Raw genomic sequence first — 57,671 nt, forward strand, 5'->3', positions numbered from 1 at the left:
GGCAGCAGTATCACCTGCCCCTACGATTGCCACATCCTGGTTGCGGTAAAAGAAACCATCGCATACGGCACATGCCGATACACCACCGCCTCTTAAACGCTGCTCACTAGGAAGGCCTAAATATTTAGCAGTAGCTCCTGTAGAGATAATTATTGTTTGAGCGTGAACTTCTTTATTATCGTCTATGGTAACTTTATGCCACCCCCCCGGTTCTTTACTAAATTCTACGGCTGTCGCCATTCCAATTCTTACCTGTGTACCAAAACGTTCAGCTTGTTGTTGTAGCTGCATCATCATGGTAGGTCCGTCTATACCTTCAGGATATCCAGGAAAGTTGTCAACTTCTGTAGTAGTGGTTAGCTGTCCACCCGGTTCCATACCGGTATAAACAACAGGTTTCATATCTGCCCTTGCAGCGTATATAGCCGCAGTATAACCTGCAGGCCCGGAGCCTATAATTAGGCATTTTATTTTTTCTATAGTCTCAGACATAATTTATTGAGGTCTTAAATTCGGTATGCAAATGTAAGTTTTAATTAAAAATATTACTACTCAAATGCATCAGTTTTAGCTATGAAAAAATAAAATTAGCTTATCATTTTGAAATATCAATTTTAGTGGTATATTTGCACCGCTCAAATGGAGTAATCCACTTTGAATTCGGGGTGTAGCGTAGCCCGGTCATCGCGCCTGGTTTGGGACCAGGAGGTCGCAGGTTCGAATCCTGCCACCCCGACAAAAAGCAGAACAGAAATGTTCTGCTTTTTTCATTTATAACCATTTTTATTATATATTCTGTTTATGTAGTAGTCTCCGTAGTGCAGTTTTTTTGTGCAAATAATTAAATTTATAGCGTACAAAAGAATGGAGATGGTAGACAGTAATATACTTATTAAAGAATAAGTTATTAAAGTGAAAAACCGGGCAGCCATTAATGGAAGCCCGGTTTTTTGTGTTCTATATTAGTAAGTATTACATCTCTTTTTTAGACAATACCGCACTGTCGGCAAAGTTGGTAACCTCAACTTTAGGTTTTCCAAAAAGCTGGATCTGTGTTTTTCCCGATGCTGCTATACTGATCGTTTCAGATGCGTTAACATTACAGCTGGTATAACCTTCAGCAACAAGTTCCATATTTTTAGCAGTGAATTTTTTTCCGGTAAATGATGCATTATTATCTACGCGAATTTTTGCCGTTGCAGCATCGCCCTCAATAACTGCTGACGTTTTCTGGTACAGGTCAATTTTTGCCTGCATACCTGCCGCAATAAGTGCTTTTAACTGGGAACTTTTACTTAGCTCTACAGTAACGTTATCACCCTGAAAATTAAGTTCGGCAGAGGTTTTGTCGTTCATTATCAACGTAAAGTTGGCCGACTTTACATTAAGGTACGATTTAGAATAATCCAGGTTTTTAACGGTTATATCTTCCAACTGAAGATCGGTAAGCGAGTTGATAGTTACTTCATTCTTCGCGGTAATGGTTTTTAGATTATCGGTATAAGTAACGCGGACACTTAATTTTTTAGCTCCGGTAATATCTTTATCGGTATACAGGCGTAGGGTAGTGCCTTTAAGTTCGGCTATAATGCTTTCGTGCAGATTGTCGTCAGCTTCAATCTCAAGGCTCTGTGTTCCGCCTTTAGATAGAAAAATCTCAATATTATCTTCAACCTCAAGATTTTCAAAATTTTCAACCTCTTTCTGCGCTACGGTTACTGTTTTAGATCCCTTTATTTTTTCTTTTTTCTGAGCAAATGTAACGGCAGTAAAAGACAGGGCTACCAGTAACAGGAGTATTTTTTTCATTGTGTAATGTCATTATTGGTTGGGCAAATATAAAAAAAACACCAGTTCGTTACTGATGTTTTGTGCTGTTAAATCATAACTTTATTTTGCTGCGCCATGATCGTAACTTAATATTCTCGACATTTTCCATACGCCGTCTTTTAATAGCCACAGGTGTGTAAATCTCGCCCTTCCGGTAAGTTTTTCTGTATTATTCAGAATGATATAAAACTGGTGTTCACCTTCAAGAATAGCCCCATATTCATTTAACGGATATACTTTAAGTGAAGCTGCGACAGCTTTCCGTTCAATTTTTTCGTCAGGATTGTTACAGATATACTTTCTGGTGTTTTCTATAAAATCGTTTACGTTGGTAGTATAGCCGCCTTTGTCATGGTAAAATTCAAGGTCGTCTGTAAAAAAGGTTTTAAACTTTTCAAGGTTGCAGGTATTATAGCTTTCAAAAGCTGCTGCGTCTAATGCAATAATCCTTTCGGTTAAGGCCTTTTCATTTGCCGGATAGGTTTCTTTTTGCTGGGCATGAGTAAGTATGACACTACATAACACCATTACCCAAAATAGTATAGCTTTCATTGTTAGCAGTTAAAAAGCCTCCACATTTGTGAAGGCTTTGATAATTATTTTAGTGAAACGGATCCGCCACTAGATGCTTTTTTTGATATTTTGGCCGGCGCTTTTATATAAATCACGCTTCCTCCGCTGGACGCATCTGCCTTAAGGCTGGTGCTTGGATTAATAGTGACAGAGCCTCCGCTCGACGCATGAGCGTCAGCATCTCCGGTTTTAAGCTTTTCTGCATCAAGACTACTTCCGCTAGAGGCATGTGCTTCGATGGTTTTGCTTATACCTACCACTTCTAAAGAAGAACCACTTGATGTTTCCAACTTTACGTTACGCACCTGTATATTGGCTTTTAGGTTTGACCCGCTGCTGGAATCTAGAGTAAGACTTTCAGATTTCAATGTGCCTTTGTTTATCACTTCAGATCCACTTGCTGCCGATATGCGGATTATGTTAGGCAGTACTATTGTAACCTTCTTTTTCGAAGCGTTACGAATGTTCATGTCTGTGTATATTTTTAATTCGTTGCCATTAACTTCTGTTATAATATGTTCCTGAAGGTTCCCGTCTGCCTCGACAGTAACTATAGACTGGCTTCCCTGCTCTATAATAACTTCTAGTCCGCCCGATGCTGATACGGCATCAAAGCCTGAATTTACCGGCCTTGTTTGTGTTGTAACATTTCCGTCTCCGCTTACCGATCTAAAATCGCTTCCGCAGGAAAAACATAGCACAGATACCACTATGAGTATAATTGCTTTTGTGATGTGTGAAATAATCTTTAGCATACTATTGTTTTTAAATTATCTTCTTCTTTTTGCAACAACATTAACCGAATCCAAATCTACATGAACCTCCATATTGTTGTTTGATACGTTTATTTCGCCTCTGCCACCTGCGTTAACACGTACATGCTCAATTCCATCATGCTCAATATCATCTACCGGAGGCATTGGCGGCTCAGGTGGTTCAAAACCTTCTACAGGTTCTTCAATAGGGCAGGTAATGCAGTCTACTTTATTTTGGTGCATTTCGTAAATATGGTCGTTCTCATCCCACCACAGGTCAAAGAATGAATTGTCTGAACTGTCATATTCTTTTACGCTGTCATCACACTGAAACTTCGTTCCTTCAGGCAGGTAAAGATAGATCTCTACTTTCTGGTTACGGAATTTGTTACTGATGTCTGACAATAAATAATTATCTAAAGTTAGGGTGTTTCCTTCAAATTTAAAACCGTACTTAATTTTTTCGGCACGCTTTCTGGCTTCAAATGAGTTACTTCCGTCAGCAAGCCTTTCAATTTGTATGAAAGGTTTACCTTCATCTGTCTTCATAATATTAAAAGAGATATCGTTAGAATAGATGATCTCATTGCCTAATGAATCTTGTTTGAAACGGAAACCACGATCATGATTAACCGATTTTGAGAAGTAATCATTGTACCTGAATTTAATTTGTAATATCTCGTCGCTGTTTAGGTTAAGTTCATGTTTCGCAACGGTTTTTCCTTCAGAGCTTACTTCAGATGCCTGGCGCAGTCCAAAGTAAATAACAAAAATTACAGAAAGTATCCAGATACCCAGTAACGTAAATTTGGTTATGTTTCCTACGGGTTTTAGGTTGTCTATTAATATTTTAAGACCTAGTAAGAACAGCATAAACGTAGGTATTGCCACAGCGAAAAAGGCAGCTGTACCCATTAACCATATTGGTGTTTCGGTGTAGTTAAAACCATCCAGCCAAGGATACCATGTTGACGATTTAAATGGTGCGGTAAACAGCAATGATATAAACAGAACGATAAATGACACAAGTGATGTTGCCGCTATTATAACTATTAGAGCCCCTATCATTTTTGCAATTACCTTAAATATCGCCGAAAAGACTGTGCCTATGCCGCTGCCAATTTTTTCGGCACCATACTTTGCGTTTTGTCCAAGTTTATCGTAATCTACTTTATTAAGTTTAGCAGTAAGTATGTCTACCTCTTCTTTTACCTTTTTCTCGATATTAGAAATGTTTATAGGCTCGCCTGTCATTTCCAGTTTCTCGGTTGTAGTTACTGCCCTCGGTATAAGTATCCATAACAGAAGGTATATGAAGATACCCGTACCAAAACCTGTAAGTGCCAGTACAAAAGCAATACGCAGCCATAGCGGATCTATTCTTAAATAGTGTGATAATCCGGCACAAACACCGCCCAACATGCCTCTGTCGGTATCCCTGTAAAATTTCTTTTTGTTCAGGAACCTGTAGTCGGTTGCACCGCCATAGGCATCATTAGTGTTTCTATCTGCCGATGCTTTTTCTCCTGTTACATCTTCATCGATCCTGTAATCTTCGGGCTGGCCCATTACAGCGATAATATCTTCTATTTCCCTGCTGCCCACAACCTGTTTGTCGCTTTTAAGCTTTTCAGAAAGCAGTTCGGCTATCCTGCTTTCAATATCGCTCATAATTTCATCCCTGGTATCGGCAGAAAGTGAACGTTTTATAGCATCAAAATAGCGATTAAGTTTTTGGTAGGCATCTTCATCTATGTGAAAGTAAAAACCTCCTAAATTTATACTAACTGTTTTGTTCATGACTATGCTTTTTGACGGGTTAATATGTTTACTGCATCGGATAATTCCGTCCAGGTAATGTTAAGTTCTTTTAAAAAATCTCTTCCTTCATCGGTAAGGCCGTAATATTTTCGCGGCGGGCCCGATGTTGATTCTTCCCAGCGGTAGCTTAGGAGTCCATCGTTTTTAAGTCTTGTAAGCAGTGGGTAAACCGTTCCCTCAACCACAAGCAGCTTTGCGTTTTTAAGCGTATCCAGTATTTCTGATGTGTAAGCGTCTTTTTCTTTTAAAACGCATAGTATACAGAATTCCAGAACACCCTTACGCATCTGGGCCTTTGTGTTCTCAATATTCATTAGATTTCATGTTTTTTTAATTCTCTTCTTAATTCTTCTCATCTGCCCATACCATGCTCTATACTAATTGTTTAGAGCTAATTTAAGATTATCTCTTTTTACGGCATAGGTATTGTCGCCTAAATTTACATTTGCCGGTTCACCATAATAGGTAATAGATGATGAAGCATCGGCATTGGCATTAATAGACTTTATTGTATTTACAAATGCTGTAGATGCATTAAATGTTCTTACTTCTGCATTCTGGCAGATAAACTTTCCGGCAAGCATCGATCCGTTATTGCATGATATAGATGCTGCAGCGGCGTAGCCTGAAATTTTTACACTGGCACCACCCGTAATCCTGGCGGCAAAAGCATTGGCTTTTACAATTCCCCTGAACATAGAGCCTGAGTCAGCATTTAAAATACATTTCTCAGCACTTTCTACCTCCCCATTAAAAAAAGATCCTGTTTCTAACCTTACATTCAGTGTATTTACATTCAGCCTGCCGTTAATGGTAATCGATGATCCTGTAACAGCTTTAAACGTATCCGGGTTTTTAGCCGATACAAATACTTTAGCTTTTCCATGTATTGCAGCCGGTTGGTTGTCAGCTTCCCTCATGTAAATTTTCAGAATACCTCTTTTATATTCGGTTACAATGTTATTCATGTTGTTTGGTGTATCCGATTCTACTCTCAAAGAAGCTTCGTTACTTTGCGTAACAATTACCTCTATACCGTTTTTAACTTCAAGTGCTTTGAAATCTTCACTTTTTCTTGTTTCACCTGTTTGTGCTTTTGCTGCAAATCCTGTAAGGACTAATGCTGCCATAAATGCTAATTGTTTCATAACTGTTCGTTTTTTGATTTTGATTTTGATTGTGATGATGATTGAACTCCTTTTAATTAACTGCCTTGATGAGGGGCAGGGGATTGATTGATTTGATTGATGATTGAACTCCTGTTTAATTTTTTTGTCCTATAACTTTTAACCGTAGTGTATCTGGCTTTTACTTTTATCGCATGCTGTAAGCAAGGATATAAAAACGGCAGGCAATGGTATCTTTTTATTATTTTAAAAAGTTTATGGTTAATGGGAAATTGAAACGCTCCCCATTGTTACTTTTTACAGCTGCGTACAATATAAGTATCAGCTCCGCTACCTTTAGTAATACGGCAAGTCCGATTGCTACGATGCCAATAATTACTAATCCTGTTATCTGTCCCATTGAGAATTGATTGATAACCCAGTCATCGTTACCCGAATCGATATTAAAACTAAGTTGATCCAGAAGCCTGTAAATGAAAATTATTACCGCTACTATACCCAGGATAAGTGTATAAAGTAATATACTCAACTGAAAATTCACAGCTTGTTTACCATTATGATCTACAAATTCTGACTCATCTTTCTTAAAACTCCATATCAAAGTAGGGAATATCAGGTTGCCTAACGGGAAAAAGTACTGCGTTAAAGCACTAAGGTGCAGTAGGGTTGACGTGTTTCTGTTTGCTGTAGTTTCCATAGTAGAGGTTTATGTCTATTAATATTCTATGCAAATATATGTCTATTGACAGGTATTGTGCAATACAAAGTACTAAGTTTTAACAAAAAATTAACATTTTAAAGTTTGCGTAATTATCTGTATTTTAGCAGTAAAATCAATGGACAATGGAATTTACACCATCTAAACTTAATAGCTTCCTGTTCTTTAAACTGCCATCTGCTTTTTGGAGCGGGGTACGTGTAAAGCAAATTTCTGAGACTTCGTGTGCTGCAACCGTAAAGCATCGCTGGTTTAATCAAAACCCTTTTAACTCGATGTATTTTGCAGTTCAGGCCATGGCTGCCGAACTTACCACAGGTGCATTGGTTATGTATCACATTAAAAAAAGTGGAAGAAAAATTTCTATGCTGGTGGCAAATAATAAAGGGAACTTTAGCAAGAAAGCAAAGGGAAGGATAACTTTTTCCTGTAACGACGGGCATCTTATAGAAGAAGCAATTAAAACTGCCATTGCTACCGGAGAAGGCCAAACCTTCTGGATGACATCTATCGGGCAAGATGAAGCAGGCGATCAGGTTTCGCACATGGAATTTGAATGGAGCATTAAAGTGAAATAATCTTTTATGTAAATATTTAGTTAAACAGCATAGTTATAATGCGCTTTGCGTTTAAATTTGAGAATGCTAAAAAATTAGATATGAAAGTTTTAATTACGGGAGCTACCGGGCTTGTTGGGACAGAACTTGTATCACTGCTCCTTAAAAATGGAATTCATATCCATTATCTAACTACTTCAAAAAATAAACTTCAGGATGAAGCCAACTATAAAGGCTTTTACTGGAATCCAAATACAGGAGATATCGACGAAACTTGCCTGGAAGATGTAGATGTTATAATACATCTTGCAGGGGCTTCTATTTCTAAACGCTGGACAGCTTCCTACAAACAGGAAATCCTGGAAAGCCGTATACTTTCAACCTCCGTGCTTTATGGGCTGCTCAAAAACAGGCCACATAATGTGCATCAGTTTATATCTGCGTCAGCAATAGGTATTTATCCCAGCAGTCTTGATAAGGTATATTCAGAAGATGAAACCCAATTTGATAACTCATTTCTTAGCCAGGTGGTGCAAAAATGGGAAAAGGCAGTCGACCGCATAGCCCAATTGGGTATTAGAGTTGCCAAAGTGCGAACCGGCTTAGTGCTTTCGGGTAAAGGTGGTGTGCTTAAGGAAATGGCAGTCCCTACAAAATACGGACTCGGTGCTGCTTTTGGCACTGGCCAGCAAATGCAGTCTTGGATCCATCTTAACGATCTTGCGGGTATTTACTATTATATACTTAATGAAGAGTTGGAAGGCGTATATAATGCCGTGGCTCCGTTTCCGGTAAACAATCAGGAACTAACAAAACAGATAGCAAAAGCTATGGATAAACCGTACTTTTTGCCTAATATACCTAAATTTGCCATGGAAATGGTTTTGGGCGAAATGCATACCCTGCTTTTTGACAGCCAGAATGTCAGCGCTAAAAAAATTATAGGCGAAGGTTACCAGTTTAAATATCTTTCGTTAGAGAAAGCATTAAAAGAAGAACTTGCATAAGTGCAATAGAATAGTCGAAAAAAAAAAATAAGTTGTATTCTGTTAATCAGGACTTTAATCTTCTGCCTTTTGCCCTTCTTATATTTTGTTTTTTTGCTTTCTTAGCAACTACTTTTACATTCAGCTCGATATCATCATCAATATATTTGTCACCGAGATTATCAATGGCACTTTTAGAATTGTAATTAATATTCCATAGTGTCCTGTTAATCTTAAAGCTGTCGCTGTTAAGTGTAACTAAAGAGTCGTTAATGACAATTGTTGCCGGAAACGCAATATTTTTGGTGATACCTTTTAGAGTTAAGTTTCCCTGTATGGTATCTTTTACAGATCCTTTTATTATAGCCGTAATCTCAAAGTTCCCCCTCGGAACTTCTACTGTATTAAAAAAATGGTCTTCGTTTCCGCTGCCAATTCCCTTTAAATGATTTTCTAAGTTTACTTTGTCTTTGCCTGTCGTTTTGCTATCGGTTACTGTAATGCTTGTCATGTTAAGGGTAAATTTACCGGTTTCGGCAAGGCTGTCTTCTACAAAAATGTTTCCATTGCTAAGCGTTATCGTTCCTGTATGGTTTCCTGTGGGTTTTGTGCCTTTCCATGTGATGACAGACGTTAATGTATCAACACTATATTTTACAGATGCCGGGGCTACAGGTTTTGGCGGTTCTGCTTCGGTGATAGGCACAGGATTAGGTTCACTGTCTTTACGGCAGGAGTGAGCTCCGAATAAGACAACTGCGGAGATTGCTATGTATAACTGCTTTTTCATGGATTAAATTTTGCGTTTTGATACGCTACGTTTAAAAATAAGAAAAATAGCAATGACAATTTGACATTTTATAGGTTTTGGCAATACTTTTGCATTTCGCTAAAGCGAACGAAAACAAAATAATGTTTAAGAAATTATTTAAGAATAAGAATATGAACCAGGAGAATTCTGAAAACGTAGAAAAAGACTTAACCAACGAAGAAATAGTAAACGAAACTGAAGCTACAACCGAACAGCATACTGAAGGTGTTGGGTCTGCAGAAGAACTTACCGTTGAAGAAAAACTAAGCGAGGATCTTGCTAAAGAAAAAGATAAGTTTTTACGACTGTTTGCTGAATTTGAAAACTATAAAAAAAGAACTTCTAAAGAAAGGCTTGATCTTTTCAAGACAGCTAACCAGGAAGTACTTCAGGCGCTATTGCCTGTAATGGATGATTTTGACAGGGCAATGGTACAAATAGCAAAATCTGAAGATGAGGTATTGCTAAAAGGTGTAGAGCTTATACACAACAAATTAAAAGATACTCTCGTGTCTAAAGGCCTTGAGCAGGTTGAGTTAAAAGCAGGTGATGCTTTCAATGCAGATTTTGCTGAAGCTATTACACAAATACCTGCGCCGTCTCCGGAGCTTAAAGGTAAAATTGTAGATGTAGTGGAAAAAGGGTACAAACTGGGCGACAAAATTATACGTTTCCCTAAAGTTGTTATTGGTAATTAATTTAAACCTGTAAGCATACGGTTAAAACCAGTTAAAATGAAGAAAGATTTTTACGAAATATTAGGTATAGACAGAAACGCTACTGCTGATCAGATAAAGAAAGCGTACCGTAAAAAAGCTATTGAATACCACCCAGACAAAAACCCGGGCGACAAAGAAGCTGAAGAGAAATTTAAGGCGGCTGCAGAAGCTTATGAGATATTAAGCGACCCGGATAAGAAAGCACGTTTTGACCAATATGGTTCGGCGGCTTTTGATGGTTCTGGTGGCTTTGGCGGCGGTCACGGCGGTATGAACATGGATGATATTTTCAGCCAGTTTGGCGATATATTCGGTGGTGCTTTTGGTGGCGGAGGCTTTGGTGGTTTCGGCGGAGGCGGAGGCCAGCGCAGGATGAAAGGAAGCAATCTTCGTATCAAAGTAAAACTTACGCTTGATGAAGTTGCCAATGGCGTTGAGAAAAAAGTAAAAGTAAAACGTAAAGTTCAGGCTAAAGGTGTTACGTTCAAAACTTGCCCTACCTGTAATGGTGCCGGTCAGGTAATGAAAATAACCAACACTATTTTAGGTAGGATGCAAACTGCTGCTACCTGCCATACTTGTGGTGGTACAGGCCAGATCATTGAAACTAAACCAAATCATGCCGATGCTCAGGGTATGATAATGGAAGATGAAACGGTATCAATCAAAATACCTGCGGGTGTTACAGATGGTATGCAGTTAAAAGTTAGCGGTAAGGGTAACGATGCTCCGGGCAACAACAGTATTCCAGGTGATCTTATCGTAGCAATAGAAGAAGTTGAGCATGAAACACTTAAGCGTGAGGGCGAAAATCTTCACCTTGACCTGTATATTAGCTTTGCAGAAGCTGCACTTGGTACATCTAAAGATATTGAAACTGTAGGTGGAAAAGTGAGAATTAAACTTGAAGAAGGCATTCAGTCTGGTAAAATTTTAAGGCTTAAAGGTAAAGGTATACCTAGTGTAAACTCTTACGGTACGGGCGATTTACTGGTGCATGTAAACGTTTGGACGCCAAAGACTTTAAATAAAGAACAGCGTCAGTTTTTCGAGAATGCGCTTACAGATGAAAACTTTATTCCGAAGCCCGAAAAGAGCGAAAAATCTTTTTTTGAAAAAGTTAAGGATATGTTTTCATAATTTAAGATAAATTTATATATTTGGAATTCACTATTCATTTAGTGAATTTTTCTTTTTCATAGCAATTTTTCCCATCCTTATGCAAATAAGGGTGGGTTTTTTGTTTCAAACTCATATTAAGGCTTATGCATAATTCTAACTGCTTGAATTGCAATACTCAACTTAATGGTAAATTTTGCCATGAGTGCGGACAAATCGGTAACACTCATAGAATAACAGCTAAACATTTTTTGACACATGATTTAGTACATGGTGTATGGCATATTGATAAAGGAATGTTTTTTACGCTTAAGGAAACATTTGTGAGGCCAGGTTATGCTGCGTTAGATTATATAAAAGGTAAAAGGATAAAATACTACAATATCTTTTATCTGATTTTATTGACATTAGGTTTTATGTATGTTTTGGCAGGCCGTATTGAAGGAGGTGTTATTGGTAATTTTGAAGAATCTGATAGCGCTAAAAAGTTAGTGTTTGATGTAATTGAAAAAAATGTAAAACTGTTTTATCTGCTCTTGCTGCCAATGATGGCTTTTGCAAGTACACTGCTGTTTAGAAAATTAAAATTTAATTTTTTTGAGCATTTAATCATTGCGGGGTTCACGCTTCTTGGAATGTTTATATTTATTTTACTTGGAATGCTTTTAACAATTCCGCAGAATTATTATTTAGATATAGTAAATAATGCTGTTGGGATAGTTTGTTTAATTTTCCCCGCCTATGTATACTTTCAGGCTACCAGGCGAAGAATCTCTTTTCCAGGATATGTCTTTAGGATACTATTATTTTATGGTTTACTTTACGGAACTGTACAATTACTTGTCCAGCTGGCAATTTATATGGTTTCCCAGTTATCTTAGTTATATTTTTCAGCTTCATTAGGTATATATTATTTACTTTTACATTCTCAATAAAGTTTTAATGGAACCAATTCTTGAAGTAAAAAACGTAGTTAAGCAATACGGCGATTACACCGCTCTTAACAATGTTTCACTGCAGGTGCCAAGAGGCAGCATATACGGACTTTTAGGTCCTAACGGGGCGGGAAAAACATCCCTTATCCGAATCATCAATCAAATTACGATGCCCGATAGTGGCGAGGTTTTCCTTGACGGGGAAAAACTTAACCCAAGCCATATTGGCCACATAGGCTATATGCCGGAAGAAAGAGGTTTGTATAAAACCATGAAAGTTGGCGAGCAGGCTTTATACCTTGCCCAGCTTAAAGGCCTATCTAAAAAAGAAGCCAAAGCACAACTGGAATACTGGTTTGAAAAACTGGAAATTCAGGGCTGGTGGAATAAAAAAATACAGGAGCTGTCTAAAGGTATGGCGCAAAAGATACAGTTTGTGGTTACGGTGCTGCACCAGCCAAAGCTGCTTATTTTTGATGAACCCTTCAGTGGATTTGACCCTGTTAATGCCAATCTTATAAAAGACGAGATATTAGGGCTTCGCGATAAAGGCGCAACTATTATTTTTTCTACCCACAGAATGGAAAGTGTTGAAGAAATGTGCGATCATATTGCGCTTATCCATCAATCGAACAAACTTATTGAAGGCGAGCTAAACGATGTGAAGAAAAGATATCGTACCAATACGTTTGAAGTGGGGGTTGTTACCAATAACAACCATCAGTTTACAGGAGAGTTAAGCCAGAAATATCAGGTGGCTCCGGCCAACTTTAAAACACTTGACGATGAACTTAAGCTTTTAGTGACACTACCGGAAGGTGTAAGCTCACGCCAGTTGCTAAGTGAGCTTGTGCAAAAAGGCGATGTAACCTACTTTGTAGAAAAGATTCCAAGTGTTAACGATATATTTATTCAAACCGTAAGCAAAAAATAATGAGCCTATCTTTAATTATAAAACGGGAGTTTAACTCGAAAGTGCGTAATAAGTCGTTTATAGTAATGACATTTTTAAGTCCGATACTATTTACGGCTATGGCAGCTTTGGTAGGCTATCTAGCCAACGTTAACGATGACGAAATTGTAAAAATAGCAATTCATGACCAGGGTAGTCTACTTGAAACTGACTTTAAAGATTCTAAAAAAGTTGAGTACGTTAACCTTTCCCAGCTTCCACTGGCAACAGCTAAAGAAAAAGCGGCTGCGAGTTATGAAGGGCTTATTTATGTACCCAATGTAGCTACGCCAAAAGAATTGGTAAATAAAGTAGAATATATTTCTAACGAGAGTCCGTCTATGGATTTTATCGGAGAAATGGAAGACGTAGTAAACGACAAGCTTTTTAAATACAATCTGGAACAGGATGGTATCGACTATAAAAAGATTGATGCTGCAAGGACGAAAACCGATATCCGCCTGAGTAAATTTTCGGGAGAAGAAAGCCTTAAATGGTTGAACGAGATTAAAATAGGTATTGGTTTTGCATTCGGTTACCTTATTATGATGTTCATTATTATATATGGCAACATGGTAATGCGAAGCGTTATTGAGGAAAAAACAAACCGTATTATCGAGATCATTATATCGTCAGTTAAGCCGTTTAAACTAATGATGGGTAAAATTGTAGGTACTTCATTAGCAGGTATATTGCAGTTTCTTATCTGGGCCGTATTGGGAACAATACTTATGTTTGTTGCTACCAGCTTTTTAGGAATTAAACTGGGTGGTGGCGCAGGAGCTCAGGTAGTTGAGGCAACTCAAAAATCATCGGAACTGGCGAGTTATATTCCGGAAATACTATCACTTCCGTGGGCAACAATGCTTATATCTTTCCTTTTGTTTTTTATAGGAGGGTTCTTTTTATATAGCTCAATATACGCATCTATTGGTGCGGCTGTAGATAGCGAGACCGATTCGCAACAATTTCTTCTGCCGATCATCCTTCCGCTTATGCTGGGAGTATACGTAGGTTTCTTTACGGTAATCAACGATCCGCATGGAACTGTTGCAACTGTATTCTCTATGATACCACTTACATCGCCAATAGTAATGATGATGCGTATGCCATTCGGAGTGCCGCTATGGCAGGTTATACTATCAATGGCCATATTGTTTACTACCTTCTTTGGGGTGGTTTGGTTTGCGGCAAAAATATATCGTATCGGTATCCTTATGTATGGTAAGAAACCAACTTATAAGGAAATATTCAAGTGGCTTAAATACTAGTAAACAGTTTACAGTCGCAGTAATCAGTTAGTTATTTGTTAATCAGTTGGCAGTTTAGGCTATAATGAAATATATTTATAGATGCTGATGTTATTAGCAATAATCCATAAAACAATCTAAAGAGATATGTCCAAGATATTAATTATAGAAGACGAAGCCGCTATTCGCAGGGTATTGGGAAAAATACTTTCTGAAGAAAGCGACACCTACAAAGTGGAAGAGGCTGAAGACGGGCTACAGGGGCTTGAAAAGATAAAGAATGACGATTATGACCTTGTGTTGTGCGATATAAAAATGCCAAAAATGGATGGTGTTGAGGTGCTTGAAGCGGTAAAAAAGATAAAGCCCGAAATTCCGTTTGTAATGATATCGGGACATGGTGATATTGAAACCGCTATTAACACGATGCGCCTTGGCGCTTTTGACTATATCTCTAAACCGCCGGATTTAAACCGTTTATTAAATACCGTTCGTAATGCGCTTGACCGTAAAGTGCTTGTTGTAGAAAACAAGATGCTTAAAAAGAAAGTAAGCAAGAACTACGAAATGGTAGGGGCAAGTGAGCCTATCAATCACATTAAAGAAATTATAGAAAAAGTAGCACCTACAGATGCGCGTGTACTTATTACCGGCCCCAACGGAACTGGTAAGGAGCTTGTAGCGCATTGGCTTCATGAAAAGAGCGAGCGTGCAGCAGCGCCTTTTATAGAGGTGAACTGTGCGGCTATACCGTCTGAACTTATAGAGAGCGAACTTTTCGGTCACGTTAAAGGTGCTTTTACCAGTGCTGTAAAAGACCGTGCCGGTAAGTTTGAAGCTGCCGATAAAGGAACTATTTTCCTTGATGAAATTGGCGATATGAGCCTTCCCGCACAGGCGAAGGTATTGCGTGCGCTTCAGGAAAATATGATTCAGAGGGTAGGGGCAGAAAAAGACATTAAGGTAGACGTGCGTGTAATTGCCGCTACCAATAAAGACCTTAAAAAGGAAATTTCCGAAGGCCGTTTCCGTGAAGATTTATACCACCGCCTGGCTGTGATACTTGTAAAAGTTCCGGCCCTTAATGACAGGAGGGATGATATACCAACGCTGATTAATCATTTTGCTGAGAAAATTGCTTTAGAGCAGGGATCGGCACCGAAGAAGTTTTCGGCAGATGCCATAAAACTATTGCAGGAATACGATTGGACAGGCAATATACGTGAGCTACGTAATGTGGTTGAGCGTCTTATTATATTAGGTGGTAGCGAGATTAGCGAAAGTGATGTTAGGCTTTTTGCCAGTAAATAATATATGTAATTGTATCACAGAGATGCAATAAGAAACCTCAGATAATCTCTGAGGTTTTTTCTTTTTCTTTTTCGTTACTTTGTAGTCTGCAAATTGAAAGCGATATTCAGTTTGTAATTCGTAATTGATAATTCGTAATTAAAGAATGTTTTTAAAGAAAATAAACGAAAAGCTGTCCCAGGCACTTGAAGATGCGGGATTAACTAAACCTACCGATTTGCAAAAAGAAACATGGGGTACCATTAAAAGTGGTGCTGACTGTGTATTTCTTGCTGATTCTGATTTGGGTAAGTCTACCACTATTGTAATTAACGTAATTCAGCGTCTTGAGAAACCTTTTGAGGAATCACCACGTGCCCTGATCTTTGTAAAAGACAAAGCTAAGGTACTTGAAATGGTAGAAATGTTTAAGAAATACGACAGCTACGGTAACCTTCGTGTATACGGTGTTTACGAACAGGGCGATATAGACTACGACAAAAATCAGATATCTTTAGGTATAGATGTACTTATCGGCTCTACACCAAGGCTAAGTGATATGTTCTCTTCGGCTGGGTTTGACGTAAACCAGCTTAAGATGTTTATTGTTGACGATATTGAAGACCAGCTTAAAGTAAGAATGGAAACCAAGATCGTTAGGATATCTAACAGCATCAATAAAACACAGCGTTTATTCTTTACCGATGTTATTACCGACCGTGTAGAGATACTTGCCGATAAAATAATGATAGAGCCTGTTTTCTTTGAGTTTGACGATCACGAAGAGGAAGATGAGGAATACGACGAAGAGTTGGAAGGACTTGATTTTGGCGACGACGACACAGAGGAAGAAGAAAACAATAAATAAGACAAACCATTATGGCATTAGTTAAAATATTTTCAGGCAGCGAGATATTAGCGCAGGCTTTGCAGACACGATTAGAAAAAATTGGCGTAGGCGTTATCGTTAAAAATAACATACAATCGTCTACAATGTCGGGGTTTGGAGGTTTAGGCCAGGCTGTAGAAGTATTTATAGAGGACAGGGATAAAGAAAAAGAAAAGGTAGCTAAGGTTATCGAAGACTTTAAAATGGGGAACTAGTTGCTGAATGAACCCATTTAAAATCTATACTAAAAATACCCGATTCTCATTCTTTAAGAAAAAGGAAGAATATCATTTAGATGGTGAGATTACATTTTTAGATAATCGCATCCTTATAAATGATACCGTGTTTAGTATAGATGCCCTTAACGCTATAACTTTTCCAAGTTTTGATGACTATAAAGGAAAGATCATAAACTCTGTTGATAATAATGTATCTGATGGCGTGAGCAATATTGTTGAGTTACATGGTAAAGATGGGAAAAAGACGATCTATTATTTTCAACTAGACTATCGCTACCAGATGCGTGATCTCAGGGGGCAATTAATACAGTATCATCTGGCAGGCAAATTGGACTTTATAAACCTTACAAATATTTTCGGCTTAGAAAGTTTTAATGCTATCCAAAATTTTAAAAAATCACTGCCCGAAGGTGGCAATATTAAAAGCTATTGATTTTCAGTAGCTTTTTCTTTTTATATTGCCGGCTAAAATCCCTGTATAGTAATGATCAAAAGTTTAAAATTTATAGTCCTGACACTTGGCTCTTTTCTGGCTGTGATTTATATAGTGGCTATAACATATCTATATTTTAATCAGGAGAGCCTTATTTTTCAGCCTGAGATATTGGCCAAGGATTATAAATTCAGTTTTCAGGGCGATTTAAAAGAGATGTACATCTCTGTAGAGAAGGATGTAAATCTACATGGCGTTTTGTTTAGAACTCATGAAAGTAAAGGGCTTATATTTTACCTGCATGGTAACGGCGGATCTGTAAAAGGATGGGGAGATATAGGAGCTACTTACAACCAGATGGGGTATGATATCTTTATTTTAGATTACAGGGGATATGGTAAGAGTAATGGAAAGATAAGTAGTGAAGCTCAATTGTTCGATGACCTGAAAAAAGCTTATAGCCATTTACTGTCGATATATCCTGAAGGCAAAATAATAATTACGGGCTACTCTATAGGTACAGGGCTGGCTGCTATGCTGGCATCTGAAAATAATCCGAAAGCACTTGTGTTGCAGGCTCCATATTACAGTTTAAAAGAAACTATAAACAGCACTATGCCTTTGATGCCCGACTTTTTACAGAAATATGATTTTGAAACGTATAAATTTTTACAGAAAGTAAAGGCTCCGGTTTGTATTTTTCATGGTACTGCAGACACTATTTTGCCTTATAGCAATTCAGAAAAATTAAGGTCGGTATTCAAAAAGAATGACGTGCTTGTTACACTTCCCGGTGAAGGCCATAATACAATTACCGATAATGAGCTTTTTAAAACGGAATTTAAAAAGTTTGCCGATAGGATGTTGCAATACTAATTAAGCTTTAGCCTTCTTCTTTTTAAAAAGGTAGCCAATTATCAATCCAACGACAATCCACAACGGAATGCCTAAAAGTATTTTTGAAACAGTAAATTTTTCGTGATCGAAAAGCGGGAAAATAATCATTGTAATGATGTAAAGAATACCGCCCCACACTAAACCTGATCTAACCCATTTTTTCATTATTGTAGTTTTTTATTTGTTCTTTTTCTAACAAAAAAGTAACCGAAAAGAAATCCAAATGGCGTAAAAACCAGTAACGCGGTAAGCGATCGTTGAAGCGAAATTTCTTCATGGCTGAAAAGAGGAAACAGCACTGACATGCATAATGACATCCAGACTGACCAGATAATAGACTGCTTTACCCACGGTTGTATTGGTTTCATAATTATTTCACCTTTTTATTATTGTTTCTTAGGTTCTTTTTTACGCGATACATAGCCAAATATGAGTCCGAATACCAGCCACACCGGTATGCTTACCAAAAGCTTCATAGGCTGAACGGCCTCACCATCAAATAAAGGGAATAACACATTAATCGCTACTACCATGAATAGTCCCCAGAACAATCCAAATTTCACCCAGTTTTTCATCCTATTGTTTTTTCGGTATTCTTTTGTTATTCCTGTTTAAGTAGCCACTAATAAGTCCAGAGGACATCCCTGTTTTAACCCACGGTTTCATAAAAAATCAGCTATAGATTGTTAACCCAAAGATAACCAATCTTTTTATGTTCCGCAAACAAAGCGGCGTTGTGCAATTGCCTAATTATCCTATCTTTGCGGCTTCAAAAAAATATTCATGATTACAATAGATGCGCTTTCGGTACAGTTTGGCGGTACCACACTTTTTAGTGATGTTTCATTCTCTATAAACGAAACCGACAAAATAGCCTTAATGGGTAAAAATGGTGCGGGAAAAAGTACATTGCTTAAAATTATAGCAGGAGTAAGTAAACCATCAACAGGAAATATTTCGGCACCCAAAGGTACTGTTATTGCTTACCTGCCACAGCACTTACTTACCGAAGATAACGCAACTGTAATTGAAGAAACATCTAAGGCCTTTGAAAGCATCTTTAAGATGAAGGCCGAAATTGATGCCCTTAATGAGGAGCTTACAGTGCGTACCGATTACGAATCGGATGAATACTATAAGATCATCGAAAAAGTATCTGAGCTTAGCGAGAAATTCTATTCTATTGAAGAAGTAAATTATGAAGCAGAGGTAGAAAAGGTACTTGTAGGTATGGGTTTTTCGCGTGACGATTTTAACCGCCCAACGTCAGAATTCAGCGGAGGCTGGAGGATGCGTATCGAGCTGGCTAAAATTCTGTTGCAAAAACCGGATCTTATCCTTTTGGATGAGCCTACCAACCACATGGATATTGAAAGTATACAGTGGCTTGAAGATTTCCTTATAAACAGTGCCAAAGCTGTAATGGTGATATCGCACGACAGGGCGTTTGTAGATAATATTACAACACGTACCATAGAGGTTACTATGGGAAGGATATACGATTACAAAGCAAAATACTCACACTATCTTGAGCTTCGTAAAGACCGTCGTGCCCACCAGCAAAAAGCGTATGATGAGCAGCAGAAGATGATTGCTGAAAACACAGAATTTATTGAGCGTTTTAAAGGAACATATTCTAAAACACTTCAGGTACAGTCGCGCGTAAAAATGCTTGAAAAACTGGAACTTGTCGAGGTTGACGAAGTAGATACATCGGCACTTAGGCTTAAGTTTCCGGCAGCGCCACGCTCAGGGCAGTATCCTTTAGTGGTTACAGAACTTTCTAAAGCCTACGGTGACCATGTGGTATTTAAAGATGCTTCTATGGTTATAGAACGCGGACAAAAACTTGCCTTTGTAGGTAAGAATGGTGAAGGTAAATCGACCATGATAAAAGCTATTATGGGAGAGATTGATTTTGAGGGTAAACTGGAGCTTGGGCATAACATTCAGGTTGGGTATTTTGCTCAGAACCAGGCGGCGATGCTTGACGAGAACCTGACTGTTTTTGAAACCATTGACCAAATTGCTGTTGGAGAAATTCGTACACAGATAAAAAACCTACTTGGTGCATTTATGTTTAGCGGTGATGATACTACTAAGAAAGTAAAAGTACTTTCAGGTGGAGAGAAAACACGTCTTGCCATGATAAAGCTATTGCTTGAGCCGGTTAACCTGCTTATTCTGGATGAGCCTACCAACCACCTTGATATGAAAACCAAAGATATTATTAAAGATGCCCTTAAGGCGTTTGATGGTACTGTGGTATTGGTATCTCACGACAGGGATTTCCTTAACGGACTTGTAACAAAAGTGTTTGAGTTTGGAAACAAACGCGTTAAAGAGCATTTTGAAGATATAAAAGGTTTCCTTGAACTTAAAAAGATGGAGAATCTTAGGGAAATAGAGAAAAATAATAAATTCCTGTATCATGCGTAAAACACTATATTTATTATTCGTCCTGTTTTATGGATGTGTTGTTTTTGCGCAGGATGGTAAACAGCTCCTTTTAAAAAAGGAGCTGTTTACGCAACAGAATGACTATCCGTTTATAAATCGCATAGTATATAAGGATAGTATAAATGTATATGCTATTACGTATTTAAGCGATGGGCTTAAAGTAAACGGTTATATGGTTACTCCAAAAGGCAGTGGGCCATATCCTGCTGTAATTGTGAATCGGGGAGGTAACCGCAATTTTGGAGCGTGGGATATAAGACAGGTTTATGTCCAGCTTGGAAGTATTGCAAAAGAAGGATTTGTAGTTATTGCGAGTCAGTATCGCGGTAATGGCGGAAGCGAGGGTAAGGAGCAATTTGGTGGTGACGATGTAAATGACATTGTTAACCTTATAGATGTTCTTGCCGGGGTAAAACAAGCCGATACGAGCCGTATTGGTATGTACGGTTGGAGCAGGGGAGGAATGATGACTTATCTTGCACTTACCAAAACCACTAAAATTAAAGCTGCTGCGGTTGGAGGCGCGCTAACAGATCTAAACGCAACCGATAGGCCTGAGATGGCAACGGTTTTTCAGGAGCTTATACCGGAGTATGCCTTGAATAAAAAAGATGCACTGGATAAACGCTCGGCAATACAATGGGTAAATAAATTACCTAAAAATGTACCAATACTCATAATGCATGGAACATCGGACTGGAGGGTTAAGCCCGAACAAAGCCTGAACATGGCACTTGAGTTTGAAAAATTACGGATACCGTACCGCCTGCTAATGTTCGAAGGAAGCGATCATGGTATAACAGAGCACAGGGACGAAGTAAACCTCCAGGTTATTAACTGGTTTAACAGATACCTTAAAAATAACGAACCTTTGCCCGATATGAACTATCATGGCAGATAAAATAACGAACTCCCTTTGGGAGTTTTTTTAATACCTGAATTTATCGGGCGTAATGCCAAATTCTTTTTTAAAGGCTTTTGTGAAATTCTGAACAAATTTGTAACCACACAGCATAGCGATATCAGAAATAGATTTATCGTTTTCCAAAAGCAGTTTTTTGGCATCGAGCATGCGTATATCTTTCAGGTAGCCAAAAACCGTAGTGCCGTATATCTCTTTAAATCCTTTTTTTAGTTTAAAATCATTTATGCCTGCCATTCGTGCCAACTCTATAAGTGAGAACGGATGCGCAAGGTTTTCATCCATGATAGATTTTACGCGATGAATTTTTTCTATATCATGTCGTTTTAACCAACTGTTGGCGTGGTACTCCATCTGCTCAAATTGTTCCAACTGAAGCATCAATAACTTTATGATTTTAGATTCCACAAACAGGCTTTTAAGTATGCCTTTTCTTTTACAGCCAATAATCTCTTGTATTATACTGTTCATTTCCGGAATGATAGACATATTGTCTTTCGCTAACATACTAAAATTTCTTGCCAGCATTGCTTTTTTGAAATCGTTCATTACCGGGTAAGCATCATTCACGAGGCTCAGAAAATAGCTTTCCGGAAAAATAATGTGCATTGAAAAAGTTGTTTCTTTTTCGTCGGGAGAACTTACAAGGTATTCTTTATCGGGGCAGAATATAAGGTTGTGCTGATTTCCCGATAAATGGTACTGAGAGCCATTTTTTGTTGTAAGGCATGAATTCCCTAAAACCAGGAAATGCATTTCGATTACAGGTACAGGAAATTCTATACCAATAAAATAATCTTTATTCAGGCGTACATCGCCGTAGCAAACATGAATGTTTTTAAATGTAATTTTTTTAAAAGCAACGTGCCCTTTTGCCGTATGGAAGTCTCTATCGGTCTCGTATATACCCGTGTTTTCACTGTTGAAGAGGTCTATTAAGAAGTTTTCTTCAATATTTAAACTGTCTGTCATGATGGCTTAAATAATCCTTTATTAATAATTTATAATCCTTTGCGAATAAAACGGGCTCTTTTTTATTGAGGATATTTGCGCAAATATTAGTATTATTTAGACTAAATACAAATAATTATTATTTAATTTTAAATTAACCAGAATTAATGAACACTTATTACCAGTTAAAACGGGGGAAAGATCAACTGAATCAGCTGATTATGACCTGTTTTGTTTTTATGTTTTTTTTGAGTGCCAGTGCCCAGCAATGGGAATATTTGGGCGATCAGGGCGGCGTCTCTGCCGGAGGTTCAAGCTATCAGAGTATAGCTAAAGACGTAGCAGGAAATATTTATATTTCTTATTACGATGTTGTGGCAACAAAAGGATCTGTTCAGAAGTACAATGGTACTTCATGGTCTTATGCGGGTGGAAGTGCCAGCATAACAGCGCAATATGCTACTTACAATTCACTATCTGCCGATGCTTTAGGTAATATATACCACACAAGCCAGGGAAGCGGCATGGAAGTTAGAAAATTTGATGGCACAGCATGGACTTCATTACCGGCTGTAACAAGCAGTACCGTTAACTTTCAGGCGAGTGTTGTAACAGCAAGCGGCGTTCTTGTAGCTGCAAACAACACAGGCAGCGGTACCGTAAAACGTTATGTAAACGGTGTATGGGAACAAATTGGTTCGGCAGGATTTGCAGGCGGTACGCCTTTCTATCTTGATATGGTAACCGGAACAGATAATACGATATATGTTAGTTATGTAAGTAACGGTAATATATATGTAATTAAGAATGATGTAAATGCACCAGAAACACAATCGTGGTCGCATGTTGGTGGGTTAGAAGGTATCGCACCGGCTACATCAAGCGAGCAGTTTCGTGCAGCAATGGCTATAGATGCCAATAACAATATTTTCATAGCGTATACATCAGTTACTTCAGCTGGTAATAAATTAAACGTAAAAAAATACAATGGCCTTGTATGGTCACAGGTAGGTGCTGAGAATTTTACAGATTACCGCGTGCATTATGTAAATATTGCAGCTAATGCTTCGGGTGTTCCGTATGTAATATTTTCAAATTATGAAAACAGTCCTAATAATGGCAACCAGGTGATGAAGTTTGATGGTTCATCATGGGAAGCTGTAGGTTCAAACCCTGTTTCGGCAGGTGAAGCAAAAGGAAACGTAATTCTTTTTGATAATGCCGGTAATCCTGTAATAGCATATGCAGATTCTTCTACGGGAAAAACCATGGTAAGAAGGTTTGTAGAAAACCCGACAGTGACACCTGTACAGAGTGTTACTGTAACTACCCAAAATAATGCAGCAGCACAAATTACACAAAATGCAGGCACGCTTCAACTGGTTGCGTCCATTCTTCCGGCAGCAGCAGGACAGGGTGTAACATGGACAATCACTCAGGGATCGGAATTTGCTACAATAAACGAGAACGGACTTGTAACTGCCACAGCAAACGGTACTGTTACTGTAACCGCTACTTCTGTACAGGATGCAACTAAGACCGGAACGATAACAATCACAATATCAAACCAGGTTATAACTGGCGATTTGATTACAGGTTTTAACCGTGATATTATTGCTAATGGTGTCGGCAACGCTTCCGACTCATCAGAACTTGGCCTTGACGAAGTAAACACAAGGGCTTTGGTGTCTTTAGACTTTAAAGCTACCGCAAACAGCGCAGCGCCAACGCGAGGATTACCTGCAAACGGAGTAATAAGCAGTGCAAATACTGCGGGTGTTGTTTATCAGCTGGCAAACTATACTGGGCCAAACGCGCTCTATCTTACACCTTCTTATGTAACGGGATCTATCAATACGGTAAACTCCGGTACATTATCATTCCAGGCACAGAACAAAGCAAAAGTATATATCTTGTACACGGCAGCAGGCGGTGGTTCATCTAACCTTACATATTCAGCTACAGTAAACTTTAGCGACGGAACTTCTCAGGCATCGACATTAACTGCTAATGACTGGTATTCAGGTTCAGGCTTTGCTATTAAAGGTATTGGCCGTGTAAACATGGCAAATAATAATCTTGAAGGCGATGCAGAAAACCCAAGGCTATACGAAAGCGTTATTACGCTCGAAACAGCAAACCAGACTAAAACGATAACAGGCGTTAGTTTCACATTTGCAGGAGATGCGTCTGCTGAATATGGTGACCAGATAAGGCTTGCAATTTTATCGCTTGCTACGGGCGAAGCTACATCAACTCCACCTGAAAGTGCTATATCGGTTGTAACTTCAAATAATGGCCCGGCTGTTATTACAGAGAACTCGGCAGAAATAGACTTTGATGCATACATGGGCGATGACTATGTTGGTGAAAATATTATAACCTGGTCTATAGTTTCGGGTACGGGTAATGCTAATGTAGATCAGTACGGAAAAGTTACAGCAGTAAGCAACGGTACGGTAATGGTAAGGGCAACCTTAATTTCAGATCCGTCTGTTTATGGCGAGCTAGAACTTACAATTTCGGGCCAGGTTGCAGGTTACTGCGAGGTTTATTTTATTAACGGATGTTCACCGGCGTCTATTAGTAATTTTTACACAACAGGAGGTTTTCCTAATATTAGTAATACTAGTTCGGGTTGTTTAAGTAGTAATGACCTTAGCGGGTATAGCGATTACACATCTACTGTTTTAGGAGCGACAAGAAACACAACAGTAACATTTAATTTTGAGTTTACTTCCGAGGCGGCATATGCACCGTTTCTTTCTGCATGGATAGACTGGAACCATGATTTTATATTCCAGGATAGTGAGAGAGTATTTGTATCACAAGATCAGGAAACAGATAATTACGTACAGTTTACAGCTACTGTACCTGCTAATGCTTCCCTTGGTCAAACAAGAATGCGTTTTAAAGCAGTTGGCGGTTGGGTAGGCTCAGGAGCATGTGGCTATAACTCATTCGGAGAAATAGAAGATTATACCATTACTATTCTTGATCAGGGAATTGTGCCTGAAATTACAATAGTGACACAGAACGATGCACCTGCTGCAATTACAACTAATGATGGCACACTTCAGTTAGTAGCAGACGTTACGCCTACACCTGCACCGGTACTATGGTCTGTTATAGCAGGAAACGTTTACGGCAGCGTAAGTGCTGACGGCCTTGTTACAGCATTAAACAACGGAACTATTACAGTTAGGGCAAGATTAGCTTCTGATACTTCAGTATATGATGATATTGAAGTTACTATCTCTAACCAGATAATACTTGTAGAGAGTCTTACGGTTTCAACATGGGATAATGTTCCGGCGGCTATTACAACTACCGATGGTACATTACAGCTTGTAGCTACTATACTTCCGGTAAATGCAGACAACAGCAATGTAACCTGGACAATTACCGAAGGTGCTGCCTTTGCAACTGTATCTTCAACAGGACTTGTAACGGCTACGGCTAACGGTACTGTAACAGTAAAAGCTACATCCGTAGAAAATGATGAGGTTTTTGATGATATTGAGATCGAAATTTCAAACCAGTATGTTGCTGTAACAGGTATTACTGTTTCAGTTAAAGATGCAGCAGCAGCAACTATAACAACAAATGAGGGCACACTTCAGCTTGTAACTGTAATTGCACCTGTTGATGCGTTAGATAAAGAAGTAACCTGGACAATTGTTAGCGGAAGCGAATTTGCTACTGTTGACGCAAACGGACTAGTAACAGCTTCAGCCAACGGAACAGTTACGGTAAGGGCTACCTCTCAGGATAATGATACGCTATATGATGAAATTGACATTGTAATCTCTAACCAGTATGTTGCGGTAACTGCAATTGCAGTTTCGGTTAAAGATGATGCAGCGGCAGTTATTACAACTGCGGAAGGTACACTTCAGCTTGAAGCTGCAATCACACCAAACGATGCTACAAATGCAGATGTAACATGGTCTATTGTCAGCGGAAGTGAATTTGCTACTGTTGATGCAAACGGACTAGTAACAGCTATCGCTAACGGTACAGTTACAGTTAGGGCTACATCTGTAGATACAACTACATTGTTCAATGAAATTGACATTGTAATCTCTAACCAGCATATTGCGGTTACAGCAATTGCAGTTTCGGTTAAAGATAATGCAGCGGCAACTATTACAACTAATGAGGGCACGCTTCAGCTTGAAGCTGCGATCACGCCAAATGATGCTACAGAAACAGATGTTACTTGGACTATTATCAGCGGAAGCGAATTTGCTACCGTTGATGCGAACGGCCTTGTAACAGCTATCGCTAACGGTACAGTTACAGTTAGGGCTACATCTGTAGATACAACTACATTGTTCGATGAAATTGATGTTGTAATCTCTAACCAGTATGTTGCGGTAACTGCACTTACAGTTTCGGTTAAAGATGATGCAGCGGCAGTTATTACAACTGCGGAAGGTACACTTCAGCTTGAAGCTACGATAGTTCCGGCAGATACTACAAATGCAGATGTCACTTGGAGTATTGTCAGCGGAAGCGAATTTGCTACTGTTAATGCAAACGGTCTTGTAACAGCTATCGCTAACGGTACAGTTACGATAAGGGCTACATCTCAGGATGATGCCACACTATTTGACGATATTGAAATACTAATCAGCGGGCAGACATTAGGCACTGACGATTTTGAAACTTCGAAATTTGCAATGTACCCTAACCCGTCTCATGGTGAAGTAACAATTAGCTCTTCTGAAACAGTACAGCAGATAGTTATCTTTAATTTGATAGGACAAAAAGTGTATGAAGGTAAAGGAACTACTATTGATCTTTCAGGTAAAGAAGATGGAGTTTACCTGGTACAGGCAACATTTGAAGATGGTGCTGTAACTACACAGAAACTTATTAAAAAGTAATTTCTTTTTCACATATCCATATTTATCCAAAAAAGGCAGAAGTATACTACTTCTGCCTTTTTCTTTTATAGTTTCCGGGTTTGTTTTTCCTTCCACTTTTCCCAACCCAATATATCTTTACGTATATCTTTCTCCCAGTCATTGCCAAACTTTTCAGCGAGGTGATTTAGTACGTGTACATTGTACTCTGAGTAGTCACTAAGCGATGGAGGGGGAGTACAACCAAAGTCATGGTACGCTATGTTATAGTTGGCAACAAATTCAGCATCCTTGTCAGTAACTCTGGACGCGATACCACCAATAAAGTACAATTGAATTTTATCATTCTCCAGATCACGCTGAAACTTTTGTTCAGGTGTTTGCTTTGTAGTTTGCGCATATCCAGATGTAGAAACGATAAATAAAAGAAGCATTAATATTCTCATAATAATGTAATTTGATGATTAGTATGGTTCGTGGCTAGACAATTACTGTTTAACCATATCTGTCAGTCGTACAAATTCTGCTCTGTAACCTTCCGGATCATATTGCAAGCCTTGTTTTGCAAGTGCTTTTATCTCGTCAGTTTTTTTGTTGGGAACGAGTTGTGAATCCCTTAATTTCAGTCCAAACCACGCGACCGCAGCCGAGAATTTAAAATCGCCCGATGTGTTTTGAAGCGGTAACGGATCGTTTGGAATCACTTTTACGATCTCAGTACTTTTATCTTCATTAGGTTTTTTAGACCGGAACTTAATTGTTGCCAACTCGTCGTTGTATTGATTAGCCGTGCCTGTAGGCTGACTGTATTTCAGGTTGGTAGCAGGGGTAAAGTAACCACTTTTTATACCGATCGGTATAATTTCATAAAGTGCCGTTACAGTATGCCCGCTGCCAAGCTCTCCGGCATCAATCGCATCGTTAGTAAAGTCTTCATCACGAAGTTTACGGTTCTCATAACCGATTAATCGGTACGATTGTACATGTTTCGGGTTAAACTCAATCTGAATCTTAACATCTTTGGCGATAGCATACATAGAACCTTTAAATTCCTTGTTGAGGTAACGGTTTGCTTCCTGCATGTTATCTATATAGGCATAGTTACCGTTGCCTTTGTCGGCAAGCACTTCAATTTTAGAATCTTTATAGTTTCCCATTCCGTAGCCAAGGCAGGTAAGGAAAACTCCGCTTTTGCGTTTCTCTTTAATAAGCTGCTGCATGTCTTTGTCAGAAGATGCACCTACATTAAAGTCGCCATCGGTCGCCAGTATAACACGGTTGTTCCCACCTTTTATAAAGTTTTCCTGAGCCGTTTTGTAGGCTAGTTCTATACCTTCGCCGCCGGCAGTGCTTCCGCCTGCGCTTAGTTTGTCCAGTGCGGCATATATTTTATCTTTTTCATCTCCCCCGGTAGAAGGCAGTACCAATCCTGCCGAACCTGCGTAAACCACAATAGAAATCCTGTCTTTATCGCGCATTTGTTTAATCAAAAGCTTAATAGATTCCCTAAGCAAAGGCAGCTTGTTTTCTTCGTTCATTGATCCCGAAACATCAATAAGAAAAACAAAGTTGGAAGCAGGAAGTTTATCATCAGGAATTATTTTTCCCTGAAGCCCTATCTTCAAAAGTTTGTGTTGCGGATTCCACGGTGCGTTGCTGTATTCCGTGTTTATCGAAAACGGCTCATTACCTGTAGGCTGCGGATATTGGTACTTAAAAAAGTTGATTATCTCTTCCACACGAACCGCGTCTTTAGGTACCGGCTGTCCGTTGTTAAGAAAACGTCTAATGTTGGTGTAAGATGCATTATCTACATCTATAGAAAAAGTAGAAAGTGGGGCAGTAGCAGGATTTTCAAACGGGTTCTCTACAAACGATTCATATTCTTCCTGGTTTACCTCTAGAGGTTCAGGGGCTACAGGTTGAAATTGTTCGGGATGTTCTTTTAAAAGCTTTCTCTGTTCTTTATGGAATCGTTTAAGGTCTTTCTTAACCTTTTTAGAAAACTCTTTTTTTATCTTTATAATTATAACCCCATTAATACCTCTATTGCCATATATTGATATAACTCCGGCATCCTTAAGAACACTTACAGATTCTATGTAATCGGGATTTATTATACTGAATGATTCTTTACCTAAAGGTACACCATCAACAACATAGAGAGGTTCCGGGTTACCATTTATAGAGCCAAAACACCTCATAACTACGGTACTATTAGCACCCGGCTGACCCGCGCCTGTTGTAACTTCTAATCCGGGCACTTGTCCGTTTAGCGTTTTTATAAAATTGGCGTTTGGCCTGCCTTTAATTGTTTTTCCCACACTATTTGTGTCTCCATCTCTATATGTACGAGAAGGTGTACTAAGATATCCGAGAGTGTTGGTGTTACTAGTCGACGCTATTTCTTGCTTTTTTGCCCTTCTTCTTTCTTTTCTTGAAGTAGTTCCGTATCCCATAACAACAACTTCATCAAGTGTTGTAATGTCATCTTTAAGCTTAAAATCTACTTTGTCTTTGCGTTTACCCAACGTTACTTTTTCAGACTGCATGCCTACATAAGTAGCTATAAGTCTTTCGCCTTCTTTAGCATCGATTATGTAATTACCATCAAAGTCGGTTGTCGCTATTTTAGTAGTGCCCTCAATTATAACCTTTGCTCCTGGAAGTGGCATTCCCTGGTTATCTGTAATTACCCCTGTAAACTGCTTTTTATCTGTAATTGCAGGTTTTGCAGTTTCAACATATGCTGTAGTTTCTACTGTTGTTTTTTCTTTATCCATCTCACCGTAAGGATCGGCAACCGGAGTTACAGCTACTGTCTCTTCACTACTTGGTGCTAAGGCATACGATTCAACCATAGGTAGTTCTTCAGTAGCCTGACTTCTTGCGGGAGCAGTTGCCGCAGAAGTGATGGTTTTACTCCTTTGACGTAACGATTTTATTGTTTCATTCGTAACAACCTCTTCCTTTTCTGTAGCTTTTGTCCGATCAAAAGTCTCCTTTACTTTCTGTGTATCAACAACAGTAACATTATTTTCGGGAATAGAATCAGGTGTAACTATCGGGGTGTTCTTTTCATTGGTAAGCATAAAGAAACCAATACTCATGAATAACAGAAATACAGCTGCCATTCCGGTATATTTCCACCAGGCGGCAATAGTGCGTTGTTTTTTGTTATCCAGCTTTTCTTCAACGCGGTTCCACACCGCGTCCATGCGTGCAAAGCCCTTGTCTTCGGCTTTACCGGCTGCGTCTTTAAATATTTTATCTTGATTTTCCATGACTGTTCTCGTTTTGGTAATAAACATTGTTTACTAGTTCTTTCAGCTTGCTGCGGGAGACGTTTAATTGTGATTTGGATGTTCCCTCAGAAATATTCAGCATGGTAGCAATTTCTTTGTGTGAGTAGCCTTCTATGGCGAACAGGTTAAATACTGTCCTGCAGCCTTCGGGCAGATAGGTAAGCAGCTTTAGCAGGTCCTCTTCCTCAAGCCCGGCCGATTGGGCTTCGGATGGTTCTGTGCCACGGCTCATGTCTTCAATATAGATATTGAAGTTTACATTCTTTTTAAGGCTCATCAGGCATTGGTTCACTGCAATTTTGCGTGCCCAGGCCTCAAACGCCTTAATTTCTTTAAGTTGGTCAAGTTTAGTAAAGATAGTGTAGAAGGCATCGGCCACTGCCTCTTCTATCTCTTCCTCGCTTTTCAGGTACCTCTTGCAAGTATGGTAAAGTTTAGGAGCCATAAGCTCATACACCTGTCTCTGGGAGTCCCGGTGCATTTTCCTGCATGCTGTTATGAGTTTTTCGTCTATCACAATTCGTCTCTTTGTGTATATAGATTAGAAAACTTCTGAAAAGGTTGGGAGGGGAGTGAAAAAAAGTTTGCAGTATTTAGTCGCAGTTTGCAGTAGTTTCGCGGAACTACTGCAAACTGTGATTGCAACTGATGACTATTTATCAAGTGTAAGCTTATAAATGTCAGATGCTTTTGCATCGCTGTCGGTGTCCTCACACAGCAGGAACTCCAGCGATTTGTCATTCTTTTTGTAAAGAGTAATGCCTTCAAATTTATTCTTAGTCGAAATTATCTTTGTAAATTCAACTTCCATAGATTCGGTATCCATTCGGCCGACAAGAGTTCCCGCCACTTCGCCATCTTTATAGGTTGAGGTTGTTTTTTCGGCAGCAGCCAAAAAATAAAGTTTGCCATCTACCAGTGTGGCATCGGTAAAGCTTGCAGGTGCGCCGTTTATTTTGGGTAGCTGCACGTCGTTATATACAAACTGAAATGAAGTTTCGTTAATGTCGCCGTCTAATGTAAAAACAGCATTTTTACCCTGCGGGCCATTACCACGGTTAAATAAATACCAGGTATTGCCATCATTTACGGCAGCTTCTATGTTGAAGTTTTCAGGAGTTATGCCGCCGAAATCCTGCATAGCAAGGTAAAGGTCGGTTGCATCTATAGGCGGATATACTTTTTTGGACTGCGCGTCGATATGCAGAATCGTGTTTCGCTTATCGGTAGAGCCCGAACCGAAAAGATAGATCTCATCACCCATTGCGGTAATGGCTTCAAAGTCGGCTTTTTCTTTTTTGGGTACATTTTCAAGCGGACCTGTATAACCCTGCGGTTCAACATTGATCTTCTCGAGTTTTTTATCAGTAAGGCTGTAATTATACAGCATGTGTGCATTATCTGAAACCAGGTATAATGATGTACCATTAAATAACAGTCCGGAAGCCGAGCCTATGCCTATGATGCGGAAAAGGAGTTCCAATTGAAACTTTTGCATAATATTATGTTTTTGTAAAAAAAGCCCTAATGTTTAATGCTTATATTTATATAAAGATAAATCAATTCTCGATGAAAGCAATAGACACCGAAGATTTTAAAGTAACCGGCAATTTTGATATAATCAAAGCGCCATCCCTTATAGATACTGAGACTTCTGAAAAAAAAGTACACAAGGCTCTTAAAGAAGAAAGCAAAAAACTTGGTAAGCTACAGGACAAAATGTATGCCAACAACCGTTACAGTGTATTGGTTTGCCTTCAGGGAATGGATACGTCTGGAAAGGACAGCCTTATACGCGAAGTCTTCAGGCGTTTTAATGCAAGGGGTGTAAATGTATACAGTTTTAAAACACCATCGGCAGCCGAACTGGAACACGATTATCTTTGGAGGCATTATATTGCGTTGCCCGAAAAAGGCAAGTTTGCCGTGTTTAACCGTTCGCATTACGAGAATGTGCTTATTACGCGTGTGCATCCTGAATTTATCCTGAATGAAAACCTGCCGGGCATAAGCACTGTAGAAGAAATTCCGGAGAAAATATGGGAGGAACGCTATGAGCAGATCAATAACTTCGAAAAGCACATTACCCAAAACGGAACCATAGTGTTTAAATTTTTCCTTCACCTAAGTAAAGAAGAACAAAAGCAGCGATTACTTAGAAGGCTGAACAAAGAAAAACACAACTGGAAATTTGCTCCGTCTGACCTGGACGAAAGGCAATATTGGGATGATTACCAAAAGTATTATGAAGAGGCTATAAATGCAACATCAAAAAAACATGCACCCTGGTATGTAATTCCGGCTGATAATAAAGAAACCGCACGCTACCTGATAGCAAAAACCATTTTTGATACCCTTAAAAAATATGAGGATATTAAAGAGCCGGCTGTAGATGAAGAAGTTTTAGAGAATATTTCACTATATAAGGATAAGCTGCAAAATGAGAAGTAGTTTTATCTGACAATATCCCAGTCATCTACAAGATAATTATTCCACAATCCTTTGCGTAATCTGAGCCTTATGTGTTTTTTAGTGGACGATTCCGCGAGAAGGTGTTGTATGTAATTCCTGCTTACCCTTATCCTTTCTTTTTTACCTTGGAAATGAAATTTGATACTAGGTTTGGATTTTTTGCCTGAGCTCTTATGAAATTCATCTACCGGAAGTATAACGGTTTGTGGAATTTCGTTTTTAGCGGTGTAATAATTAGCGCATTCCCAGGTAACATTTGTTATTAGTCCCAGTGTTATATACGAACCAATAGCAACAGCAACAAACAGTATAACTACGGCACCTGCTTTCTTACGTTTACTGTTCAATTGCGTGAAATTATCAATATTGAATAATTTTTTCCGGTAAACAAAACACAAAGCAATACCGACAATTACTGGAAGTATATGAACTAATACTAGTTGTTTTACATCATATCCTATAGTAAATGGTTTAAATTTGAAAAAAGCTACAAAAGCAATAAAAAAGCCTATAAAAATATAGTAGTTGAGATTCTCTTTAAAACTCTTTTTTCTTTTAAATACTTTTTGCCGTTGTCTTCTTTCTGCTTTGGATGGTTTCACCGTAAAATTTTCACGAAAGATATATAATTTTCGCTTTCGCTGAAATCTATTCCTCGAGTAAATCCTGAAGCTCTTCTTGGCTAAGGCAAATGCCGATATTTTCTACTTTTTCGTTTTCATCTTCGGCACCGTCTATAAAATAAATAGGTATTTGTGCAGTAAGTTTTCGCTTTCTAATACTGTCGGCAGTCATTCGCCCATGCGAAGGTTTGGTTGCATAATTTACCACAATGGCATCGGGCTTAAGTGTTCCGGTTTTGCGGAAAGCTTCGGCGCCATCTGCAAGTTCAGTTCCAACAACGCTTGCCTTCTTTTTGCAGTAATCTATAAGCGGTGTTGTTTGTTCTTTAGACCAGTCAATAATAAATAATTTCATGGTTAATGTGTTGGGTATTATAAAAGTAAAAAACCTGCAGTTAATATCCGCAGGTTTTTACAAAGGTTAGTTTTTGAACTCAGGTTATATATAAGATCGTTATAGTCTAAAGCCGTAAGCAAGACGTAGTGCAATCTGGTCTGCGTGAAAATCATTCATACCTTCGTAACGAACGCTCACGTCAAAATATTTGTTAGCATAACCAATACCCGGAGACCAAAGGAATGTAGTTTCGTCATAATCGTTAGTTACAGCAAAACCCGCACCTACTTCACCAAGTACATAAAAACGGTTCTCCCAGACAAAAGCTTTAAAACCTGCTTTTACAGGGATGAATCCAAGATCCGGCACATTGTCTTCACCAAAAAGGTGAGTATACCCTGTTGTTAGCGTAACAGATGTACGCTGAGTAAAATCGTATTGCAACCTTACATCGCCACCAAGAGCCAGGTTAAAATAATCGCCTGTTGTAGGCCCAACGTTAACACCAAAACCAAGTCGGAATCCTTGCTCGTAATTTTCCACCGCTGTTTCTAATGAGGTCGTTCCATCTTGAGCAAATGCTGCGCCGCCAAATGTCACCATTGCTGCCAGTAAAAGTCCTTTTAATTTAGTTGCAATTTTCATCGTCTTCTCTTTTGAATTGTTAGTGAAACAAAATTAACACGCAGTTCTTGTTAAAAAGCACAACAAATAGTTAATTAAATATAAATAATTCACAAAATTAAGATTTAATTATCTTAAATACTTGACTTATAGATTTTTACATATGTAAATTTTAAAACAAAAGCTTCGGAGTATCTTTGCAAAAAAATTAAGAAGTGACTTTATCGGTTTATACAAAAGAATTTGGTGCAAATATCCGCCTGGCATATCCTGTAATAGTAGGAATGTTGGGACATACTCTTATTAGCCTGGTAGATAATATTATGGTAGGAAGGCTTGGTTCAACAGAGCTTGCTGCTGTTTCTTTGGGAAATAGCCTTGTCTTTATTGCTATGTCTGCGGGTATAGGATTTTCAACGGCTATTACACCAATAGTTGCTCAAGGTGATGCTGCAAAAGATACGGCAACCGTGCGCTCTGCTTTTCATCACGGCTTATTACTATGTACTATTTTAGGTATATGTCTCTTCGGGGTGGTAGCTCTTGCAAAACCGCTAATGCATTTAATGCATCAGCCAAAAGAAGTAATTGAACTTGCAGCACCGTATATCGACTGGGTGGCATTTTCGTTGTTGCCAATGGTAATATTTCAGGGTTACAAGCAGTTTGCCGATGGTATGTCGTTAACCAAATATGCTATGTATGCTGTTATAGTGTCAAACATTATTCACGTATTTATCAATTATATGCTGATATATGGTATATGGATATTTCCAAAAATGGGAATTATAGGTGCAGCATTAGGTACAGTTATTTCGCGTTTATTCCTGGTGGTGTATATGCATATATCGCTTTCACGTAATAATAAAGTAACCCAGTACTTTCAGAATTTTAGTTTTAGCGAAATAAAAAAGCCGATGCTGAAGAAGATCACTTCACTCGGACTTCCTTCATCTATGCAAATGCTTTTTGAAGTGGCGTTGTTTACAGCTGCTGTATGGCTTTCGGGTTCATTAGGTAAAACCAACCAAGCGGCAAATCAAATTGCTTTGAGCCTTGCATCGATGACTTTCATGTTTGCTATGGGGCTTAGTGTTGCTGCAATGGTAAGGGTTGGTAACCAAAAGGGACTAAAAGATTATAAGAACCTGCAAATTGTGGCGCGCTCTATATTTTTACTGGCAATTATAATAGAAATTGGCTTTGCGCTGATGTTTATTGCATTACATAAGTACCTGCCGCATTTTTTCCTGAATATGGAGAATGTATCGCAGCTGACAGATAATTCCGAAGTTATTAATATTGCATCTACATTGCTTATTGTTGCTGCTGTATTCCAGATTAGCGACGGTATTCAGGTGGTTGTATTGGGCGCGCTTCGCGGACTTCAGGATGTAAAAATGCCAACAATTATTACCTTTGTTGCATATTGGGTAGTTGGTTTTCCTATATCTTTTTATCTTGGTATTTATACCGACTTAAAAGCTACCGGAATCTGGATAGGATTACTTGCCGGGCTTACTGTGGCTGCATTATTTTTGTATCTTCGCTTTAATTATTTAACGAACAAGATGATAATTTCAGCTGACAGCGATCAGTCACAGTTGGCAGAATAAATACCTGGAATTGTTGTCATTCTGAGTGCAGCGCAGCGGGATCGAAGAATCCCCGAGATTTCTCCACTCCATTGCATTCCGGTCGAAATGACGCAGAATTTAAAATTTACGACTTTAAAACTTAAGACTATATATGATGGAATTACCAAAATTTGTACTTGGAGATAATACTGATTATCCGGACGATATCTTTATTATTCATTTAGATTATCCTCGTTTTATCATCAACCTTAAAGATGATGAGGTAGAATTTATGGAAGAACCGGAAGATCTTGACGAAAACGAACTGAACACAGAGATGGAGGGCCTTATTGAGGCTGCCAACAATTTCTACGACAGGGAAATGGAGCGTTACGAAGCGCAATAGCAGTATGTCTTTGGAAGAGGAAATATATTTTGAGATAAAAGATGCAGGAGGCTATTTACGTGTAGTACCTGTAAAATTGGGTTATACTGAAAAAGATTGGGGTATTACTATAATCGATGTTAATGTCATTGTTAATGCGTTTCCCTTTAATTGTAATGCAGGTGTAAAGTTTACACTTGAGGATTTTATCGGACTGTATGATGATTTGGAAAAATTGAACAATGACTTTTCTGCCTCTCTTAAATTTTCAAATTTTGAATACGATCTACAATTTAGTATACAGGGAGATTCTATTGGACAATTTACAACTAATATACAGGTTTTTGGAGGTAGATTTAATTCTCAACTAGATTTCGAACTAAGGTTTGATCAGAGTCATATCAGCGAAATGCTTAGACAATTATATACAATAATTAAAAAGTTTAAGACTGTTTAAAATACTTTTCCAATAAAATAGTGGCGGCTGCAAAAGGCGATATTTCGTTATTTTGCACCGCTTTTTTATTTTGTTCCAGTAGGGCAGCAATATCTTCGCGGGAATAAAAATTACTTTTCAGTTGTTCGTTAATTGTTTCGGTAAGCCAATAGCTATTTTGCTCGCTTCGGCGAATGCCAAAAAATCCGTTGGGTTTGGTAAGGTCAAAATAATCATTAATGGTATCACAGACTTCGGCAATGCCATCATGCGTCACCGCGCTACAGGTAGTTACTTTTGGCTGCCATCCCGAGCTTTTAGCCGGAAATAAATGCAGGGCACGGTTAAATTCTGTCTTCGCTAATTTAGCCCTTTTAATATTGTCGCCATCGGCTTTATTAATAACGATAAGGTCGGCCATTTCCATGATGCCACGTTTTATACCCTGAAGCTCGTCACCCGCTCCCGAAATCTTTAAGAGCAAAAAGAAATCTACCATACTGTGTACTGCGGTTTCACTTTGGCCAACACCAACGGTTTCTATAATAATGGTATCAAAACCACAGGCCTCACATAAAATGATAGCCTCACGTGTTTTGCGTGCTACACCCCCTAAAGTGTCTCCGGAGGCAGAAGGGCGTATGTAAGCATTCTCATCTTTAACCAATTCTCCCATACGGGTTTTGTCGCCCAGTATGCTTCCGTGCGATAACGAACTACTGGGGTCAACGGCAAGTACGGCAACCTTTCGTCCTAAAGCTGTAAGGTGTTTGCCAAAAGCTTCTATAAATGTACTTTTACCCACACCCGGTACACCCGTAATGCCAATACGAACTGACTTATCCGCATGCGGAAGGCACTGCGTAATAACGTTGTTCGCTTTTTCAAGATGCTTCGGGTTGGTGCTTTCTACAAGGGTAATAGCGCGACTAAGTGCTGTTTTATCACCCGCCAGTATGCCATCTACCAGTTCTTGCGCAGAAGGCTGCTTTTTCCTGAGACGGGTTACATGTTCTATAGATGCCCTGCTAACGCTCTCAGGACGGCTTATACCGTCTACTTCATGCAGTGCTGTTTTTTGGGCTTTTGGCTTATCCACGGTACTTGATTAGAGAAGTAAAATTAAGGTTTTTCCGTTATTTTACAGTCACTAATTACACGAATTAAAAAACCCTTACAGAAAACAATCTATAAGGGCCTTGAAATAGTTTTGATTAAGAGTAGGAGTGAGAACCTTAAACTCTAAGCCTTAAACAAAATTAATATGCTGCTGTAAACCTTTGCTGATGGTGTTTTGGGGTTTCAACTTCGTCTGCCAAAACAACTGCTACGTCTTCGCCCGAAAGTATACTACGGTTGTTTTCGTCAAACACAGGGTTTTCAAGTCCAAGACGATATTTGCCTGTACGACCCGTTGTGATTCCGGGATGCATTTCGAATGCTGGGCTGAAAAATACCCAGTCAAGATCTTTTTCTTCCTTAATGATGTTAAGGTAATCTCTAGCGGCAGATGCACCCGGATAAATATCTTTAGGGAAATCAGGTCCGTCAACAGCTTGTACACCCGGAGCAACAAATAAGCTTCCTGCGCCACCTACAGTAATATAACGTTTAACACCCGATTGTTTTACACCGTTTTGTAACGATGCAGAGCCCTTCATGAAATCATCATAAATGTTAGGGTTTGTCCATCCCGGGTTGTAAGCGCTAACAACAGCGTCGTGCCCTTTAAGTATGTCTGCAATGGCAGCAGTATCAAAAATATCTGCTTTTACAGTTTTTACATTTGCAGGAACATCGTCAGATGGGTTTCTTGCAATTGCAGTAATTTCATGTCCGCGGTTAGCGAATTCTTTAACTAACAGAGAGCCTAAAAATCCTGTGGCTCCAATAATGGCTACTTTCATAAGTGGTAAATTTAATGTAACTAAAAATGTTACAGTTTTATATAAAAAATTTTAAAAGTCTTTTGTAAATTCGAGCAGGGAGATCTTCTCCAACTGACCGCCTATATTCTGGTTGATGTCTTTATAAAGCATATCAAGATTTTGGTTGATGTTTTTACCAACCGGGCATTTTGGGTTAGGGTCGTTCTTAGAATAGCCAAGGTTCACCGAATCGAACGTCATGCAAAAAACGTCTTTCAGGGTAATTTCCTGTGCAGGTTTTAAGAGTTTAGTGCCACCATATTTGCCTTCGCGGCTTTCTACCATGTTGTGCTTTTTAAGGTTGGCAATTTCTTTACGAACCAATACGGCATTGATATTCATGCTGCCCGCCAAAAACTCTGACGACAGGTACTCATCCGGAAACTTGGAAAGAAGGCTAAGGATGTGCAGCGTTATAGCAAATTTGCCTGATATCATACTGTAACAATTTCTGTTACAAATATACTCAAGATTTTTTTATCTGCAACTATTTATTGCAATTGCTTTAAAACCTGAGTATTGAAGGTGTATATATTTCTCCTCTATTTATTGGGTGTTTGCCAATTGAACCGTAAATTTGAAACATTCACTTTATCCTGATATTGTAATGGATAGCATTATACTCATTTTTGTGTGCCTTTTAGCAGGTGTGGGGCTGCAACGTGTAAAAACAATTCCGGCGAATGCCCATGCTGCCCTTAACCAATTTGTAATTTATATCTCGCTGCCGGCACTGGCGCTGTACTATATTCCTAAAATAGCCATCAGTTCGAAGCTGCTATATCCTTTGGGTGTGGCATGGATAGGCTTTTTATTGGCGTGGGTTTTTTTTGCAGGTTTGGGCAATTGGTTAGGCTGGCCTAAGAAACTTATCGGCTGCCTGGTAGTAACTGCAGGTTTGGGTAACACATCGTTTATCGGGTTTCCTGTAATTGAAGCGCTCTACGGGCGAAAAGGTTTGGAAACCGCCATAATTGTAGACCAGCCCGGCACTTTTGTAGTTATGGCTACCTTAGGAATTATTGTGGCTGCGGCCTATTCTAAAGAGGTAGCAGGAGCATCGGGTATTTTGAGAAAAATATTGGTGTTTCCACCTTTTTTGGCCTTTTCCGCAGGGGCAATAATGAATGTGTGCGGCTACGATTTTATTGCCGCTATTCAGCCGGTATTTCAAAAACTGGGTGGTACTGTAACTCCCGTAGCCCTTGTAGCGGTTGGGTTGCAGCTTAAGATACAATTACGAAGCAGGCATTGGGGTTTTCTTACCCTTGGGCTTTTCTATAAACTGCTGCTTATGCCTGCGGTATTCTTTATACTTTATAAAACTGTATTAGGCGGAAAAGGAATTGAAATTGATGTCGCTATTATGGAAGCCGCTATGGCACCAATGATAACTGCCGCAATACTGGCATCGGCACACGGATTAAAACCAAGGCTTGCCGGTATGATGATAGGTATCGGTATTCCATTGGCTTTTCTATCGCTTGCCTTATGGTATTACATTCTTCAAATTGGTTAGAAATGAACTGCTTATTAAATTTAACTCAAAACGATTACTGTAATAGTTTTTGGTTTGGGAGTTAAGGCTTAATTTTGCAGCTCTCTTTTCAATACCATTACAATGAGCGAAGAAGTTAAAGGCAGCATAAAGACAGAAGTAGTTCAAAAAACAGTATACTCAATACTTTTTTCTGTTGCCATAGCACATATGCTAAACGACCTGTTGCAGGCAGTTATACCTGCAGTATACCCAATACTTAAAGATAAATATAACTTTACGTTTACACAAATAGGCCTTATAACATTTGCCTATCAGCTTGCCGCATCGATATTACAACCATTTGTTGGTTTTTACACCGATAAAAATCCGCAGCCTTATTCTAAAATATACGGAATGCTGTTTACACTTTCTGGTATTATTTTACTATCCTATGCAGCCAGTTTCGGGTGGATATTAGCATCGGTGGTTTTGGTAGGTATTGGTTCGTCAATTTTTCACCCCGAAGCCTCAAGGGTTTCTTTTCTTGCATCAGGTGGGAAGAGGGGACTGGCACAATCCATATTCCAGATCGGCGGTAACACAGGTACGGCTATAGGTCCGCTGTTAATTGCGTGGATCGTAGTGCCAAACGACCAGCATTACATTATATGGTTTGGTATAGTTGCGCTTATAGCTATTGCTGTATTATGGCGTATAGGTAACTGGTATCACGACCACTTAAATATTAATAGGGGTATTAAAAAAGAAATTGTATTGCCGGATCTTTCACAGCGGAGAATAGCGATTTCAGTAGTCATCCTGTTAGTGCTTATCTTCTCCAAATATTTTTACGTAGCGAGTATAACAAGTTATTATACATTTTACCTTATTGATAAATTTAACTTAACAGTACAGGATGCTCAATACCACTTGTTCCTGTTTCTTCTGGCACTGGCAATAGGTACTTTGCTTGGCGGGCCGCTTGGCGATAAATTTGGGCGTAAGTATGTAATATGGTTTTCGGTGCTTGGTGTTGCGCCTTTTGCATTGCTATTGCCGTATGCCGACCTGTTCTGGACGACTATATTATCTATCATAATAGGTACACTGCTTGCCTCGGCTTTTCCTGCTATTCTTGTATATGCACAGGAGCTGCTCCCTAAAAAACTGGGTATGGTGTCGGGGCTGTTTTATGGTTTTGCCTTTGGTATGGGTGGTCTCGGTGCTGCACTTTTAGGCTATCTTGCTGAAGAAACAAGTATCAACTATGTATACGATATTTGTGCTTATTTGCCGCTGATAGGCGTTATTGCTGTGTTTTTACCTAACCTTAAAAAGAAAAAAGCCTGATAGTTTACATATTTTTAACCGTAGATCGTGGCATATTTCCTAACTTTAGGGAATAAACCAAAATCTATACATTATGTCAACGAAAAAATGGGCGATTGACCCTGCACATTCTGAAATACAATTTAAAGTAAAACACCTAGTTATATCTACGGTTACAGGATCTTTCGGCGAATTTAGCGGCGAGGCTTCTACACCGGAAGATACTTTTGAAGGCGGAGAAATATCGGTTACTATAAAAGCAGCGAGCATAAGCACAAACAACGATCAGCGCGACGGACATCTAAGAAGCCCAGAGTTTTTTGAATCGGATTCTTTCCCTGAAATCACTATAAAAACAACATCTATTAAACAGGTTGATGGCGATGAGTATGCTATTGCAGCAGAACTTACCATGAAAGGTGTTACTAAAACTATTGAGTTTAAAGGAGAATATGGGGGAGAGGCTACAGATGGTTATGGAAACCAGAAAGTAGGACTTGAGGTTACAGGTAAATTAAACCGTAAAGACTTTGGCCTGAACTGGAATGCAGTTGTAGAAGGTGGTGGGCTAACAGTGAGCGAAGAGGTTAAGCTTGTTGCTAACCTGCAATTTATTCAGCAATAGCCATGTGGATTTTTGATACATCCAGAGATAAAAAGCTTTATCATACAGGCCTTTTTATCTTGCGTGCTGTGGTAGGCTGTTTTATGCTAAGCCACGGTATACAAAAATGGACAATGTTGTTTTCTGCAACGGGAGCCGAAGGCTTTCCCGATCCGCTTGGAGTGGGAGCTAATGCCTCACTAGCATTGGCAGTATTTGCAGAAGTGGCTTGTTCCGGATTACTCATTATAGGACTATGTACCCGTATTGTTGTGATACCGCTTATCATAACAATGTTTGTTGCAGTTTTTGTAGTTCATGCCCACGATGGCTTTGGAAAGCAGGAACTCGGTGGTTTATACCTTACAATTTATGTATTACTCCTTATTACAGGCAGCGGTAAATATTCTATAGATCATTTTATCCATAAAAAGACACGTAAAAGAGTGTATTCCTAAGCCTAAATTATAGTATTTTTGAAACGTTTATACGCTGAAAAGATACTCATGGAAAATATAACAATACCACAGGAAATGACTGCCCAACTTGAAAAGATAGTAGGGCAGTCATTTCTTTTTTTAGATGAAGCCACCCGTAAACACTACGGTCACGATGAAACGGAAGATTATAACTTTCCGCCATCGGTAGTCGTAAAGCCGGGTACTACACAGGAAGTTTCCGAAATTATGAAGCTCGCTACACAATATAAAATTCCTGTTGTACCCATTGGTGGGCGTACCGGCCTTAGTGGTGGGGCACTAAGCATCTATGGTGGTATTGGGCTTTCTATGGAACGTTTCAATAAGATCGAGATAGATGAAAATAACCTTCAGGGTATTGTAGAGCCGGCGGTAATTACACAGGTTTTTCGTGAGGCAGCTTTTGAAAAAGGGCTTTTTTATCCGCCCGATCCCAGCAGCCAGGGTAGCTGTACAATTGGCGGAAACGTAGCAGAAAATGCCGGGGGAGCACGTGCCCTTAAATACGGAGTTACCAAAGACTATGTGTTAAACCTGGAAGTGGTTTTGCCTTCCGGCGAAATTATATGGACGGGTGCCAACACGCTAAAAAATTCTACAGGGTACAACCTTACGCAATTAATGGTGGGTAGTGAAGGTACACTGGGTGTCATCACTAAAATCGTAATGAAGCTGCTGCCTAAAAACTCGCATAACATACTTATGTTAGTTCCTTTCTTTAAGGCAGGGCAGGCTTGTGAAGCGGTTGCCGAGATTTTCAGGGCAGGAGTAGTACCAAGCGCTCTTGAGTTTATGGAGCGCGATGCTATAGACTGGACATTAAAATATGTAGATGGTGTTAGCCTTACTATTAAAGATAATGTTGAAGCGCACCTTTTAATTGAAGTTGATGGCAATTATCCCGATATGCTTTTTGCAGAAGCAGAAAAAATTATGGGGGTACTGGAGCGATTTGAAATTGATGATATTCTTTTTGCAGATACCGAAGACCAGAAGAATGCGCTATGGAAAATGCGTCGCGCAGTAGGCGAGGCAGTAAAAGCGAATTCAATTTACAAAGAAGAAGATACAGTTGTCCCGAGATATGAGTTGCCAACACTTTTAGCAGGTATAAAAGCAGCAGGTAAAAAATACGGATTTCAATCGGTTTGTTATGGTCATGCGGGAGACGGTAACCTGCACGTAAACATAATTAAAGGCGATATGAGCGACGAAAACTGGCAAACAGAAGTGCCTAAAGGTATTCGTGAAATATTCGAGCTTACGGTCTCTCTTAAAGGAACACTTTCGGGAGAGCATGGTATTGGTTATGTTCAGAAAAATTATATGGATATTGCTTTTAACGCAACACAGCTTCAGCTTATGAAAAGCATTAAAAATATATTCGATCCCAATAATATACTTAATCCGGGTAAAATACTTCCGGATAATTTATAATTCTAAATAATCTAAAGGATTAGTACGAATAAAAATTAGCGACCATCAAAGTGAAAAAAACAGCAATATTATTTCTTACCCTTCTTAGTATACATTGTATTTGGGCTCAGGTTGAAAAGAACACGTATGAATTGGGCGTAATGCAAAGCCTTTTGACAGCAGACGTCAAAGAAGTTTTAAACAACAATTTAAAGGATAAAAAAGTTGTGTTTTTAGGAGAGTCGGGACATTTTGTTGGTTCTGATTTTTTGGCTAAAACCGAATTTATAAAGTATTTGGTTTTGGAAAAAGGATACAAAGACATTGCCTTTGAAGACGATTTCTTTGCACTGTATTTTAACCATGATAAAGCAGATCTGCATAAATTTTGGTCGAACTCTGTTCAATGCAAAGAACTGTTTGATTTTTTAAAGGAACATAATGTTACTATTTGGGGTTTCGATAACCAAATCTATTCTCAATATACCAAATCTAACTTTCTAAAAAAGCTGACTGAATTCCTGGATGCAAATGCTATTGTAGCGGATAAGGATTTTATCGGATTGACTGATACATTTTTTACAAATGCTGCCGATCTTGGTAAAACTGACGGAAAGCTAAACGTACAAAAGATACTTAGTGGAATCGATAAATTATTAGATAATGATAAGGTCATTCAGGATAAGCTTTGGTTTACTATACTGGAAAGCTACAAAACATTTTTCATGATAGTTTCCACGCACAAGGGGATCGAAAAAGGCACACCTGTAAGAGATACTCAAATGGCAAAGAACCTTGACTATCTAGTGAAAACGATGCCTCAAAAAAAGTTTATTGTATGGGTGCACAATGCCCACATGGCAAAGTATGAACACATATTTGTGCCCGGAGAAACTATGTGTGGGCAATTTGTAAAGGCTAATCCGGGTATCTCTTACCATATCGCTTTTTCAGCAATACACCTGCCTTACAGGAAGCCTAAATTGATTGAGAAGTATAGCAAAGACAAAGAAAACGTACTTCACTTTTTGCCAACTACTGAAAAAAATTATTTTATTGATTCCAAAAATGTTATCATTGAAAATCCCGAATACATAGAAAAAGAATATGACGGAATGTTCAATCTTGAAGATGATAATAAATCAAAAACAAATTGGTTTAAGCATTATGACGCTCTTGTATTTATCTCGAAGGGTGAAAATGTAATCTATCCGGAAAAAGATAAATAATAGTTCTATATCGTTCAGAAATATTTATGAACTAAAAACGCCCCTTGCTAAAGGGGCGTTTTAATATTATGTTTTGGGCAATACCCTTGCGGCAACCCGGCCAATGGTTAGTCCCTGTACTACTATTGAGAATACCACTACAAAGTACGTGATAGCAATTATAATGTCTTTATAAGGGCCATCGTTTATAGATAAGGCCAATGCGATGGAAACACCTCCGCGTAAGCCTCCCCACACAAGCATCTTTATAGTTCCGCTGCTGAATTTATCTCTGAATTTAATAAACTTGGTTGGCAGCCAGATAGAGATAAAACGGGAGAATAGTACTAATACGATACAGGCTATACCCGGAATCCAGTAATCATTAAGGTCTTTTACCAGTAAAAGGTTAAATCCGATAAAAAGGAAAAGAATAGCATTTAGTATTTCGTCATTAAGTTCCCAGAATTTATCAAGGTAATCTTTCGTAACCGGCGACATTGAATAGCGTTTCTTGAAGTTACCAATAATCAGTCCGGCAAATACCATCGTTAGCGGTCCTGAGAAATGTAGCTGCGAAGCAATAAGGTAACCACCCATTACTACAGACAGCGTTATAAGTACCGATACTTTGTAATCGTCAATTTTTCGCATAGCACGCGATGCACCAACACCTAGTGCCACACCCAGTAAGAATCCGCCCCCGGCTTCTTTTAATAAAAGCCATGATACATTAAGAACTGTAAATTCTACTGTTTTATCCTGTGCCAGCTGCAATATAACAGCGAACACAACGACAGCGACACCATCGTTAAATAACGATTCTCCTGCAATCTTGGTTTCAAGTGATTTACGAACCTTGGCTTCCTTAAGGATGCTGAGTACCGCAACCGGATCTGTTGGCGATATTAATGAACCAAACAAAAGGCAGTATATATAAGGTAAATGAAGATTTAATATAGGAAGCAGGTAGTAAAGTAATGATCCTACGACAAAAGTAGATATAACAACACTCACTGTAGAGAATACAACAATGGGCAGGCGTTGTTCTTTAAGGTCTTTAATATTAATGTGTACGGCACCTGCAAAGAGAAGGAAGTTTAGCATGGCACCCATTAACAGCTCGGTAAAATCGAAACCAGCTATAAGGGTTATAATACGGGATAAAGGTTTTGGAAATACATTACCAAAAACAACGAAGAAAATAGACACAGCCATAGCAATGACCATAACGCCAATTGTAGACGGTAATTTTAAAAAACGGACATTGAAATAGGCAAAGAACGATGCGAGAACAATAAGAACAGAAAGGGAATAGTACAATTCCATAGGCTTGTAAAACAGTATTAAGGATTATCAGATTGTATCGGAAGATGAACTGAATTTTATATAAAGATTCTGGTTTTATCGCGATACTTTAAAATAGCGTATATCTACAAACATAACGAAAAATAGCCTAAAAACCTAACTGATAGGCCTCCTTAAACAAAGAAAGCCCTGTGATTACAGGACTTCTTTGTGTATAATATTCAGTTTTATATTATTGCTTTTGTTTCGCCAGTTCTTTTTTTGTTAAAGCGTCCTGTTGTACAGGAGTAAGCGGGCCGGTTTGTACAGGCTTTGGTTTTTTAGCGGCTTTTGGTTTGTTACCGTTCGCTGTATTTTGTTTTTCGGAGTAGAGTTCCGGGTGCAATTCTTGTTTTGCACCGTCAGGAATTGCATTTTGCGCGTAAGGAGCGTGTACGTCAACAATGAAATTCCAGAAATTTCCAGTTGAATTGTCGGATACCGCAACGATAGATTTGCGGCCTTTTACCGTTATAGCATTGTCTGACGGAATATAGTAAGCATCCTCATTATTTAATGCATTTGTGAAGCGTTTTACAGTTGTAGCTTCATCGGCCTTTTTAAGAGGATTTTTTAAAACTATACTTACCTGGTAGTTGTAATGTATAACGCAGTAATAACCTTCGTTAAAATGAACTACGGGTCCGAAATCTATATCCTGTCCTGTCTTTTTCTGAATGACAGTATAGTCATCTCCATTATTTTGTTTCTTTAATCCGTCAACATAATCTTTCTCAGAGATCTCACTAAAAAGTGTCGGGTAGGTAATCTCCAAAATCGATTGATAATCGTTTTTTAGAATGAAATCCATTAATCTTCCGGTTGATTCTTGTAGTTTGGCTTTATCCTGTGCAAATCCGCATAAGGAAGCTGCCATGAATAGTACTGTGGTCAATAGTCTTGTTGTCATGTTTTAGCTTAATTTTTTCAAATATAAGTAAATAGTGTAAATAAGACCTGAAGACAGTTGTTAAAGCACAAGTTTAAAGTATTGTACTATGCAATAAATGTATAAAAACAAAAATCCCCAAATTGCTTTGGGGATTTTTTATAATTATGCCGGGAAACTATTCTGCAACAATTACCCATTCGCCTGTCGCTAAAAGCGCTTCAGCTTTTTTAAATTTCATTGTTTCCGTTTTTCCGCTCATAACGTGTTTAATAGTAACGTTATCATTACGGTTAATTTTCGGAGCGTCCCTTACGATAGTTTCTACCGTTTGAGGGCGGCTTTGGCTTTGCTGCGATACTTCGCGTGCTTTTGCAGCCATCTCATCAGTATTCATTACATCGTCTTTAGATTCGATGTAGTTTTCCTGAATCGACTCTTCTCTTGCTTCCTGAATGTTGTTAGGATTTTGAGAAGGAAGGTCGCCTTTGAAAAGGAAAGATATTACTTCTTTATTAATGCCGTCCATTGTTTTCTTGAACAGGTTGAACGCTTCGAATTTGTAAATAAGAAGCGGGTCTTTCTGCTCATGAACCGCAAGCTGCACCGATTGTTTCAGCTCATCCATTTTGCGAAGGTGTTTTTTCCATGCTTCATCAACGATAGCAAGGGTAATGTTCTTCTCAAAATCATTAACAAGCGTACGGCCTTCGCTCTGGTATGCTTTTTCAAGGTCGGTTACCACATTAAGCGTTTTGATACCGTCTGTAAACGGAACCACGATACGCTCATACTGGCCATTATTATTTTCATATACATTTTTAATAACAGGGAAAGCCTCTGCAGCATTACGCTCTGTTTTCTCAGTATAATGATCAAGAACTACTTTGTATACTTTACCTGCAAGTTCTCTTTCTGTAAGCTTTGTAAATTCAGACTCAGTTACAGGAGAGCTTAGCGAAAAAATACGGATAAGATCGAACTCAAAGTTTTTAAAGTCCTGCGTTGCTTTGTTTGTTTCCACAATAAGCTCGGCAGTATCGTACATCATGTTTGCTAAATCTACTTTAAGCCTTTCACCATGAAGTGCGTGCTTACGGCGTTTGTAAACTACTTCACGCTGTGCATTCATAACGTCATCATACTCAAGAAGGCGTTTACGAACACCAAAGTTGTTCTCTTCCACTTTCTTCTGAGCGCGCTCTATAGATTTTGTCATCATAGAGTGCTGTATAACTTCACCTTCTTTAAGACCCATACGGTCCATAATTTTAGCAACTCTTTCAGAACCGAATAGACGCATCAGGTTATCTTCAAGAGATACATAGAACTGAGAGCTTCCAGGATCTCCCTGACGACCTGCACGGCCTCGTAGCTGACGGTCCACACGACGTGAATCGTGACGCTCTGTACCAATAATAGCTAAACCACCCGCAGCCTTAACTTCCGGTGTAAGCTTAATATCGGTACCACGGCCTGCCATGTTTGTTGCAATAGTTACAACACCCGGCTTACCGGCTTCGGCAACGATCTCAGCCTCTTTTTTGTGAAGTTTTGCATTCAGTACGTTGTGAGGAACGTTTCTCATTTTAAGCATACGGCTTAAAAGCTCAGAGATCTCAACCGAAGTTGTACCAATAAGTACCGGTCTTCCTGCTGCTGATAGTGCAGAAACGTCTTCAATAACTGCATTGAATTTTTCACGCATTGTACGGTAGATAAGATCGTGCTCATCTTTACGTGAAATGCCTCTGTTTGTAGGTATCTCTACCACATCCAGTTTATAAATTTCCCAGAACTCACCTGCTTCAGTAACAGCTGTACCGGTCATACCGCCAAGCTTGCTATACATCCTGAAGTAGTTTTGCAGGGTAATAGTTGCAAATGTTTGTGTAACGGCTTCAATTTTTACGTTCTCTTTAGCTTCAATAGCCTGGTGTAAACCATCAGAGTAACGTCGTCCGTCCATGATACGGCCTGTCTGCTCATCTACAATAAGTACTTTGTTATCCATGATAACGTACTCAGTATCTTTTTCAAACAGGGTATATGCTTTTAGAAGTTGCGTTAGCGTGTGGATACGCTCGCTCTTAACAGAGAAGTCTTTAAAAAGCTCTTCTTTTTCTTCTGCCTCTGCTTCTTTGGCAAGATTTTTCTTTTCGATAGCTGCAATTTCAGTTCCGATATCCGGAAGTACAAAGAAATTATTATCTGTATCCTGAGACAGGTATTTAATACCGTTGTCAGTAAGTTCTACCTGATTGTTTTTCTCTTCAATAACAAAGTAAAGTGCTTCGTCAATTTTGTGCATGTCACGATTGTTATCGGCCATGTACTGGTTTTCTGTTTTCTGAAGCAGTTGCTTAACACCTTCTTCACTTAAGAATTTAATAAGCGCTTTGTTTTTAGGAAGCCCGCGGTGAACGCGAAGTAAAAGGAACCCACCTTCTTTAGTGTTGCCTTCACGGATAAGTTTTTTAGCTTCTGCTAAAACGCCGTTAAGCAATGTTCTCTGAAGGTTTACCAGGTTATCAATTTTCGGTTTAAGTTCTGTAAACTCGTGGCGGTCTCCCTGAGGAACCGGGCCCGAAATGATAAGTGGTGTACGTGCATCATCCACTAATACTGAATCGACCTCATCGACAATAGCATAGTTATGCTTACGTTGTACAAGATCGCTTGGCGAATGTGCCATGTTATCTCTTAGGTAGTCAAAACCAAATTCGTTATTGGTACCATAAGTAATATCAGCTAAATATGCTTTTCTACGTGCATCAGAGTTTGGCTGGTGATTGTCAATACAATCTACAGTGATACCGTGGAACTCAAATAATGGAGCTTTCCACGAGCTATCCCTTTTTGCAAGGTAGTCATTCACCGTTACCAGGTGAACACCGTTTCCTGTAAGTGCATTAAGGTAAAGAGGAAGTGTAGCCACGAGGGTTTTACCTTCACCTGTTTGCATCTCTGCAATTTTACCCTGGTGCAGTACGATACCACCAATAAGCTGAACATCATAATGAATCATATCCCAGGTAATTTCTTTACCTGCAGCATTCCATGAGTTTGCCCATGTAGCGTTATCGCCTTCTATGGCAATATATGGTTTAGTGGCCGATAGCTCCCTGTCTTTAGGAGTAGCAGTAACTGTAATAGATGTATTCTCTTTAAAACGTTTTGCTGTTTCTTTAACAACGGCAAATGCTTCAGGAAGAATATCCATTAATGTTTTTTCAGAAATATCGTAAGCTTCTTTTTCAAGAGCATCAATAGAAGCATAGATATCCTCACGGGCATCAATATCCTCTACCTTTTCAACCTCCTGTAGGTAAGATGCTATTTTAGCATCTTTCTCAGCACGGGCCTTACGGATAGTGTCTTTAAAATATATTGTTTTCTCCCTTAGCTCATCGTGGCTAAGCTGTGCTAAAGCGCTTTCATAAGACTTGATCTTATTGATTAAAGGCTGCATGGCCTTTACGTCTTTTTGCGACTTATCGCCTACAAAGGCTTTAAGAATGCTGTTTATTAAACTCATTATATTGTAATTACTTATGTTTTATTGTAATAGGATACAAATTTAGCCAAAAAAAAAGCCTCTTGGAGAGACTTTTCAATTGAATTTTATTTTTTCCTAGTATTCATCCTCGTTCCAAAGATAGTCTTCGTCGGTTGGATAATCCGGCCATATTTCTTCCATCGATTCATAGATCTCACCTTCGTCTTCAATGGATTGCAGGTTTTCTACTACCTCAAGAGGTGCGCCGGTCCTGATGGCGTAATCAATAAGCTCATCTTTGGTGGCAGGCCACGGAGCGTCACTTAAATACGACGCTAATTCTAATGTCCAATACATCTTCTAAACGATTAAAGTTTATGCAAAAATAAATTTTCTACTGAAATTCCCAAGTAAAAATTTGTTTATTTATTTAAAAAATTTAAGAACGTGTTTTTTAGTGGTCAGCATACGGTGTTCAGTAAGCAGTTTACTAACGCTTTACCTAAGATTATTACTGTAAACTGATCACTAAATACTGTAAAACCGCTAGAGTTTTTCAGGTATCCATTTCACTTCGTCAGCCTTCAGGTCATGGGACAACTTTCGTGCCAATACAAAAAGGTAGTCAGAAAGTCGGTTCAGGTAGGTTAAAACCATCTCATCGGTAGGTTCTAACTCGTTCAAATGTACCGAAAGGCGCTCCGCACGGCGGCAAACACACCTTGCAATGTGACAATATGACACTGTTGTATGCCCGCCCGGAAGCACAAAATGCGTCATCGGTGGCAGTTCACTTTCCATACTGTCTATCTCGTTTTCAAGAAGTTCAATATCAGATTCAGAAATTCTGGGAATGTTAAGCCTGTCTTTTCCATTCTTTAAAACCGCCTTTTCGGGGGCTGTTGCCAATATGGCACCCAAAGTAAACAGCCTGTCCTGTACGCGTTCCAGTATTTTCTTGTAATTTGGGTTGATATCCTGATCGCGGATAAGCCCAATGTGCGAATTTAATTCGTCTACCGTTCCGTAGCTTTCTATGCGTATATGGTGTTTAGGTACACGTGTGCCGCCAAATAGGGCAGTAGTACCTTTATCGCCTGTTTTAGTGTATACTTTCATTTTACTGGTTGTCAGTTGATGGTTGTCGGTTGTCGATAATGATAGCAATAGGAAAATCCAGCAACTACCAACCATCAACCGACAACTAATTTAAATATGCGGATTAGGATTTACATTATCACTTTCTATGATGCCGTCGCGTAGTCGTATAACCCTGTGTGCGTACGCTGCAATGTCTTCTTCGTGAGTAACGAGGATAACGGTATTGCCGTTAGCGTGTATTTCTCCAAAAAGTTTCATTATCTCTACAGATGTTTTACTGTCAAGGTTACCGGTTGGCTCATCGGCAAGAATTATAGACGGGTGGTTTACCAGTGCACGCGCTACAGCAACCCTTTGGCGCTGTCCGCCCGAAAGCTGGTTGGGTTTATGATCCATCCTGTCTTCAAGGCCTACCTGTGTAAGCACTTTTGTGGCGCGGGCATTACGGTCAGATTTTTTGTAGCCGGCGTAAACCATTGGCAGGGCTACATTATCAAGCGCGGTAGTTCGCGGTAAAAGGTTAAATGTCTGGAAAACAAAACCAATCTCTTTATTACGAATGCCTGCAAGCTCATCGTCTGCCATTCGGCTTACATCTTTTCCGTTAAGGATATAGATTCCTCCGGTTGGCGTGTCAAGGCATCCCAGTATATTCATAAGTGTACTCTTCCCAGAACCTGATGGTCCCATAAGCGCTACGTACTCACCCTTATTTATATGTAGGTCTACACCTTTAAGTACCTTAACGATTTCGCTGCCAAGCGGAAAATCGCGGGTTATATTTTTAATTTCAATTATCGTTTCTGCCATTTGATGATGATTTGAGGCTAAAAGTAATGAAATTTTTTGAGTTGATGATTGTCGATATTTTCGATTAAGAGTAAAAACCAGAATGACGTATCCGCGTAATTGTGTAAGGGTTTGGATGGAATTACATAACACGATTTAGCAACTGTTAGTTACTTTTAAAATAAGTTACCTGTGCATTTTAAATGAATCTGTAAATAAGGCGAGGCCATATCTGGGGGAACGAAACTGAACATTTCATGAAGCAGGATAAATATTCTGTGAATGGGTTTATAATATTTAGAATTATGAAAAAACTATGTTTTACACTTTCGGTTGTTGGCCTTGTAATGGCTTCGTCATTGTTTTGGAGTTCTTTTTTTAGAATGAAAGACGTGAACGATGCTATTTACACCACGCTTGAAGGAATATTTATGGTTACCTCAATATTCTGTGTAGTTCTTACAATAGACAGTGTTTTAAGGCCTTCGCAAATAATTTTAAGGGTTAAGAAGCGTTTGTAGTATCATATAAAATATTGGGAAATTAAAAAATATACTCACCTTTATTATAATTTTTTTAACAAAATGTGGTTTTCCACATTTTTAATATTACTTTTAGGGCGTCTTAAATACGTGCATTTTTGGTTAGCCGGGGGGCAGCACCAAAATAGGTTTCGGCCAGCCGTATTTAAGTGCATGAGTATACTTTAGGAAAGAGGATGCTTAGGTGTCCTCTTTCTTTCTCTTAAAAAAGTTATCATGCAAAAACGTTTTTCCTCCCCACCCTTCAGTATAAGTCTGAAGGAAGGGGTGGCAGGTGAACGGTTTTTATGTGCTTTCGATTATTTCCATTGCAAATTAAATCGAGGTTTAAAAGCAGGCGCAATGTTTTATTTTTAGGTGGCTGATCTCTGCTATTTCGGGCGAAATGCAAAATTGATCACATCCTTTTAAAAGATTATCCTATTTAGATATCTCCAAAAAATCCCATTTCAGCAAGGTTATAGCCTATAAAAGCTATAAATGCGATTAGTGTTGCTACTGCTGCCATTTGTATTGCATCTTTACTTTTTGTGGTGTCCGCACCTACTGCTTTCTCTTCTTTATATTTTTTTATAGAAAAATACAACATGGCCGGAGATAATAACGCTGTAATCCACATGTACTTTAACGGGTTCTGAAATACTATAACTATGCTTAAGAGTGTGAACAGCCCTGTTATTTTTAAGCCTTGTGCGGCAGGAGTAGCTTTTTGCATCTAATGAATTTTGTAAAAAGTTACTTTGTTTTTATTGCTTCAGTTTCTATCAGGCCTGATTCTATATGGGGTAAATGTGCATTTTTTACAAACGGTACACGAAACATTGGTTTGCCCATAATAGTGTCAACCTCAAGTTTTTTGGTTGTGCGATTAAGAGGTAGTATGAAATCAGTCGTAAATTCAGCATTCATCATTACCAGTTGTGGCTTTCCGGTAAATGTACTGTCTTTCAGGTGCAGGCTTAGACTGTCAACAGTAGCATTGTATATAGAATTTCGCATTGTATTATCTTCAATATATAGGTATAAGTCCATCCTTTTATTATTATAAAACTTAAGTTTATCTACACGTATAGTTTTTTCGCCAGCGTGAAACAACGCATAATCCTGTGTTTGTTTACTGCATGAAAAGCAAAAAAGTAAAAGAAATAATGATGTTGCAGTTATAAATTTTCGAAGCATGATTTTGTTTTTTGGCTAAAATAATAAAAAAACCACCAGTGCAGGTGGTTTCAATGTTATGGTAGTGTTCAATTACGCAACACTGGTTACGCCATTCATCTTTGTTAATATAATTGGCGCACCATCAGTTACTACAATGGTGTGCTCGTGCTGTGCCATATAACCGCCTTTGTTACCAACCATCGTCCAGCCGTCGTTTAATTCTTCGGCATAGGTTGAAGATGTTGATATAAACGTTTCTATTGCGACCACCGATCCCTTTTTAAAACGCCTCATGTCAAACCTGTTTCTGTAGTTCAGCAATTCGTCCGGCTGCTCGTGCAGGCTTCTGCCAATACCATGCCCTCCCAGGTTTTTTATTACTTTATAACCACGCTTTTTCGCTTCGGTTTCCATCAGGTGGCCTATGTCGGCAATCTTTACACCGCCCTTAATATTGCTAATAGCTTTGGCAAGTATCTCTTTAGAAGCATTTACAAGCTTTTGGTGCTGGTGTACATCATTACCCAAAACAAACGACGATCCGTTATCAGACCAATAACCGTTAAGTTCTGCCGATACATCTATGTTTATAAGGTCGCCTTCTTTTAAAACCCGTTTGTCAGACGGTATGCCGTGGCAAAACTCGTTGTCTACACTTATACAGGTATACCCGGGAAAGCCATACGTTAAAAAGGGTGCCGACTTTGCTCCAAAGCCTTCAAGTAGCTTTGCGCCATACGCATCAAGTTCCTTTGTGGTCATGCCGGGTTTAGCATAGTCTATCATCTCTTTAAGGGTATAGGCTACTGCTTCACTGGCTTTTTGCATACCGATTAGCTCTTCTTCTTTTGTTATCGACATAATATCTAAAATTGCATTTACGTAAAAATAGTGAAAAACTCTCAGTTTGTCAAAACCAAAAACCACCCGCAAAGGTGGTTTTACTAATTTAGATTGGTTTGTATTTTATACAGGCCTATGTTTATCCTTTTGTAGAAATAGGGTCTGAGCTTCGTGGATATGTGCGCTCTTCCTGTATTGTGCCATCCATTTTGTGTATTACTACAGAACATTTGCTGTGGTTTTTTGCCATTGCAACCGTACGGTTTACCACATCTTGTTTGTTTTCGCCCGTTACCGATGCGCGTCCCGCATGTTCCATTACACCTTTCCAGCCATCACGGCCGTTTCTCATTACGTGATATACCCTGCGTTCCATGATATTTTGTTGTTTTTAGTTGATGTGATAAAAGTACAATGAGAATTAATATGAAATTCTTAAGATATTGCTAATTAACAGATTAAGCTTAAAGCGGTTTTGTGTTAAAGTTGAAAAGTTATCAATTATGTATAACGTTATAGCAATATTTTCATTACATTTAGATAACATAAAATCAAGCGCTTATGAAAATATCGGTATTCTTAGTCTTGCTTTTGGTTTCGGGATCATGCTGTTATGCTCAGGACGGCTATCCTGTTCCGCCGCACAACCCTGGTCGGCTTTTCTATATTCAACACGCTAACAACCATAATACCTTTGTTTACGACGCCAATTTGCTTAATAGTAAATCGCTCGATCATGAGAGTCCTATTAATGTATATCGTCTTAACTATAAAAAGGGAGGTATTAAGGAAGAACTGAGCGGGTTGCAACGTAAAATGGCTTATGGTGTTAGTATTACTAAAGCTGCAGCCAACCTTTTCGATTTTACCCTGGCGGCATATCCTACAAAAAAATTCACGCTTAAACTTAATAACGAGGGAACTCCCCATGTAACGGTTCTAATCAATGGCAAAAACATAGTACTCCGTAAAATGTTTTTGTATTGCAATAAACTTGGTACAGCAGTTTCATCAATAAATTTCTACGGAAAAGACGCTTCAACAGGAAAAGACATTACCGAGAAATTTGTCGTGAAAGACTAAATGCCAAAGCGTAACATTGTTTTTTAGTTTTTGATTTTAAATGTATTAATCTAATTTAATTTTACACTTAAAAGTTGTATTTCAAATACATAAAGTGCAATATTAAATGGTCTCTTTTTATCAAATGGGGTTTCTTAAAATGTTAATACATTCTTAAGTATTCCCAATATATAGTTAAGTCTGCTAAATTATTCTTAATAAATTAATAGTTATTTTGAAATGTGGCTAACGATAGACTAATTTTAACCTATCAAAGTAACATAAAAATACAAACAACCATGAAAAGATTCAATTTAGCATTAGGCGCTGTCCTAATAGCGGCAGGATTTACATCTTGCAAAGACGAGAAAAAAGAGACTGCAAAAACTAACGTAGACCATTATGTAGTATACGTAGATTCAGTAAACGGCCTTGACGCTGCCGAGAGGTCTGCAAACTGGGCTGCTATCGAAGCTGGTTACCAGGCAAGAGTTGCAGAAGCAGAAGCAGCACTTGCAACATTAGAGAATGATGCAGAAGCTCAAAAAAGAATTGAAGAGACCAAATCTAAATATGACGGTGTAAAAGTTCAGGCAGAAAATGATGCTAAAGCAAAAGCTCAGGCTGACGCAGCAGCGGCAGCTCCTGCAGGAAATTCTCTTGCAGATAAATATTTTGGTGCAGGTAATGTAATTGGCAACGATATGACATTTGCATGGGTTAACAAAGATAACATTCTTAGTGTTTATACTAAATTTTACGAAACGTTTGATGCTAACAAAGATGAATATTCAAGACAGGATCTTGACAAAATCAAAGCATATTATGAGGCTCTTGACTCTCGTAAAAATACTGTAGAAAAAGAGGGTCTTTCTAGTGAAGACAACAGAAAAATCGCAGGTCTTAAACTTAAGTTTGCTCCGAAATTCCGTTGGGAACGTATGACTGCTAAAGGTGAAGAAAACAAAGACGCGAAAGAAAAAGCTAACTAATATAAGGTTTTTTTATATAAATTTGTGTGAGAAAAGGCGTGCTTAGGTACGCCTTTTTTTATTGAACAAGGTTAGTATAACAATCCCCAAAGTTTCCTGGCTCCTATAATGAAGTCAAGAAACTTTGAGTTTGTTGTG

The 57,671-nt window shown here is 38.8% G+C and carries 55 protein-coding genes, 1 tRNA gene and 5 pseudogenes (2 of these 61 running past the window's edge); 29 read left to right on the plus strand and 32 right to left on the minus strand.

Going from position 1 to position 57,671, the window contains the following annotated elements; translation table 11 throughout:
* A protein-coding gene (locus ALW18_14475) for a thioredoxin reductase (GenBank protein AOE53620.1) crosses the window boundary here: on the minus strand, positions 1 to 492 show its 5' portion. It extends 462 nt beyond the left edge of the window; the window shows 492 of its 954 coding nt (coding positions 1-492); its start codon is at positions 490 to 492; its stop codon lies off the left edge, out of view.
* A 169-nt stretch (positions 493 to 661) separates the two neighbouring features.
* On the opposite strand from ALW18_14475, the gene ALW18_14480 reads away from it, so the two are divergent.
* Positions 662 to 739: transfer RNA gene (locus ALW18_14480), tRNA-Pro, on the plus strand.
* 233 nt (positions 740 to 972) lie between these two features.
* On the opposite strand, the gene ALW18_14485 is transcribed toward ALW18_14480, so the two are convergent.
* The 7 genes from ALW18_14485 to ALW18_14515 all read right to left on the minus strand — a co-directional run bounded on the left by ALW18_14485 (position 973) and on the right by ALW18_14515 (position 6,803).
* Complete coding sequence (locus tag ALW18_14485) at positions 973 to 1,809, minus strand: hypothetical protein (GenBank protein ID AOE53621.1); 837 nt, start codon at positions 1,807 to 1,809, stop codon at positions 973 to 975.
* A gap of 81 nt (positions 1,810 to 1,890) precedes the next feature.
* Positions 1,891 to 2,340, minus strand: a complete 450-nt coding sequence (locus ALW18_14490) for a hypothetical protein (protein ID AOE54429.1) — start codon at positions 2,338 to 2,340, stop codon at positions 1,891 to 1,893.
* An 86-nt stretch (positions 2,341 to 2,426) separates the two neighbouring features.
* Complete coding sequence (locus tag ALW18_14495) at positions 2,427 to 3,158, minus strand: hypothetical protein (protein AOE53622.1); 732 nt, start codon at positions 3,156 to 3,158, stop codon at positions 2,427 to 2,429.
* Between the two features lie 15 nt (positions 3,159 to 3,173).
* The gene (locus tag ALW18_14500) at positions 3,174 to 4,958 is read right to left on the minus strand and encodes a phage-shock protein (GenBank protein ID AOE53623.1); all 1,785 of its coding nucleotides are present in this window, start codon (positions 4,956 to 4,958) and stop codon (positions 3,174 to 3,176) included.
* 2 nt (positions 4,959 to 4,960) lie between these two features.
* Complete coding sequence (locus ALW18_14505) at positions 4,961 to 5,293, minus strand: PadR family transcriptional regulator (GenBank protein AOE53624.1); 333 nt, start codon at positions 5,291 to 5,293, stop codon at positions 4,961 to 4,963.
* Positions 5,294 to 5,356: 63 nt separating this feature from the next.
* A complete protein-coding gene (locus ALW18_14510; protein ID AOE53625.1) occupies positions 5,357 to 6,109 on the minus strand; it encodes a hypothetical protein in 753 nt (250 codons plus the stop codon).
* Positions 6,110 to 6,347: 238 nt separating this feature from the next.
* Complete coding sequence (locus tag ALW18_14515; protein AOE53626.1) at positions 6,348 to 6,803, minus strand: hypothetical protein; 456 nt, start codon at positions 6,801 to 6,803, stop codon at positions 6,348 to 6,350.
* A 146-nt stretch (positions 6,804 to 6,949) separates the two neighbouring features.
* Here ALW18_14515 and ALW18_14520 point away from each other — a divergent pair, with 146 nt between their 5' ends.
* Both ALW18_14520 and ALW18_14525 read left to right on the plus strand, forming a co-directional pair.
* Complete coding sequence (locus tag ALW18_14520; GenBank protein ID AOE53627.1) at positions 6,950 to 7,402, plus strand: thioesterase; 453 nt, start codon at positions 6,950 to 6,952, stop codon at positions 7,400 to 7,402.
* A gap of 80 nt (positions 7,403 to 7,482) precedes the next feature.
* A complete protein-coding gene (locus tag ALW18_14525; GenBank protein ID AOE54430.1) occupies positions 7,483 to 8,388 on the plus strand; it encodes an NAD-dependent epimerase in 906 nt (301 codons plus the stop codon).
* A gap of 46 nt (positions 8,389 to 8,434) precedes the next feature.
* Here ALW18_14525 and ALW18_14530 read toward each other — a convergent pair whose 3' ends face one another.
* A complete protein-coding gene (locus ALW18_14530) occupies positions 8,435 to 9,157 on the minus strand; it encodes a hypothetical protein (protein ID AOE53628.1) in 723 nt (240 codons plus the stop codon).
* 119 nt (positions 9,158 to 9,276) lie between these two features.
* Between ALW18_14530 and ALW18_14535 the strand changes: the two genes are divergently transcribed.
* The 10 genes and pseudogenes from ALW18_14535 (at position 9,277) to ALW18_14580 (ending at position 17,880) form a co-directional block, all read left to right on the plus strand.
* Positions 9,277 to 9,876, plus strand: coding sequence for a molecular chaperone GrpE (locus tag ALW18_14535; protein ID AOE54431.1), 600 nt, complete (start codon positions 9,277 to 9,279; stop codon positions 9,874 to 9,876).
* Between the two features lie 36 nt (positions 9,877 to 9,912).
* Entirely contained in the window at positions 9,913 to 11,037 is a 1,125-nt protein-coding gene (locus tag ALW18_14540) for a molecular chaperone DnaJ (protein AOE53629.1), read from the plus strand.
* Positions 11,038 to 11,162: 125 nt separating this feature from the next.
* Positions 11,163 to 11,438, plus strand: a pseudogene (locus ALW18_14545) (hypothetical protein).
* A gap of 520 nt (positions 11,439 to 11,958) precedes the next feature.
* Positions 11,959 to 12,885 (plus strand): ABC transporter ATP-binding protein, encoded by a 927-nt coding sequence (locus ALW18_14550; protein AOE53630.1) that lies wholly within the window; start codon positions 11,959 to 11,961, stop codon positions 12,883 to 12,885.
* A complete protein-coding gene (locus ALW18_14555; protein ID AOE53631.1) occupies positions 12,885 to 14,174 on the plus strand; it encodes an ABC transporter permease in 1,290 nt (429 codons plus the stop codon). The genes ALW18_14550 and ALW18_14555 overlap by 1 nt, the downstream gene beginning before the upstream one ends.
* Before the next feature lie 126 nt (positions 14,175 to 14,300).
* Entirely contained in the window at positions 14,301 to 15,464 is a 1,164-nt protein-coding gene (locus ALW18_14560) for a Fis family transcriptional regulator (GenBank protein AOE53632.1), read from the plus strand.
* Positions 15,465 to 15,609: 145 nt separating this feature from the next.
* Positions 15,610 to 16,311: an RNA helicase gene (locus ALW18_14565; GenBank protein ID AOE53633.1), complete on the plus strand. Its 702-nt coding sequence runs from the start codon at positions 15,610 to 15,612 to the stop codon at positions 16,309 to 16,311.
* A gap of 11 nt (positions 16,312 to 16,322) precedes the next feature.
* Positions 16,323 to 16,547, plus strand: coding sequence for a hypothetical protein (locus ALW18_14570; GenBank protein AOE53634.1), 225 nt, complete (start codon positions 16,323 to 16,325; stop codon positions 16,545 to 16,547).
* A gap of 7 nt (positions 16,548 to 16,554) precedes the next feature.
* Positions 16,555 to 17,004, plus strand: coding sequence for a hypothetical protein (locus ALW18_14575; protein ID AOE53635.1), 450 nt, complete (start codon positions 16,555 to 16,557; stop codon positions 17,002 to 17,004).
* Between the two features lie 51 nt (positions 17,005 to 17,055).
* Positions 17,056 to 17,880: a hydrolase gene (locus tag ALW18_14580; protein ID AOE53636.1), complete on the plus strand. Its 825-nt coding sequence runs from the start codon at positions 17,056 to 17,058 to the stop codon at positions 17,878 to 17,880.
* On the opposite strand, the gene ALW18_14585 is transcribed toward ALW18_14580, so the two are convergent.
* Positions 17,881 to 18,066, minus strand: coding sequence for a hypothetical protein (locus ALW18_14585; GenBank protein ID AOE53637.1), 186 nt, complete (start codon positions 18,064 to 18,066; stop codon positions 17,881 to 17,883).
* A 618-nt stretch (positions 18,067 to 18,684) separates the two neighbouring features.
* On the opposite strand from ALW18_14585, the gene ALW18_14590 reads away from it, so the two are divergent.
* Together ALW18_14590 and ALW18_14595 are read left to right on the plus strand one after the other, a co-directional pair.
* Positions 18,685 to 20,340 carry a glycosyl transferase family 2 gene (locus ALW18_14590; protein ID AOE53638.1) on the plus strand — a complete coding sequence of 552 codons (1,656 nt, stop codon included), beginning with the start codon at positions 18,685 to 18,687 and terminating at the stop codon, positions 20,338 to 20,340.
* 139 nt (positions 20,341 to 20,479) lie between these two features.
* A pseudogene (locus ALW18_14595) lies at positions 20,480 to 21,262 on the plus strand (hypothetical protein).
* Positions 21,263 to 21,289: 27 nt separating this feature from the next.
* On the opposite strand, the pseudogene ALW18_14600 reads toward ALW18_14595, so the two are convergent.
* Positions 21,290 to 22,141 (minus strand): annotated as a pseudogene (locus ALW18_14600) (hypothetical protein).
* Between the two features lie 4,466 nt (positions 22,142 to 26,607).
* Between ALW18_14600 and ALW18_14605 the strand changes: the two are divergent.
* Positions 26,608 to 26,835, plus strand: a pseudogene (locus ALW18_14605) (hypothetical protein).
* Positions 26,836 to 27,191: 356 nt separating this feature from the next.
* On the opposite strand, the gene ALW18_14610 reads toward ALW18_14605, so the two are convergent.
* The 4 genes from ALW18_14610 to ALW18_14625 all read right to left on the minus strand — a co-directional run bounded on the left by ALW18_14610 (position 27,192) and on the right by ALW18_14625 (position 31,908).
* Positions 27,192 to 27,539 carry a hypothetical protein gene (locus tag ALW18_14610; GenBank protein AOE53639.1) on the minus strand — a complete coding sequence of 116 codons (348 nt, stop codon included), beginning with the start codon at positions 27,537 to 27,539 and terminating at the stop codon, positions 27,192 to 27,194.
* Positions 27,540 to 27,593: 54 nt separating this feature from the next.
* A complete protein-coding gene (locus ALW18_14615) occupies positions 27,594 to 29,828 on the minus strand; it encodes a hypothetical protein (GenBank protein ID AOE54432.1) in 2,235 nt (744 codons plus the stop codon).
* Positions 29,829 to 30,372: 544 nt separating this feature from the next.
* A complete protein-coding gene (locus ALW18_14620; GenBank protein AOE53640.1) occupies positions 30,373 to 30,891 on the minus strand; it encodes an RNA polymerase subunit sigma-24 in 519 nt (172 codons plus the stop codon).
* 171 nt (positions 30,892 to 31,062) lie between these two features.
* On the minus strand, positions 31,063 to 31,908 hold the full coding sequence (locus ALW18_14625) for a hypothetical protein (protein ID AOE53641.1): 846 nt from the start codon (positions 31,906 to 31,908) through the stop codon (positions 31,063 to 31,065).
* 71 nt (positions 31,909 to 31,979) lie between these two features.
* Between ALW18_14625 and ALW18_14630 the strand changes: the two genes are divergently transcribed.
* Entirely contained in the window at positions 31,980 to 32,861 is an 882-nt protein-coding gene (locus ALW18_14630) for a phosphate:nucleotide phosphotransferase (GenBank protein ID AOE54433.1), read from the plus strand.
* A 2-nt stretch (positions 32,862 to 32,863) separates the two neighbouring features.
* On the opposite strand, the gene ALW18_14635 is transcribed toward ALW18_14630, so the two are convergent.
* The 3 genes from ALW18_14635 to ALW18_14645 form a co-directional block, all read right to left on the minus strand.
* Positions 32,864 to 33,484 (minus strand): hypothetical protein, encoded by a 621-nt coding sequence (locus ALW18_14635; GenBank protein ID AOE53642.1) that lies wholly within the window; start codon positions 33,482 to 33,484, stop codon positions 32,864 to 32,866.
* A 46-nt stretch (positions 33,485 to 33,530) separates the two neighbouring features.
* Entirely contained in the window at positions 33,531 to 33,860 is a 330-nt protein-coding gene (locus ALW18_14640) for a hypothetical protein (GenBank protein AOE53643.1), read from the minus strand.
* Between the two features lie 99 nt (positions 33,861 to 33,959).
* Positions 33,960 to 34,445, minus strand: coding sequence for a hypothetical protein (locus ALW18_14645; protein ID AOE54434.1), 486 nt, complete (start codon positions 34,443 to 34,445; stop codon positions 33,960 to 33,962).
* Positions 34,446 to 34,681: 236 nt separating this feature from the next.
* Here ALW18_14645 and ALW18_14650 point away from each other — a divergent pair, with 236 nt between their 5' ends.
* The 3 genes from ALW18_14650 to ALW18_14660 all read left to right on the plus strand — a co-directional run bounded on the left by ALW18_14650 (position 34,682) and on the right by ALW18_14660 (position 36,885).
* Positions 34,682 to 36,082: a multidrug transporter gene (locus tag ALW18_14650; GenBank protein AOE53644.1), complete on the plus strand. Its 1,401-nt coding sequence runs from the start codon at positions 34,682 to 34,684 to the stop codon at positions 36,080 to 36,082.
* Between the two features lie 136 nt (positions 36,083 to 36,218).
* Entirely contained in the window at positions 36,219 to 36,449 is a 231-nt protein-coding gene (locus tag ALW18_14655) for a hypothetical protein (protein ID AOE53645.1), read from the plus strand.
* A gap of 4 nt (positions 36,450 to 36,453) precedes the next feature.
* Positions 36,454 to 36,885 carry a hypothetical protein gene (locus tag ALW18_14660; GenBank protein ID AOE53646.1) on the plus strand — a complete coding sequence of 144 codons (432 nt, stop codon included), beginning with the start codon at positions 36,454 to 36,456 and terminating at the stop codon, positions 36,883 to 36,885.
* On the opposite strand, the gene ALW18_14665 is transcribed toward ALW18_14660, so the two are convergent.
* The 3 genes from ALW18_14665 to ALW18_14675 all read right to left on the minus strand — a co-directional run bounded on the left by ALW18_14665 (position 36,872) and on the right by ALW18_14675 (position 39,230).
* Positions 36,872 to 37,963 carry a protein kinase gene (locus ALW18_14665; GenBank protein AOE53647.1) on the minus strand — a complete coding sequence of 364 codons (1,092 nt, stop codon included), beginning with the start codon at positions 37,961 to 37,963 and terminating at the stop codon, positions 36,872 to 36,874. The genes ALW18_14660 and ALW18_14665 overlap by 14 nt on opposite strands.
* A 160-nt stretch (positions 37,964 to 38,123) precedes the next feature.
* On the minus strand, positions 38,124 to 38,771 hold the full coding sequence (locus ALW18_14670; GenBank protein ID AOE53648.1) for a histidine kinase: 648 nt from the start codon (positions 38,769 to 38,771) through the stop codon (positions 38,124 to 38,126).
* Positions 38,772 to 38,822: 51 nt separating this feature from the next.
* A complete protein-coding gene (locus tag ALW18_14675) occupies positions 38,823 to 39,230 on the minus strand; it encodes an Rrf2 family transcriptional regulator (protein ID AOE53649.1) in 408 nt (135 codons plus the stop codon).
* A gap of 169 nt (positions 39,231 to 39,399) precedes the next feature.
* Here ALW18_14675 and ALW18_14680 point away from each other — a divergent pair, with 169 nt between their 5' ends.
* The 6 genes from ALW18_14680 to ALW18_14705 all read left to right on the plus strand — a co-directional run bounded on the left by ALW18_14680 (position 39,400) and on the right by ALW18_14705 (position 45,329).
* Positions 39,400 to 40,311 carry a transporter gene (locus ALW18_14680; protein ID AOE53650.1) on the plus strand — a complete coding sequence of 304 codons (912 nt, stop codon included), beginning with the start codon at positions 39,400 to 39,402 and terminating at the stop codon, positions 40,309 to 40,311.
* Positions 40,312 to 40,413: 102 nt separating this feature from the next.
* Positions 40,414 to 41,622: a Fosmidomycin resistance protein gene (locus tag ALW18_14685; protein AOE53651.1), complete on the plus strand. Its 1,209-nt coding sequence runs from the start codon at positions 40,414 to 40,416 to the stop codon at positions 41,620 to 41,622.
* Positions 41,623 to 41,695: 73 nt separating this feature from the next.
* The gene (locus ALW18_14690; GenBank protein ID AOE53652.1) at positions 41,696 to 42,226 is read left to right on the plus strand and encodes a hypothetical protein; all 531 of its coding nucleotides are present in this window, start codon (positions 41,696 to 41,698) and stop codon (positions 42,224 to 42,226) included.
* A gap of 2 nt (positions 42,227 to 42,228) precedes the next feature.
* Positions 42,229 to 42,663 (plus strand): DoxX family protein, encoded by a 435-nt coding sequence (locus tag ALW18_14695; protein ID AOE53653.1) that lies wholly within the window; start codon positions 42,229 to 42,231, stop codon positions 42,661 to 42,663.
* A gap of 48 nt (positions 42,664 to 42,711) precedes the next feature.
* Complete coding sequence (locus ALW18_14700) at positions 42,712 to 44,121, plus strand: dehydrogenase (GenBank protein AOE53654.1); 1,410 nt, start codon at positions 42,712 to 42,714, stop codon at positions 44,119 to 44,121.
* 50 nt (positions 44,122 to 44,171) lie between these two features.
* Complete coding sequence (locus ALW18_14705) at positions 44,172 to 45,329, plus strand: hypothetical protein (GenBank protein AOE53655.1); 1,158 nt, start codon at positions 44,172 to 44,174, stop codon at positions 45,327 to 45,329.
* Between the two features lie 66 nt (positions 45,330 to 45,395).
* Here the strand turns inward: ALW18_14705 and ALW18_14710 are convergent, their stop codons facing one another.
* From ALW18_14710 to ALW18_14735, 6 genes are all read right to left on the minus strand, one after another.
* Entirely contained in the window at positions 45,396 to 46,637 is a 1,242-nt protein-coding gene (locus tag ALW18_14710; GenBank protein AOE53656.1) for a sodium:proton antiporter, read from the minus strand.
* 211 nt (positions 46,638 to 46,848) lie between these two features.
* Positions 46,849 to 47,565, minus strand: a complete 717-nt coding sequence (locus tag ALW18_14715) for a hypothetical protein (protein ID AOE53657.1) — start codon at positions 47,563 to 47,565, stop codon at positions 46,849 to 46,851.
* 157 nt (positions 47,566 to 47,722) lie between these two features.
* Positions 47,723 to 51,082, minus strand: coding sequence for a preprotein translocase subunit SecA (gene secA, locus ALW18_14720; GenBank protein AOE53658.1), 3,360 nt, complete (start codon positions 51,080 to 51,082; stop codon positions 47,723 to 47,725).
* A gap of 96 nt (positions 51,083 to 51,178) precedes the next feature.
* Positions 51,179 to 51,400, minus strand: a complete 222-nt coding sequence (locus ALW18_14725) for a hypothetical protein (protein ID AOE53659.1) — start codon at positions 51,398 to 51,400, stop codon at positions 51,179 to 51,181.
* A 189-nt stretch (positions 51,401 to 51,589) separates the two neighbouring features.
* Positions 51,590 to 52,162, minus strand: coding sequence for a cob(I)yrinic acid a c-diamide adenosyltransferase (locus ALW18_14730; protein ID AOE53660.1), 573 nt, complete (start codon positions 52,160 to 52,162; stop codon positions 51,590 to 51,592).
* A gap of 90 nt (positions 52,163 to 52,252) precedes the next feature.
* The gene (locus tag ALW18_14735) at positions 52,253 to 52,954 is read right to left on the minus strand and encodes a macrolide ABC transporter ATP-binding protein (protein AOE53661.1); all 702 of its coding nucleotides are present in this window, start codon (positions 52,952 to 52,954) and stop codon (positions 52,253 to 52,255) included.
* Between the two features lie 284 nt (positions 52,955 to 53,238).
* On the opposite strand from ALW18_14735, the gene ALW18_14740 reads away from it, so the two are divergent.
* Positions 53,239 to 53,454, plus strand: a complete 216-nt coding sequence (locus ALW18_14740; GenBank protein ID AOE53662.1) for a hypothetical protein — start codon at positions 53,239 to 53,241, stop codon at positions 53,452 to 53,454.
* A gap of 445 nt (positions 53,455 to 53,899) precedes the next feature.
* Here ALW18_14740 and ALW18_14745 read toward each other — a convergent pair whose 3' ends face one another.
* The 4 genes from ALW18_14745 to ALW18_14760 form a co-directional block, all read right to left on the minus strand.
* Positions 53,900 to 54,190 carry a hypothetical protein gene (locus ALW18_14745; GenBank protein ID AOE53663.1) on the minus strand — a complete coding sequence of 97 codons (291 nt, stop codon included), beginning with the start codon at positions 54,188 to 54,190 and terminating at the stop codon, positions 53,900 to 53,902.
* 20 nt (positions 54,191 to 54,210) lie between these two features.
* Positions 54,211 to 54,654 carry a hypothetical protein gene (locus ALW18_14750; protein AOE53664.1) on the minus strand — a complete coding sequence of 148 codons (444 nt, stop codon included), beginning with the start codon at positions 54,652 to 54,654 and terminating at the stop codon, positions 54,211 to 54,213.
* Between the two features lie 72 nt (positions 54,655 to 54,726).
* Positions 54,727 to 55,497, minus strand: coding sequence for a methionine aminopeptidase (locus tag ALW18_14755; protein AOE54435.1), 771 nt, complete (start codon positions 55,495 to 55,497; stop codon positions 54,727 to 54,729).
* Positions 55,498 to 55,618: 121 nt separating this feature from the next.
* Entirely contained in the window at positions 55,619 to 55,855 is a 237-nt protein-coding gene (locus ALW18_14760; protein ID AOE53665.1) for a hypothetical protein, read from the minus strand.
* Positions 55,856 to 56,106: 251 nt separating this feature from the next.
* On the opposite strand from ALW18_14760, the pseudogene ALW18_14765 reads away from it, so the two are divergent.
* Together ALW18_14765 and ALW18_14770 are read left to right on the plus strand one after the other, a co-directional pair.
* A pseudogene (locus ALW18_14765) lies at positions 56,107 to 56,460 on the plus strand (hypothetical protein).
* 380 nt (positions 56,461 to 56,840) lie between these two features.
* The gene (locus ALW18_14770) at positions 56,841 to 57,533 is read left to right on the plus strand and encodes a hypothetical protein (GenBank protein ID AOE53666.1); all 693 of its coding nucleotides are present in this window, start codon (positions 56,841 to 56,843) and stop codon (positions 57,531 to 57,533) included.
* A gap of 71 nt (positions 57,534 to 57,604) precedes the next feature.
* Here ALW18_14770 and ALW18_14775 read toward each other — a convergent pair whose 3' ends face one another.
* Positions 57,605 to 57,671, minus strand: partial view of a hypothetical protein gene (locus ALW18_14775; protein AOE53667.1) — the 3' end only. Its footprint extends 563 nt past the window's final position; the window shows 67 of its 630 coding nt (coding positions 564-630); its start codon lies off the right edge, out of view; the stop codon is at positions 57,605 to 57,607.

The organism is Flavobacterium psychrophilum, assembly GCA_001708385.1.
Lineage (GTDB): Bacteria > Bacteroidota > Bacteroidia > Flavobacteriales > Flavobacteriaceae > Flavobacterium > Flavobacterium psychrophilum_A.

Bases quoted from the DNA above. Each gene is read 5' to 3' on its own strand.
- ALW18_14485 (AOE53621.1), bottom strand. From the start codon at position 1,809: ATGAAAAAAATACTCCTGTTACTGGTAGCCCTGTCTTTTACTGCCGTT.
- ALW18_14495 (AOE53622.1), bottom strand. From the start codon at position 3,158: ATGCTAAAGATTATTTCACACATCACAAAAGCAATTATACTCATAGTG.
- ALW18_14500 (AOE53623.1), bottom strand. From the start codon at position 4,958: ATGAACAAAACAGTTAGTATAAATTTAGGAGGTTTTTACTTTCACATA.
- ALW18_14505 (AOE53624.1), bottom strand. From the start codon at position 5,293: ATGAATATTGAGAACACAAAGGCCCAGATGCGTAAGGGTGTTCTGGAA.
- ALW18_14510 (AOE53625.1), bottom strand. From the start codon at position 6,109: ATGGCAGCATTAGTCCTTACAGGATTTGCAGCAAAAGCACAAACAGGT.
- ALW18_14515 (AOE53626.1), bottom strand. From the start codon at position 6,803: ATGGAAACTACAGCAAACAGAAACACGTCAACCCTACTGCACCTTAGT.
- ALW18_14520 (AOE53627.1), top strand. From the start codon at position 6,950: ATGGAATTTACACCATCTAAACTTAATAGCTTCCTGTTCTTTAAACTG.
- ALW18_14525 (AOE54430.1), top strand. From the start codon at position 7,483: ATGAAAGTTTTAATTACGGGAGCTACCGGGCTTGTTGGGACAGAACTT.
- ALW18_14530 (AOE53628.1), bottom strand. From the start codon at position 9,157: ATGAAAAAGCAGTTATACATAGCAATCTCCGCAGTTGTCTTATTCGGA.
- ALW18_14540 (AOE53629.1), top strand. From the start codon at position 9,913: ATGAAGAAAGATTTTTACGAAATATTAGGTATAGACAGAAACGCTACT.
- ALW18_14550 (AOE53630.1), top strand. From the start codon at position 11,959: ATGGAACCAATTCTTGAAGTAAAAAACGTAGTTAAGCAATACGGCGAT.
- ALW18_14555 (AOE53631.1), top strand. From the start codon at position 12,885: ATGAGCCTATCTTTAATTATAAAACGGGAGTTTAACTCGAAAGTGCGT.
- ALW18_14560 (AOE53632.1), top strand. From the start codon at position 14,301: ATGTCCAAGATATTAATTATAGAAGACGAAGCCGCTATTCGCAGGGTA.
- ALW18_14565 (AOE53633.1), top strand. From the start codon at position 15,610: ATGTTTTTAAAGAAAATAAACGAAAAGCTGTCCCAGGCACTTGAAGAT.
- ALW18_14570 (AOE53634.1), top strand. From the start codon at position 16,323: ATGGCATTAGTTAAAATATTTTCAGGCAGCGAGATATTAGCGCAGGCT.
- ALW18_14575 (AOE53635.1), top strand. From the start codon at position 16,555: ATGAACCCATTTAAAATCTATACTAAAAATACCCGATTCTCATTCTTT.
- ALW18_14580 (AOE53636.1), top strand. From the start codon at position 17,056: ATGATCAAAAGTTTAAAATTTATAGTCCTGACACTTGGCTCTTTTCTG.
- ALW18_14585 (AOE53637.1), bottom strand. From the start codon at position 18,066: ATGAAAAAATGGGTTAGATCAGGTTTAGTGTGGGGCGGTATTCTTTAC.
- ALW18_14590 (AOE53638.1), top strand. From the start codon at position 18,685: ATGATTACAATAGATGCGCTTTCGGTACAGTTTGGCGGTACCACACTT.
- ALW18_14610 (AOE53639.1), bottom strand. From the start codon at position 27,539: ATGCTTCTTTTATTTATCGTTTCTACATCTGGATATGCGCAAACTACA.
- ALW18_14620 (AOE53640.1), bottom strand. From the start codon at position 30,891: ATGCACCGGGACTCCCAGAGACAGGTGTATGAGCTTATGGCTCCTAAA.
- ALW18_14625 (AOE53641.1), bottom strand. From the start codon at position 31,908: ATGCAAAAGTTTCAATTGGAACTCCTTTTCCGCATCATAGGCATAGGC.
- ALW18_14630 (AOE54433.1), top strand. From the start codon at position 31,980: ATGAAAGCAATAGACACCGAAGATTTTAAAGTAACCGGCAATTTTGAT.
- ALW18_14640 (AOE53643.1), bottom strand. From the start codon at position 33,860: ATGAAATTATTTATTATTGACTGGTCTAAAGAACAAACAACACCGCTT.
- ALW18_14645 (AOE54434.1), bottom strand. From the start codon at position 34,445: ATGGTGACATTTGGCGGCGCAGCATTTGCTCAAGATGGAACGACCTCA.
- ALW18_14655 (AOE53645.1), top strand. From the start codon at position 36,219: ATGGAATTACCAAAATTTGTACTTGGAGATAATACTGATTATCCGGAC.
- ALW18_14660 (AOE53646.1), top strand. From the start codon at position 36,454: ATGTCTTTGGAAGAGGAAATATATTTTGAGATAAAAGATGCAGGAGGC.
- ALW18_14670 (AOE53648.1), bottom strand. From the start codon at position 38,771: ATGAAAGTAGCCATTATTGGAGCCACAGGATTTTTAGGCTCTCTGTTA.
- ALW18_14675 (AOE53649.1), bottom strand. From the start codon at position 39,230: ATGATATCAGGCAAATTTGCTATAACGCTGCACATCCTTAGCCTTCTT.
- ALW18_14680 (AOE53650.1), top strand. From the start codon at position 39,400: ATGGATAGCATTATACTCATTTTTGTGTGCCTTTTAGCAGGTGTGGGG.
- ALW18_14685 (AOE53651.1), top strand. From the start codon at position 40,414: ATGAGCGAAGAAGTTAAAGGCAGCATAAAGACAGAAGTAGTTCAAAAA.
- ALW18_14690 (AOE53652.1), top strand. From the start codon at position 41,696: ATGTCAACGAAAAAATGGGCGATTGACCCTGCACATTCTGAAATACAA.
- ALW18_14695 (AOE53653.1), top strand. From the start codon at position 42,229: ATGTGGATTTTTGATACATCCAGAGATAAAAAGCTTTATCATACAGGC.
- ALW18_14700 (AOE53654.1), top strand. From the start codon at position 42,712: ATGGAAAATATAACAATACCACAGGAAATGACTGCCCAACTTGAAAAG.
- ALW18_14710 (AOE53656.1), bottom strand. From the start codon at position 46,637: ATGGAATTGTACTATTCCCTTTCTGTTCTTATTGTTCTCGCATCGTTC.
- ALW18_14715 (AOE53657.1), bottom strand. From the start codon at position 47,565: ATGACAACAAGACTATTGACCACAGTACTATTCATGGCAGCTTCCTTA.
- secA (AOE53658.1), bottom strand. From the start codon at position 51,082: ATGAGTTTAATAAACAGCATTCTTAAAGCCTTTGTAGGCGATAAGTCG.
- ALW18_14725 (AOE53659.1), bottom strand. From the start codon at position 51,400: ATGTATTGGACATTAGAATTAGCGTCGTATTTAAGTGACGCTCCGTGG.
- ALW18_14730 (AOE53660.1), bottom strand. From the start codon at position 52,162: ATGAAAGTATACACTAAAACAGGCGATAAAGGTACTACTGCCCTATTT.
- ALW18_14735 (AOE53661.1), bottom strand. From the start codon at position 52,954: ATGGCAGAAACGATAATTGAAATTAAAAATATAACCCGCGATTTTCCG.
- ALW18_14740 (AOE53662.1), top strand. From the start codon at position 53,239: ATGAAAAAACTATGTTTTACACTTTCGGTTGTTGGCCTTGTAATGGCT.
- ALW18_14745 (AOE53663.1), bottom strand. From the start codon at position 54,190: ATGCAAAAAGCTACTCCTGCCGCACAAGGCTTAAAAATAACAGGGCTG.
- ALW18_14750 (AOE53664.1), bottom strand. From the start codon at position 54,654: ATGCTTCGAAAATTTATAACTGCAACATCATTATTTCTTTTACTTTTT.
- ALW18_14755 (AOE54435.1), bottom strand. From the start codon at position 55,497: ATGTCGATAACAAAAGAAGAAGAGCTAATCGGTATGCAAAAAGCCAGT.
- ALW18_14760 (AOE53665.1), bottom strand. From the start codon at position 55,855: ATGGAACGCAGGGTATATCACGTAATGAGAAACGGCCGTGATGGCTGG.
- ALW18_14770 (AOE53666.1), top strand. From the start codon at position 56,841: ATGAAAAGATTCAATTTAGCATTAGGCGCTGTCCTAATAGCGGCAGGA.